Origin of the sequence: Pantoea anthophila, from assembly GCF_006494375.1 — a bacterium.
Classification (GTDB): domain Bacteria; phylum Pseudomonadota; class Gammaproteobacteria; order Enterobacterales; family Enterobacteriaceae; genus Pantoea; species Pantoea anthophila.
The window spans coordinates 1-42,889 of record NZ_VHIZ01000029.1 but is presented as its reverse complement, the minus strand read 5'-3'; the positions used below and the strand labels follow the sequence as shown (position 1 = coordinate 42,889).

The 42,889-nt window shown below is 58.0% G+C and carries 40 protein-coding genes; 8 read left to right on the top strand and 32 right to left on the bottom strand.

The window, feature by feature from the left end; translation table 11 throughout:
* Positions 1-349 precede the first annotated feature (349 nt).
* Complete coding sequence (locus FJW00_RS05910; protein WP_140923259.1) at positions 350-1,639, top strand: MFS family transporter; 1,290 nt, start codon at positions 350-352, stop codon at positions 1,637-1,639.
* 159 nt (positions 1,640-1,798) lie between these two features.
* Here FJW00_RS05910 and pssA read toward each other — a convergent pair whose 3' ends face one another.
* The 4 genes from pssA to trxC all read right to left on the bottom strand — a co-directional run bounded on the left by pssA (position 1,799) and on the right by trxC (position 7,233).
* Entirely contained in the window at positions 1,799-3,154 is a 1,356-nt protein-coding gene (pssA, locus tag FJW00_RS05905) for a CDP-diacylglycerol--serine O-phosphatidyltransferase (protein WP_140923260.1), read from the bottom strand.
* Between the two features lie 117 nt (positions 3,155-3,271).
* Positions 3,272-5,929: a bifunctional acetate--CoA ligase family protein/GNAT family N-acetyltransferase gene (locus FJW00_RS05900; protein ID WP_009088537.1), complete on the bottom strand. Its 2,658-nt coding sequence runs from the start codon at positions 5,927-5,929 to the stop codon at positions 3,272-3,274.
* A gap of 125 nt (positions 5,930-6,054) precedes the next feature.
* Positions 6,055-6,732, bottom strand: a complete 678-nt coding sequence (locus FJW00_RS05895) for a tRNA-uridine aminocarboxypropyltransferase (protein ID WP_046102408.1) — start codon at positions 6,730-6,732, stop codon at positions 6,055-6,057.
* 81 nt (positions 6,733-6,813) lie between these two features.
* Entirely contained in the window at positions 6,814-7,233 is a 420-nt protein-coding gene (gene trxC / locus FJW00_RS05890; protein ID WP_009088541.1) for a thioredoxin TrxC, read from the bottom strand.
* 159 nt (positions 7,234-7,392) lie between these two features.
* On the opposite strand from trxC, the gene FJW00_RS05885 reads away from it, so the two are divergent.
* The gene (locus tag FJW00_RS05885; protein WP_058957956.1) at positions 7,393-8,565 is read left to right on the top strand and encodes a tRNA/rRNA methyltransferase; all 1,173 of its coding nucleotides are present in this window, start codon (positions 7,393-7,395) and stop codon (positions 8,563-8,565) included.
* Between the two features lie 36 nt (positions 8,566-8,601).
* Here FJW00_RS05885 and emrB read toward each other — a convergent pair whose 3' ends face one another.
* The 8 genes from emrB to FJW00_RS05840 all read right to left on the bottom strand — a co-directional run bounded on the left by emrB (position 8,602) and on the right by FJW00_RS05840 (position 17,221).
* Complete coding sequence (gene emrB / locus FJW00_RS05880; RefSeq protein WP_046102406.1) at positions 8,602-10,137, bottom strand: multidrug efflux MFS transporter permease subunit EmrB; 1,536 nt, start codon at positions 10,135-10,137, stop codon at positions 8,602-8,604.
* Positions 10,138-10,153: 16 nt separating this feature from the next.
* The gene (gene emrA, locus FJW00_RS05875; RefSeq protein WP_009088548.1) at positions 10,154-11,329 is read right to left on the bottom strand and encodes a multidrug efflux MFS transporter periplasmic adaptor subunit EmrA; all 1,176 of its coding nucleotides are present in this window, start codon (positions 11,327-11,329) and stop codon (positions 10,154-10,156) included.
* 153 nt (positions 11,330-11,482) lie between these two features.
* Complete coding sequence (gene mprA / locus FJW00_RS05870; RefSeq protein ID WP_003850381.1) at positions 11,483-12,013, bottom strand: transcriptional repressor MprA; 531 nt, start codon at positions 12,011-12,013, stop codon at positions 11,483-11,485.
* 855 nt (positions 12,014-12,868) lie between these two features.
* The gene (nrdF, locus tag FJW00_RS05860; protein ID WP_111209037.1) at positions 12,869-13,828 is read right to left on the bottom strand and encodes a class 1b ribonucleoside-diphosphate reductase subunit beta; all 960 of its coding nucleotides are present in this window, start codon (positions 13,826-13,828) and stop codon (positions 12,869-12,871) included.
* A gap of 8 nt (positions 13,829-13,836) precedes the next feature.
* A complete protein-coding gene (gene nrdE / locus FJW00_RS05855; RefSeq protein ID WP_140923258.1) occupies positions 13,837-15,975 on the bottom strand; it encodes a class 1b ribonucleoside-diphosphate reductase subunit alpha in 2,139 nt (712 codons plus the stop codon).
* Positions 15,945-16,358 (bottom strand): class Ib ribonucleoside-diphosphate reductase assembly flavoprotein NrdI, encoded by a 414-nt coding sequence (gene nrdI, locus FJW00_RS05850; protein WP_009088554.1) that lies wholly within the window; start codon positions 16,356-16,358, stop codon positions 15,945-15,947. Before nrdI ends, nrdE begins: the two co-directional genes overlap by 31 nt.
* A 4-nt stretch (positions 16,359-16,362) precedes the next feature.
* Positions 16,363-16,605, bottom strand: coding sequence for a glutaredoxin-like protein NrdH (gene nrdH, locus FJW00_RS05845; RefSeq protein ID WP_009088556.1), 243 nt, complete (start codon positions 16,603-16,605; stop codon positions 16,363-16,365).
* Positions 16,606-16,903: 298 nt separating this feature from the next.
* A complete protein-coding gene (locus FJW00_RS05840) occupies positions 16,904-17,221 on the bottom strand; it encodes a DUF883 family protein (RefSeq protein WP_009088558.1) in 318 nt (105 codons plus the stop codon).
* Between the two features lie 153 nt (positions 17,222-17,374).
* On the opposite strand from FJW00_RS05840, the gene FJW00_RS05835 reads away from it, so the two are divergent.
* The 4 genes from FJW00_RS05835 to FJW00_RS05820 all read left to right on the top strand — a co-directional run bounded on the left by FJW00_RS05835 (position 17,375) and on the right by FJW00_RS05820 (position 20,686).
* Entirely contained in the window at positions 17,375-17,710 is a 336-nt protein-coding gene (locus tag FJW00_RS05835; RefSeq protein ID WP_009088560.1) for a DUF2002 family protein, read from the top strand.
* A 135-nt stretch (positions 17,711-17,845) separates the two neighbouring features.
* Complete coding sequence (mmuP, locus tag FJW00_RS05830) at positions 17,846-19,255, top strand: S-methylmethionine permease (RefSeq protein WP_009088562.1); 1,410 nt, start codon at positions 17,846-17,848, stop codon at positions 19,253-19,255.
* A complete protein-coding gene (gene mmuM / locus FJW00_RS05825; protein WP_140923257.1) occupies positions 19,245-20,180 on the top strand; it encodes a homocysteine S-methyltransferase in 936 nt (311 codons plus the stop codon). Before mmuP ends, mmuM begins: the two co-directional genes overlap by 11 nt.
* Before the next feature lie 86 nt (positions 20,181-20,266).
* A complete protein-coding gene (locus FJW00_RS05820) occupies positions 20,267-20,686 on the top strand; it encodes a hypothetical protein (protein WP_009088566.1) in 420 nt (139 codons plus the stop codon).
* Here the strand turns inward: FJW00_RS05820 and speG are convergent, their stop codons facing one another.
* From speG to FJW00_RS05790, 6 genes are all read right to left on the bottom strand, one after another.
* Positions 20,687-21,232: a spermidine N1-acetyltransferase gene (speG, locus tag FJW00_RS05815; protein ID WP_140923256.1), complete on the bottom strand. Its 546-nt coding sequence runs from the start codon at positions 21,230-21,232 to the stop codon at positions 20,687-20,689.
* Between the two features lie 157 nt (positions 21,233-21,389).
* Positions 21,390-22,067 carry an ABC transporter ATP-binding protein gene (locus tag FJW00_RS05810; RefSeq protein ID WP_009088569.1) on the bottom strand — a complete coding sequence of 226 codons (678 nt, stop codon included), beginning with the start codon at positions 22,065-22,067 and terminating at the stop codon, positions 21,390-21,392.
* A complete protein-coding gene (locus tag FJW00_RS05805; RefSeq protein WP_058957961.1) occupies positions 22,060-22,890 on the bottom strand; it encodes an ABC transporter ATP-binding protein in 831 nt (276 codons plus the stop codon). Before FJW00_RS05805 ends, FJW00_RS05810 begins: the two co-directional genes overlap by 8 nt.
* Entirely contained in the window at positions 22,880-23,737 is an 858-nt protein-coding gene (locus tag FJW00_RS05800) for an ABC transporter permease (RefSeq protein ID WP_058957962.1), read from the bottom strand. The genes FJW00_RS05805 and FJW00_RS05800 overlap by 11 nt, the downstream gene beginning before the upstream one ends.
* Entirely contained in the window at positions 23,734-24,786 is a 1,053-nt protein-coding gene (locus FJW00_RS05795; RefSeq protein ID WP_046102403.1) for an ABC transporter permease, read from the bottom strand. The genes FJW00_RS05800 and FJW00_RS05795 overlap by 4 nt, the downstream gene beginning before the upstream one ends.
* Positions 24,786-26,354 (bottom strand): ABC transporter substrate-binding protein, encoded by a 1,569-nt coding sequence (locus FJW00_RS05790; RefSeq protein ID WP_058957963.1) that lies wholly within the window; start codon positions 26,352-26,354, stop codon positions 24,786-24,788. The genes FJW00_RS05795 and FJW00_RS05790 overlap by 1 nt, the downstream gene beginning before the upstream one ends.
* A gap of 657 nt (positions 26,355-27,011) precedes the next feature.
* On the opposite strand from FJW00_RS05790, the gene mgtA reads away from it, so the two are divergent.
* Together mgtA and mgtU are read left to right on the top strand one after the other, a co-directional pair.
* Positions 27,012-29,714 (top strand): magnesium-translocating P-type ATPase, encoded by a 2,703-nt coding sequence (gene mgtA / locus FJW00_RS05785; RefSeq protein WP_058957964.1) that lies wholly within the window; start codon positions 27,012-27,014, stop codon positions 29,712-29,714.
* Positions 29,715-29,724: 10 nt separating this feature from the next.
* Positions 29,725-29,811 (top strand): magnesium transporter protection protein MgtU, encoded by an 87-nt coding sequence (gene mgtU / locus FJW00_RS22720; protein ID WP_350769224.1) that lies wholly within the window; start codon positions 29,725-29,727, stop codon positions 29,809-29,811.
* Between the two features lie 58 nt (positions 29,812-29,869).
* Here mgtU and FJW00_RS05780 read toward each other — a convergent pair whose 3' ends face one another.
* From FJW00_RS05780 to FJW00_RS05715, 14 genes are all read right to left on the bottom strand, one after another.
* Entirely contained in the window at positions 29,870-30,724 is an 855-nt protein-coding gene (locus tag FJW00_RS05780; protein WP_009088581.1) for a PA4780 family RIO1-like protein kinase, read from the bottom strand.
* A gap of 332 nt (positions 30,725-31,056) precedes the next feature.
* Positions 31,057-31,545 (bottom strand): cold-shock protein, encoded by a 489-nt coding sequence (locus FJW00_RS05775; protein ID WP_009088583.1) that lies wholly within the window; start codon positions 31,543-31,545, stop codon positions 31,057-31,059.
* Positions 31,546-31,806: 261 nt separating this feature from the next.
* Positions 31,807-32,052: a YmjA family protein gene (locus FJW00_RS05770; RefSeq protein WP_009088586.1), complete on the bottom strand. Its 246-nt coding sequence runs from the start codon at positions 32,050-32,052 to the stop codon at positions 31,807-31,809.
* 138 nt (positions 32,053-32,190) lie between these two features.
* Entirely contained in the window at positions 32,191-33,153 is a 963-nt protein-coding gene (locus tag FJW00_RS05765) for a ribokinase (protein WP_140923255.1), read from the bottom strand.
* Positions 33,150-34,046: an allose kinase gene (gene alsK / locus FJW00_RS05760; RefSeq protein WP_140029737.1), complete on the bottom strand. Its 897-nt coding sequence runs from the start codon at positions 34,044-34,046 to the stop codon at positions 33,150-33,152. The genes FJW00_RS05765 and alsK overlap by 4 nt, the downstream gene beginning before the upstream one ends.
* Complete coding sequence (gene alsE, locus FJW00_RS05755; RefSeq protein ID WP_058957966.1) at positions 34,043-34,735, bottom strand: D-allulose 6-phosphate 3-epimerase; 693 nt, start codon at positions 34,733-34,735, stop codon at positions 34,043-34,045. The genes alsK and alsE overlap by 4 nt, the downstream gene beginning before the upstream one ends.
* Positions 34,735-35,784, bottom strand: coding sequence for an ABC transporter permease (locus FJW00_RS05750; protein WP_046102429.1), 1,050 nt, complete (start codon positions 35,782-35,784; stop codon positions 34,735-34,737). Before FJW00_RS05750 ends, alsE begins: the two co-directional genes overlap by 1 nt.
* Positions 35,785-35,799: 15 nt before the next feature.
* On the bottom strand, positions 35,800-36,789 hold the full coding sequence (locus FJW00_RS05745) for an ABC transporter permease (RefSeq protein WP_140923254.1): 990 nt from the start codon (positions 36,787-36,789) through the stop codon (positions 35,800-35,802).
* Positions 36,782-38,287: a sugar ABC transporter ATP-binding protein gene (locus FJW00_RS05740; protein WP_058957968.1), complete on the bottom strand. Its 1,506-nt coding sequence runs from the start codon at positions 38,285-38,287 to the stop codon at positions 36,782-36,784. Before FJW00_RS05740 ends, FJW00_RS05745 begins: the two co-directional genes overlap by 8 nt.
* Position 38,288: 1 nt before the next feature.
* Positions 38,289-39,272 carry a substrate-binding domain-containing protein gene (locus FJW00_RS05735; protein ID WP_140923253.1) on the bottom strand — a complete coding sequence of 328 codons (984 nt, stop codon included), beginning with the start codon at positions 39,270-39,272 and terminating at the stop codon, positions 38,289-38,291.
* Between the two features lie 12 nt (positions 39,273-39,284).
* On the bottom strand, positions 39,285-40,115 hold the full coding sequence (locus FJW00_RS05730) for a DeoR/GlpR family DNA-binding transcription regulator (protein ID WP_140923252.1): 831 nt from the start codon (positions 40,113-40,115) through the stop codon (positions 39,285-39,287).
* A gap of 441 nt (positions 40,116-40,556) precedes the next feature.
* The gene (gene oxlT / locus FJW00_RS05725; RefSeq protein ID WP_140923251.1) at positions 40,557-41,813 is read right to left on the bottom strand and encodes an oxalate/formate MFS antiporter; all 1,257 of its coding nucleotides are present in this window, start codon (positions 41,811-41,813) and stop codon (positions 40,557-40,559) included.
* A gap of 304 nt (positions 41,814-42,117) precedes the next feature.
* Positions 42,118-42,591, bottom strand: a complete 474-nt coding sequence (locus FJW00_RS05720; RefSeq protein ID WP_140923250.1) for a hypothetical protein — start codon at positions 42,589-42,591, stop codon at positions 42,118-42,120.
* 140 nt (positions 42,592-42,731) lie between these two features.
* Complete coding sequence (locus FJW00_RS05715; protein ID WP_258317016.1) at positions 42,732-42,875, bottom strand: DUF943 family protein; 144 nt, start codon at positions 42,873-42,875, stop codon at positions 42,732-42,734.
* Positions 42,876-42,889: the final 14 nt, after the last annotated feature.

The following is a 42,889-nucleotide window of genomic DNA, read 5'->3' as shown; positions in this document are numbered from 1 at the left end:
CTCAGAAGTGAAACGCCGTAGCGCCGATGGTAGTGTGGGGCCTCCCCATGCGAGAGTAGGGAACTGCCAGGCATTATATAAGTGAAGAAGCCCCGCACTGACGTGCGGGGCTTTTTTACGTCTGAATTTTTCTGTTTTAAACTGAAATGCGGCGCTGATCCTCTGCATTCCTTCACTTTCTGACCCTCCCTTTTTCCTGACTTTATCGCCAGCAAACCGCTGATTTTTCGATAATTAGCGATGCGGCTCACAATAATAATCTCAGATTAGGCCGCCTTTACCTTCCGTGGACTTAAATGCTTTACTCATACTTTAAACGCTGTTGATCAGCAAGGAACAGAGGTAAGGCATGACACCCACAACAAATAAAATGCAGACGGATGATACAAAAAAGCGTATCTGGGCCATCGTCGGTGCGTCATCGGGTAACCTGGTAGAGTGGTTCGACTTTTATGTCTATTCATTCTTCTCACTCTATTTTGCCCACATTTTCTTCCCGCAGGGCGATACCACGACCCAGCTGCTCCAGACAGCGGGCGTATTTGCGGCCGGCTTCTTAATGCGTCCGATAGGGGGCTGGCTGTTCGGCTATATCGGCGACAGACATGGCCGAAAAAATTCGATGCTGGTTTCAGTCTGTATGATGTGTTTTGGCTCACTGGTGATCGCCTGCTTACCCGGTTATGCCACCATTGGTGTGGCGGCTCCGGTCATTCTGCTGCTGGCGCGTATGTTTCAGGGGCTGTCGGTAGGGGGTGAGTATGGAACCAGCGCGACCTATATGAGCGAAGTTGCGCTGGAAGGGCGCAAAGGTTTTTACGCCTCATTCCAGTATGTCACGCTGATCGGAGGCCAGTTAGCCGCAGTGCTCACCGTCGTGGTGTTGCAGTTTCTGCTCACCGATGCAGAACTGCGGAGCTGGGGCTGGCGTATTCCGTTCTTCCTTGGTGCGCTGCTCGCTGTTGTTGCGCTCTGGCTGCGCCGATCGCTGGAAGAGACCTCAGATAAAACCAGCCGTGAACATCGCGATGCAGGAAGCGTAATCGGGTTGCTGCGCAATCATACCCGTCCCTTCCTGATGGTGCTGGGTTTCACCGCTGGCGGCTCTCTGAGTTTCTACACGTTCACGACCTATATGCAGAAGTATCTGGTTAACACCTCGGGAATGGATCCTAAGACCGCCAGCGGCCTGATGACCGGCGCACTGCTGGTCTTTATGCTGATTCAGCCCATTATTGGTGCCCTGTCAGATAAAATTGGCCGTCGTACCTCAATGATGATTTTTGGCGCGGGCGCGGCCATCTGTACCGTTCCGATCCTGACGCTGCTGCAAAATGTGCAGAGCCCCGGCGTGGCTTTCGTGTTGATCATGCTGGCGCTGCTAATCACCAGCTTCTACACCGCCATCAGCGGCATCCTTAAAGCCGAAATGTTTCCGCCTCAGGTGCGTGCGCTGGGGGTAGGACTCTCCTATGCGGTCGCCAATGCGATTTTCGGTGGGTCGGCCGAGTATGTGGCCTTACTGATGAAGAAGCAGGGCATTGAGACAACCTTCTTTTGGTATGTCTCCGCGATGGGGGCGGTGGCCTTTGTGGTGTCGCTGTTACTGCATAAGCGCGGGAAGGGAATCAGGCTCTGACGCGATTACTGGCTCAGATTCCACGGGGCAATGCCGCTGGCTGTACCGGCGGCATCCCGGGCGAAGCTCCAGCCTGAGCCATCCGATCGGCTCTCATATCCCTCTTTGCCTGCTCCGGGCCGCAGGATTCACACAGTGCGGCCTCTGAGCAGCAACCTTTTAAAGAATACGGCTGATTAGGCGATCGATACGGATCCGGCGCAGACGGCGGATCAGTTTCCGCACCTTGGCTGGATAATCCGCAATACTTTCGAGTTCACGGAAATGGTTCACGACCGTGGTGTGCTGCCGGATTAACGTCAGCTCCTTCTCACGCTGGACTGCTAACTCCTGATGCGGATCGTGGATCAGCACCGCATTTTCCAGATCGAGTCGCCATGCGCGCGGATTGAGATTATTACCGGTGATCAGCTGCCACTCATCATCCACCCACATCCCTTTGAGGTGATAGCTGTTCTCGCCATCCTTCCACAACCGTACGACCAGCTGTTCGTTGCTGACGTAGTATTGCAGGCGGCTCAGGAAGCGACGCAGGTTAATCTCATAGAGATAAGGCAGCGCACCAATGATCTTGAAGGGCTGATCGGGGGCGATGTAGAAGTCATTGGCGGTTTTATCCCCCACAATGATCTCAACCTGCTTACCCTGACGCAGCAGATGAATGATATTGCGAACCAGCAGCGCAGGCAGGTTGAAGTAGGGGGTGCAGATAATGAGTTTCTGCTCTGCACAGGGCATCAGGTGGAAAATCGTTTTGTTCAGCAGGCTATGCTTACCCAGTCCCACCAGCGGGGTGACCGCCAGCTCTTCGTTACCCGCATTTCCGTCGAACTGATAGTTAAAGCCACGCAGATCCTGACGAAACTGACGCGTTTCATTTTTGATTTCAGGACTGGAAGGGCGTTCTGCCACGTCGAGCCGGTTGACCGCTTCGGCTGGCTTAAGATTGAGATCGATCCAGGCATACATCGTATCGGTCAGCTGAGCATTGCGGATGATCTGGTAGCGGTCATAGCGATATTTATCATGCTGATGCAGATAGACATCATTAATGCTGGCTCCGCTGTAGATCAGCGTGTCATCAATAATGAAGCCTTTCAGATGGAGCACACCCAGCGCTTCGCGGGTATTAACCGGGATGCCATACACCGGAATCGCAATGTCGTCATGGCGGGTCGCCATTTCGCAATACCAGTCAGCGTTAGTGACGCCTCGCGCGGCACCAATGCGTCCACGCTGTGCACGATGCCAGTCAACCAGGATTGAAATATCCAGTTCCGGACGCGCCTGCTTCGCACGGTAGAGCGCATCCATGATGGCGCGCCCGGCGTCATCATTTTCCAGATAGAGCGCAACGATACAGATGCGGGTCTGCGCTGCGGCAATTTTTTCCAGCAGCGTCTCACGAAATTCGGCAGGCGAGTAAAGTGTCGACACATCCGCAACGGATTGTGACAGTTTCGGCAACTGTGCGAGGTGTTGTTGGTGTTTATTACGTTTGAATTTAGACAACATCACAGTGCACTTCTTCTCTGTTCATTGCATGGCCTTTTGCCATCAAATCAGGGTTATAACCATAAATAATAACATTAACTCCGTCGACCCGAACCTTTTTTACCTTTCTCTACAAGGTTAGTTGATCCCCTCCTGTAAAGGCAATTTCAGGCTGACAATACCGTCATCCAGTTGAATATCAACATGAAAGTTAAGTTTTCGTGCCAGCGTAATCATGCCGCGGTTGTGGGGCATGGTGATACCGTTTAATTGTTGCAAGCCGTGATGGCGCGTATAGCGGATCATCTTTTCCAGCAGACGGCGCCCCATACCCAGCCCTTTGAGGTCAGAACGCACCAGCACCGAGAACTCGGCGTCGATGTTATCGGCATCTGAGATAGCGCGTGTGACGCCGATGATCTCAGGGTGTCCCTGATGCTGACGCACGGCCACAATCGCCATCTCACGGTCATAATCGATTTGCGTCATGTTGGCGAGGTCTTCATGGGTAAACTCATTGATTTCGCTGAAGTAGCGGTAGTAGAGATCCTCTTTCGTGACCTGACTGATAAAGTCGCGCAGCAGGGGTTCATCTTCAGGCAGGATGGGACGGAACAGGCAGAACTGCCCATCTTTTAATTCGACCTGCTCTTCCAGATGCTGCGGATAAGGGCGGATAGCCAGCCGGGCTTCATTGTCACCGTGGAAGGGGGCCAGCGTCAGGGTGACGTCCAGCAGGGTAAAATCACTACCCGCCGCCAGCAGCGGATGGATATCGAGCCGATCGATTTCCGGGCAGTCGACCACAAGGTTTGAGACCTGCACCAGCAGCTGACTTAACCCGGCGATATCCAGCGGATTCAGGGCGCTGCGGCTGCGGATTTTTCCGCTCTTGATTGCCTGAATCACCAGATAGCGCGCCAGCGTCATGTTGAGCGGCGGCAGCGCAACGGCGGCCTGTTTGTCAGCCTGCCATTCGACGCCGCCTTCGCCCAGCATGATGATCGGGCCAAACAGTGCATCCTGTTCGACCACAACCCGCAGCTCCTGTGCGCCCGCACGGCTTGCCATGCCCTGAACCAGTAGCCCTTCAATACGCGCCTGCGGCAGCGTCTGCCTGACCCGATCGAAAATGGCTTCAGCGGCGCGCTCCACTTCGCTGGCATTGCGCAGGTAGAGCATCACCCCCTGCACCTCCGACTTATGCGCGATATCGGGTGAACGCAGCTTGAGCGCGACCGGATAGCCAATCTGGTCGGCAATCGTTACGGCCGACGCGCTGTCGCTGGCAATCCAGGTCGGCAGCGTGGTCAGCCCGTATGCCTGAAGAACCGGCTGCACTTCGTGCGTATCCAGCGCCGTGATCCCGCGCGCCAGGGCCTGGGAGAGTAACTGGTGAACATGCGCGCTATCCTGCGTCAGCGTCGCGGGGAGGGCAGGGGTTTCGCGCAGCTGCTTCTGGTTACGCCGGTATTCAACCTGATGCATAAACGCGGTGACGGTGCCCTCCGGCGTACGCCAGGTGGGGATTCCCGCCTGGGTAAAGGCGCGTCGTGCCGCCTGCGAAGAGAACTCTCCGCTCCAGTTAGTCAGCAGGGTTACCCGCTTACCGCGCGGGTGACGGGCAAGGGTTTCGATAAGGTGGCTGGCCGTTTCGGTAGGGGGCGCAACCGCGCTTGGCGCATGAATAATCATCAGCGCATCAAAGTCATGACTGTCGAGCAGGATCTCCACACAGGCGGCATAGCGCGCGGGCGTTGCATCATCCTTTAAGTCGAGCGGATTGCCCCGGCCCGCGCCTGCGGGCAGCAGCGCCTCCAGCTGTTGACGGGTCTGTTCGCTGAGCTGTGCCAGTTTGCCGTTGCGGGCATAGAGCTCATCCAGCGCCAGCGCAGCAGGGGCGGCACCATTACTGACGATCATCAGCCGGTCACCCCGCAGCGGCCGCATATGACTCAGCGATTCCACCGCAGAGAAGAGCTCATGGGTATCCTGCACCCGTAGCAACCCGGCACGCTGAATGGCGGCATCCCAGGCCGCATCCAGGCCGCTGTGGGTGCCGAGCAGCGCCTGCGCTTCACGGCTGCGACCGCTCTTGATCACCAGAATCGGCTTGTTGCGGGAGGCACTGCGCGAGGCGGAAACGAAACGGCGTGCGTCACTGAGGTGTTCAAGGTAGAGCAGAATGGCGCTGGTTTTACCGTCGCGCGCCAGGAAGTCGAGCAGGTCGTCGACATCGGTGTCCAGGCTGTCACCCAGCGCGATAAACCAGGAGAATCCGAGGTTACGCTGCTGCGCCCAGTCGAGAATGGTATTCGAGACGGCGGCGGACTGGGAGATAAAGGCGAGTCGGCCTTTGGCTATCGGCACCGGTGAGAAACTGGCATTTAATCCCTGCCAGGGGGCCAGCAGGCCAAGACTGTTTGGTCCCAGCAGGCGTATCTGCCACTGACTGGCGCACGCTTTAAGTTCAGCAGACTGGCTGGCGGGAGCCGAAAGGATGATGCAGGCCTTGCAGCCTTTTTCGCCGAGCTGTTGCAGCAGCGCAAGGTTACGCTTTGAATGGGTGCAGATGACCGCCAGATCCGGCGCGAAAGGCAGGCTGTCGATGGTGGGCCAGGCCAGGACACCGCTGACCGCCTTATATTTCGGCGTCACCGGCAGCACCGGTCCGCTGAATCCGCCCGCCAGCAGGTTTCGCATCATAAAGTAGCCGGCGCGCCCCGGCGTCACCGAGGCACCAATAACCGCAATGGATTTAGGTCGTAACAGCGCTTCCAGCCCACGTTGACTCATCGCGTCCTCCAGAGTTCGGGATTTGCGTGATTGTAAACGCTTTTTGCGGGCCGTGCTTTCGGGCAGATCGCAGCCTGAGCATCCGGCCGCGCAGGCCTCAGGCAACCGGTAAGAAGCGGGGCCGGTTAATCCTGCCCGGCATGATGCGGTTTGCCCGCCAGGTAGGCGGCACGAAAGCGATCAAAATGGTGAGATAACGCGTCTGCCGCGAGCCGATCGCCCGCCTGCTCCAGCAGTGCCGCGGCGACTTCGGCGGTACAGTGCTGACCTGCGCCATGGGCTTCGCGCAGCGTGTAACGCGAAGGGGTAGTGACATTCAGCGACATGACCGGCAGGGCATCGAGCCAGGGGCTTTTGCGGAACATTTTGCGCGCTTCGGTCCAGGTGCCATCCAGCATGATAAACAGCGGCGGTTTCCCCTGCGCGGGCGGCGAGGTCAGCACCTCCCGGCCCGGATCGGCATAGCTGGCCGGAAAGACCACCAGCGGCTGGTAATCGGGGTTGCGCACAGCCGCCAGCAGCAGCGGATCGGGCTCGGTGCGTGACCAGCCGAAGGCCTGGGTGTCGGGCAGAATATCGGCAATCAGACGGCCGGTGTTGCTCGGCTTCATCGGCTCGGTATCAAACATCACCAGACAAAAGCGGCTGCGGGCGGCTTGCGGGACGATCTGGCTGCAGAGACAGCTGGCCTCGGGCAGCAGGCAGCCCTGGCAGCGAATGACCCGGTTTCCGCGCGCGAGGAAAGGACGGGTCGCGCGGGCGAGACGTTGGGTGCGCAAGCGCAAAACAGCATTATCAGACATGAGTATTCAGGGCAGGAAAAACGTCAGTGTAATCGAAGCGCAGGCGAAAAGGAAAAGGCCAGCCGGGCTGGCCTGGGAAGATTAAAGGGATTCATCCAGCCATTCGTTAAACGGCGCTTTGGGCATGGCACCGTTCAGCATGTCGACCCGCTCGCCGTTTTTAAACAGCATGATGGTCGGGATACTGCGAATGTTGAAGCGGGCGCTCAGCGCCGGTTCCGCTTCGGTGTTCACTTTAATGAAGCGCACTTTACCGCTGCGCTCACTGGCGACATCTTTAAAGACCGGCGCAAAGTTGACGCACGGACCGCACCACGGCGCCCAGAAATCAATCACGACGGGCAGGTCGTCCTGAAGATATTTGTCGAAGGTCGCGGCGGTGGCGTTGACCACTTCACCGTCGAACAGTTCGCTTCCACAGCGTCCGCATTTCGCCGCATCGGCAAGGCGCTCTTCGGGAACGCGATTAGTTGCCTGGCAGGAAGCGCATACCGTATTCATAGGAACCTCTGAAGTTGGAAAGTGTCAGTCTGGTAATTATTGTCCATTATGAAAGGGGAGCGATTTACCCTCAATCTGGATCGCTCTATAGGTTCAATAGTTGATAGCTAAGCGCCGGCACATCAGGTAATCTGCGCGCTCTCAATGCAGGAGGAAGACATGAACGACGAATTTAAAGGCAAAAGCGGTAAGGTTAAGGTGATGTACGTGCGTGGCGAGGATGAAAAGAGCACATCTAATCCTCGTACAGGCAAAGGTGGTTACGCTGCCGCCCGCCAGGATGATAATCGTCGTTCATCGGGTTCCCGCACAGAACGTAGCCAGGAAGGCGGCCGCTCTGCGGGTCGTCGCAGCGACGACAGCGGACGCAGCGGTTCAGCGCGCCGCGACGAAGGCGGACGGGGTGCGCCACGCCGCTCGGGTGAGGGTTCAGGCCGTCGCAATGAGCGCTCCGACGATCGTAGCTACGGCAGCAGCGACTCTCCATGGCGGACCGTGTCACGCGCGCCTTCTGCCGATCGCACCGCGGCGTCAGAAAGCGACAAGCCGGATCATGGCGGCATCAGCGGCAAGAGCTTCGTCGATCCGGAGCAGATTCGCCGTCAGCGTAACGAAGAGACGCGTGTCTATGGTGAGAACGCCTGTCAGGCCCTGTTCCAGAGCCGTCCGGAAGCGATTGTCCGCGCATGGTTTGTGCAGGAAGTGACACCGCGTTTCCGCGAAACCCTGCGCTGGCTGGCGGCCAACCGCAAAGCCTATCATGTGGTTGAAGATGCAGAGATCACCAAAGCCTCCGGCACTGAGCATCATGGCGGCGTCTGCTTCCTGATCAAAAAGCGCATGGGTATGGCGGTTTCTGAGTGGCTGGGTCAGGCGAATGCCAAAGATTGTGTACTGGCACTGGAAGATGTCAGCAACCCGCATAACCTCGGCGCAATCATGCGCAGCTGCGCGCACTTTGGCGTGAAAGGTCTGCTGGTCAACGACGCCTCTCTGCTGGAGTCCGGTGCGGCGGTGCGTACCGCAGAGGGCGGAGCCGAGCATGTGCAGGCGATCAGCGGTGCCACCTTCAGTGAAGGTCTGGAAGCGTTTCGCAAAGCGGGTTACACCATCGTCACCACCTCCAGCCATCAGGGTACGCCACTGGCTCAGGCTGAGCTGCCGGAAAAAATGGTGCTGGTGTTAGGTCAGGAGCGCGAAGGTCTCTCTGACACGGCGTTTCAGCAGGGAGATATGAGCGTGTCGATTGGCGGCACCGGCAACGTCGAGAGCCTTAACGTCTCGGTTGCCACCGGCGTGCTGCTCGCCGAATGGTGGCGTCAGAACGCATAAAAAAACGGGCCGAAAGGCCCGTTTTGCTTTGTCTCATCAGTGCGCGCCACCGCCACCGCCGCCCGCGCCAAACGGCGGACGGGCAAACCAGATCAGCACCAGCAGGATCAGAAACACCCCCGCCGACGCCCAGAAAATTTCATTTGCTGAAATAATCAGTCCCTGGTTAGTGATCTGCTGCGCGATCCAGGCCGACGCCTGTTGCTGCGTCATCCCCATGCCCTCCAGCTGGCTGTACATCTGCTGCGAATTGACGTTGTACGGGGTAATCGACTCCGTCAGATAGCTGTGATGCATTGATTCGCGATTGGTCCACATGGTGGTGGTAATCGACGTACCCACTGACCCGGCAAAGGTTCGCAGGAAGTTTGACAGACTGGAAGCGGCCGCCAGACGCTCCGGGGGGAGGCCCGACAGCGTGATGGTGGTCAGCGGCATAAAGAAGCAGGCCACGGCAAAGCCCTGAATAAACTGCGGCCAGGCGGAAGCGCCGAAGTCCATACCCGGTTCAAACGTCCAGGCGCGCCAGTAGAAGCAGACCGCATACATAATGAAACTGAAGGTGACCAGCCGTCGCATGTCGAGCTTGTGGGCGAAGCGACCGATAATCGGCGACAGGATCACGGGGATGATCCCCACCGGCGCAGAGGCCAGACCGGCCCAGGTCGCGGTATAGCCGTAGACCTCCTGCAGCAGCTGCGGCAGCAGCACAATCGAGCCAAAGTAGAGCATGTAAGCCAGACTGATCGACAGGCAGCCGATAGTGAAATTGCGCGACTTAAACAGCGACAGGTCGATGATCGGATGATCGTCCGTCAGCTCCCACACCAGCAGCACGGAGAGCGCAATCACGGCCACTACCCCCAGCACGATGATCTCCGTCGAGCTGAACCAGTCGAGCTCTTTCCCGCGATCGAGCATCACCTGCAGACAGCCGATCCCGACGACCAGCAGCACCAGACCGACCGTATCGATGGGGCGGATTTCGGTTTTGGTTTCCCGGCCACGCAGCGTCTGCAGCGTCAGCATCACCACCACCGCACCAATCGGTACGTTGATGAAGAAGATCCAGCCCCAGTGATAGTTGTCGCTGATCCAGCCGCCCAGAATCGGGCCGCAGATCGGCGCTACGATCACCGTCATCGCCCACAGCGACAGCGCGATACTGCGTTTAGCGGGCGGATAGTTACTGAGCAACAGACTTTGCGACAGCGGAATCAGCGGACCCGCCACGATCCCCTGCAGGATACGGAAGAAGATCAGCATCTCGAGGCTCTCTGACATGCCGCACGCCCAGGAGGCGACGGCAAACAGAATGGTCGCCCAGGTAAAGAGCTTCACTTCACCGATGCGTTTGGCCAGCCAGCCGGTCAGGGGGATCGAAATCGCATTGGCTACGCCAAACGAGGTGATCACCCAGGTTCCCTGCGAGTTAGACGCGCCCAGGTTTCCGGCGATGGTGGGGATAGCCACGTTGGCGATGGTCGAGTCCAGCACCTGCATGAACGTGGCCAGCGACAGCGCCACGGTCATCAGGACCAGCGGCATCCCTTCAAGCGGTTTTTGTGCCATTACAGCCTCCGCGCCATCATCCGGCGTTGGCGCGGACGATATCGGTGATCAGTTTATTGACCGGCGCAAGGTCAATCGCCAGGGCGTTGCTGCTGTAAGCGGCCTGCTGCCGGACACTGTTCGCCAGCGTAATGCCCTCTTTGCTGGTGGTATCGATCTTCACCAGCGTTGAGAGGCCAATACGCAGCGGATGTCTGGCGATATCGTCCTGATTCAGTTCGATTCGCACCGGCAGGCGCTGAACCACCTTAATCCAGTTACCGGTGGCATTCTGGGCGGGCAGCAGCGAGAAGGCGCTGCCGGTGCCCATATCCAGACCGGCAACTTTGCCGTGATAGACCACATCATCACCATAGATATCCGCCACCACGGTAGCGGGCTGACCAATACGCACGCCAGCCAGCTGTGTCTCTTTAAAGTTGGCGTCGACCCACAGATTGGTTGCCGGGACAACGGCCAGCAGCGGGGTGCTGGTGGAGATTTGTGAACCTACCTGAACGCTGCGGCGGGAGACATAACCGTCCATCGGGCTGCGGATGTCGGTTCGCTGCAGGGCCAGCCAGGCGTCACGCAGTTCAGCGGCGCTCTGCTGCACCGCAGGCTGATTTTCCAGCGTGGTATTGAGGATCATCGCCTGATTGGCATTGTATTGCTGAACGGCGACGTCCAGCTGCGCTTTGGCGGTCGCCACGGCGTCGCGGGCGTGCTGCAGCTCTTCACGGCCAATCAGATTAGCGGCACCCAGAGGCTCCCGGCGTTTCAGGTCAGCCTGCGCCTGGGCCAGAGCGGTCTGCTGCAGGGTGATGCTGGCTTCATACTGCTTACCGTTGATCATCAGCTGATGCGTCTGACGCACGCTGGTGGCGAGGGCCGTCTGCGCTTTTTCAAACGCCTGCTCGGCATCGGTCTTATCCAGGGAAACCAGCACATCGCCTTTTTTGACGTAGTCAGTGTCTTCAAACCAGACTTTATTGACGCTGCCGGAGACCTGGGCCATCACCTGCACCTGGTTACCGGCAACGTAGGCATCATCCGTTTCCTGAAAATGGCGCAGTACCAGGAACCAGTAAACACCCCAGGCAATCCCAATTAGCACAAAGATCAGCGCCAGCACAATGAGCACACTTTTGCGCTTTTTCTTTTTGTTGCTGACTGACGGTTGCGGGCTCTGTGCTTCTGCCGTTGCACTCATGTCTTTCTCCACGTATTCCATTGAGTCGGGTAGGGGCAGGGATCCCTGTCCGCCGGCGCCCGAGTCGAAAAAGCCAGCGACTGAGCGCTGGCCAGATAAAAAAGGAACTTAAAATAACGATTCCGACAGGTGATTGTGTCGCACTTATTGCTATCAGCGGGACAGTGAGGCGATCAGCTGATCTTCATCCATTTTGTCGAGGCGATTAAGCAGCTTGCGGGTAATCCCTTCCAGCTGCGACTTCTCATCAACCGACAGAGAAGACCAGAGATATTGCAGGCTCTGATGCTGCGGGGGCAGCAGCTGACGCAGGAACTCCATGCCTTTGTCGGTCAGATGCAGGTGCAGGCAGCGGCGGTCGTGATCGCTTTCGCGACGCTCAATCCAGCCGCGTTTTTCCAGCTCATCAGCAATGCGCGTAGCATTGGTGCGTGACGAGCCGAGGGCCGAGCTGAGTTCCGAAGGCTGAATGCTGTGATTTTCCTGAGCATCCAGCGTGATCAGCGCCATAAACAGGGTTTCGTTGATCCCCTGTGCTTTCAACATCTTATTACGATTGTCCAGCAGTTTACCCTGCATATGCATACAGAGACGCGTCAGGATAATTTCCTGTAACGGAAAATCCTTATGGCGATTGGCACGGATGTTTAGCATCTGCTCAATGGGAGTAAACGAACTTTCCATTAAAAAAAACCTCACTAATTGCAACTTGTATAATAACTATGGTGACAGGCTAAGCGTAGTCACTTTTCGGCAGGTGATCGCTGACCGACGCACGCTGCACCATTAAAGGTGTTCCAGGCCATTCCCTGGCCCTGGGTCAAAAACCCGTCCGCCCGGCGGCAGCCGCAGTGCCAGAGCGTTATCAAAAAGGGGGCAAATTTAATAATATCGCGAGGAAAAATAACTGAAGTGAATAGGTTTGCTGCTAACCATAACAAACCTAACCATTTGTGACCAGATGCAATCCGCTTTCCGGACAGAGTTCAGTGAATTTTTCGGGTTCAGCATGCGATCCGCCGGCTCCCACCCGACCCGGCAGGCCGATTTCACCCTCTGAGACGTGACAGGGTGCTCCGGCGAGGCTGACAGAGAGGAAAGAGTGCTGAGCAATCGTATGAGCAGGGGCTGAACGTCGTCGTTGCTGCCCACGCAGAGGCCGGTGGCTACCGACTGCGGGAGCACTGAAACGGGCGTCAGACCCTGACGGGGCGCAGGCATAAACCGTGTCGTTCGCTAATAATCATATGAGGTTAATAATAACTCAAAAAACTATTTCACACGCATGTTTATTAGCAGGCCAGACCAGTCATAACAAGAGGTTTAAACCTCGGTAGAGGATTTACGGGTGACGTTATGCGAATAGGCTCAGGAAGCATATGCCTTTCGCAAAGACGCAAAAGATGCCATCCATGGCATGCTCAGCGCGGGCCATCCCTGGCCCGCTATGCTTTGCTACAGGCGTATGCTCCCATCGCTTTAAGTTTTGGCGCCGTCTGAATGAAGAAACGCTTTCAGATCACGACCACCTGCCCGCCATCAGAAGTTCCAGTCCTCATCTTCCGTCTCAACCGCCTTACCCATCACATAGGATGAGCCCGAACCGGAGAAGAAGTCGTGGTTTTCATCTGCGTTGGGTGACAGCGCTGACAGAATGGCCGGATTCACCGCCGTCAGCTCCGCCGGGAACAGCGCCTCGTAGCCGAGATTCATCAGGGCCTTATTGGCGTTGTAGTGCAGAAAGGTCTTCACCTCCTCCACCCAGCCGACCTCACCATACAGCGCTTCGGTATAAGCCACTTCATTCTCATACAATGCCAGCAACAGATCGTATGCGAACTGCTGCAGCGCTTCGCGGCGCTGATCGTCCACCGTCGCCAGCGCCTGCTGGAACTTGTAGCCAATGTAATAACCGTGCACCGCCTCATCACGAATAATCAGGCGGATCAGATCCGCGGTGTTGGTCAGCTTGCCGCGACTCGACCAGTACATCGGCAGCCAGAAGCCGGAATAGAACAAAAACGACTCCAGGAAAACGCTGGCGATTTTCTTCTTCAGCGGATCGTCGGCCTGATAGTGTTCCAGAATGATGCGCGCCTTGTTCTGCAGCGGCGCATTCTCTTCGCTCCACTGATAGGCGGCATCCACATCCTGCGTGTTGCACAGGGTTGAGAAGATGGAGCTGTAGGAGCGGGCATGCACCGCCTCCATAAAGCTGATATTCGACAGCACCGCCTCTTCATGCGGGGTTATGGCATCGCCCATCAGTCCCGGCGCACCGATCACGTTCTGAATGGTATCCAGCAGCGTCAGACCGGTAAAAACCCGGATGGTCAGCTGCTGCTGCTGTTTATCCAGCGTCTGCCAGGCAGGCAGGTCGTTGGAGAGCGGCACTTTCTCCGGCAGCCAGAAGTTGCTGGTGAGGCGGTTCCAGACCTCAAGATCTTTCTCATCCTGAAGACGGTTCCAGTTAATGGCCTGAATCTGTTTAAGTTGCATAGTGTTTATCACAGGGAGCAGGAGACGCAGCCCTGAACCTCCGTGCCCTGAAGCGCCATCTGGCGCAGTCGAATGTAATAGAGCGTTTTGATGCCTTTCTTCCACGCGTAAATCTGTGCTTTGTTGATGTCACGGGTGGTGACGTCGTCGCGGAAAAAGAGCGTCAGCGACAGCCCCTGATCAACGTGCTGAGTCGCTTCTGCATAGGTATCAATAATCGCTTCCGGCCCAATCTGATACGCATCCTGATAGAGATGCAGATTCTCATTGGTCATGAACGGCGCGGGATAGTAAACGCGTCCGGTTTTGCCCTCTTTGCGGATCTCGATCGGCGAAACAATCGGATGGATACTGGAGGTGGCGTGGTTGATGTAGGAGATCGAACCGGTCGGTGGGATCGCCTGCAGGTTCTGATTAAACAGCCCGTGCTGCATTACCGCATCGCGCAGCGCCTGCCAGTCCGCCCGGGTCGGCAGCGTCACGCCGGCGTCGGTAAACAGTTTTGCCACCCGTTCGGTGCGCGGCAGCCATTCGCGCTGCAGATATTTGTCGAAATAGACGCCGCTGGCGTACTGCGAATCAGCAAAACCGTCGAAGGTCTGCTGACGCTCCCGTGCCAGCTGATTAGAGGTGCGCAGCGCGTAATAGGTGATGCAGTAAAAGTAGAGGTTGGTGAAATCGAGCGCTTCCGGCGAACCGTAGACGATGCCTTCCCGCGCCAGATAGCCGTGCAGGTTCATCTGACCCAGGCCAATGGCGTGCGACCGCCGGTTTCCTTCGGCGACCGACGGCACCGACGCGATCTCACTCATCATCGACACCGAAGTCAGGGCGCGTACCGCCACCTCCACGGTGCGCGCCAGATCGCGGGAATCCATGGCGTGGGCAATATTGAGTGAGCCAAGATTGCAGGAGATATCTTTGCCGACCCGGCGATAGCTGAGATCGTCAAAGTACTCGCTGGCGCTGTTCACCTGCAGGATCTCTGAACAGAGGTTGCTCATATTGATACGACCGGCAATCGGATTGCTGCGGTTCACGCTGTCCTCATACATGATGTAGGGGTAGCCTGACTCAAACTGAATCTCAGCCAGCGTCTGGAAGAAGTCACGCGGCTGAATCCAGGTTTTGCGGATGCGATCGTCGGCCAGCATCTCGTCATACTTCTCGCTGATGCTGATATCGCCAAAGGCCTGGCCGTAAATGCGCTCAACATCGTAGGGCGAGAACAGCGCCATCGGCTGGTTCTCTTTCGCCAGCCGGAAGGTGACATCGGGGATCACCACGCCCAGCGACAGGGTCTTGATGCGGATCTTCTCATCGGCGTTTTCGCGCTTGGTGTCGAGAAAGCGGAAAATATCGGGATGGTGTGCGTTCAGCCATACCGCGCCCGCGCCCTGACGTGCGCCCAGCTGATTGGCGTAGGAGAAGGCATCCTCCAGCATCTTCATGACCGGGATGACGCCCGACGACTGGTTTTCGATACGCTTGATGGGCGCACCGGACTCACGCAGGTTGGAGAGTAAAAAGGCAACGCCGCCGCCGCGCTTTGAGAGCTGCAGCGCGGAGTTCACGGCACGGCCGATGGACTCCATGTTGTCTTCAATGCGCAGCAGGAAGCAGGAGACCAGCTCGCCGCGCTGCTGCTTGCCGCAGTTCAGAAAGGTGGGGGTGGCAGGCTGGAAGCGGCCGCTGAGGATCTCCTCCAGCAGCGCCCGTGCCAGGGTTTCATCGCCCTGAGCCAGCGTCAGCGCCACCATGCAGGCGCGCTGTTCAAAGGTTTCCAGATAGCGTTTGCCGTCGAAGGTCTTCAGCGTGTAGCTGGTGTAGTACTTCCAGGCACCCAGGAAAGTTTTGAACTCAAATCCCCACGTCTCCGCCACCTCATGCAGCGCAAGCAGGAAGTCGAAATCGTACTGGTTCAGCACCTCAGCTTCGTAATAGCTCTCCGCCACCAGATAGCGTAAACGCTCGGCGCGGCTGGCGAACTTCACCGTGTTCGGCTCCACATGCTGCAGATGAAACTGACGGGTCGCTTCGCGATCCTTGTCGAACTGGATGCGCCCCTCCGCGTCATAGAGGTTGAGCATGGCGTTGAGCGCGTGATAGTCGAGCGTCACGCCGTTGAGGGTGTCTGTTGTTGCCAAAATTGGGTTACTCCCGCTTTAACGTTCGCGATGTCGTCCGGGGTTCCCATCAGCTCAAAACGATAGAGCAGGGGAACCTGACATTTTTTTGCAATGATGCTGCCCGCCAGACAGTAACCGGCGCCGAAGTTCCGGTTGCCGGCGGCAATAACGCCACGAATTTCCCGCCGGTTGGCCTCATCATTAAGAAACTGAATCACCTGACCGGGTACGGCACCGCGACTGCTGCCACCGCCATAGCTGGGCACGACCAGAATATAGGGCTGGTCGATATGCAGCGTCTGACGGGCATCAAGCGGGATGCGCCGGGCTGGCAGGCCAAGGCGCGTCACAAACCGGTGGGTGTTTTCCGACTGGCTGGAAAAATAGACCAGCGGGAACATGCGTTTATCCTCCGACAGCGGACAGGGTGCGCAGCGAGGCGATTTTGTCCGGGCGGAAGCCGCTCCAGTGATCGTTATCCGCCATCACCACCGGCACCTGGCGATAACCCAGGGATTTCAGGTTGTCGATCGCCTCGGGCTGGCTGTCGAGATTGATGAGCTGATAGGTCAGACCCTGACGGTCCATCGCACTCTTCGTGGCATTGCACTGGACACAGTTATCTTTAGTGTAAATAATAATGCGCATGATTCGTATTTCCCTCTGTATGCGGTTCGGGTGCCCGGCAATAACGCCACCCGCCTGATTTACGGGCTTCATTCTGGCGGACATCGGGTGTCAGACTGATGGGTTAAATACTAGATGTAGGGGTTTTGGTGGTCAAGCCCACCAGATATAGGGTTTTATGATTTGCATTTGCGCAACACGACCAAAGCCAGCAGGCGTGCGCCCTGCGACGCGGAAAAAATCTTTTGTAAATTTTACGGGCCGGATGACAGGCAAAAAAAAGCCCCGCACGGGGCAGGGCTCAGAAGATTTTTCGCGCTTAGCGGCGTGAGGCCAGCAGGACACCCACCACGATACCGAAAGCGGCACCGATACCGACACCGTGCCACGGCTTATCATGTACATAGGTATCAACCTGTGCACCGGCATCACGGGCAACCTGGGTCACACGGTTGCTGCCACCATTCAGTTTAGAACGGGTCTGCTTCAGCAGTTTTTCTGCCTGACTGCGGGCAGAGTCCACTTCGTCTTTGGCATCACTGCCGTAAGATTTCAACAGCGCTTCCAGTGAATCGGCCAGTTCGTTAACGTCCTGATTGATATCAATGTCATCGTTTTTTACAGTGCGATTAAACATTTTTTGGCTCCCTTTGATTTAAAAACGTAATACTAGTGTAGACGACCTTGAGATAAACGAGACGCGGGAGGGGGCTTTAGGGAAAATTCCGAATGCCCGCTCTGTCATGCTGATGTAAGGTTGCGAAGCTTTTGAAAGAGGAGAGGATCGAGCATGTATTTACGACCAGATGAGGTAGCGCGCGTACTGGAAAAAGCGGGTTTCGAAATGGATCAGATTACCCCACGGGCCTATGGCTATCGCCGGGGGGAGAACTACGTCTATGTGAATCGCGAAGCGCGTATGGGGCGCATGGCATTAGTGATTCATCCGACCCTGAAAGAGAAGAGCCAGCCGTTCGCTGAGCCGGCGTCTGAAATGAAAACCTGCGATCACTACACCCAATTCCCTCTCTACCTGGCGGGTGATTCACAGGAACATTACGGCATCCCGCACGGATTCAGTTCCCGCATGGCGCTGGAACGCTACATTCAGAGCGTTTTCGGCTGAGGCATCAGGCCCCGCCGCGACGGGGCACTGACGCGCATGACCCCGCTCCCTGTTCTCCTGCCGTTGCAATTCCCGGCTGTGACGCGTATAAATTTGTCCCTTATAGATGTTTAGACGTCCATACGGATAAAATTGATGAGCGAACAGCCAACTTCCCCGCAGCAACAATTTAAACGCACCATGAAAGTCCGCCATCTGGTGATGTTATCGCTGGGCGGTGTCATCGGCACCGGCCTCTTTTTCAACACCGGCTATATCATCTCCACCACCGGGGCCGCAGGCACGCTGCTCGCCTACCTGATTGGGGCGCTGGTGGTGTGGCTGGTAATGGTCTGTCTGGGTGAACTGTCGGTGGCGATGCCGGAAACGGGCGCGTTCCACGTCTATGCGGCGCGCTATCTCAGTCCGGCGACCGGCTACACCGTGGCCTGGCTCTACTGGCTGACCTGGACGGTGGCGCTGGGCTCCAGCCTGACGGCGGCGGGCTTCTGTATGCAGTACTGGTTCCCGCAGGTGCCGGTATGGGTCTGGTGCCTGGTATTCTGCTGCGCCATCTATCTGCTGAACGTGGTTTCTGCCCGCTTCTTCGCTGAAGGGGAGTTCTGGTTCTCGCTGATCAAGGTGGTCACCATCATCGCCTTTATCCTGCTCGGCGCGGCGGCGATGTTTGGCTTTATCCCGATGAAAGATGGCACGCCTGCACCCGGTCTGAGTAACCTCACGGCGCACGGCTGGCTGCCCAACGGCGTGCTGCCTATCCTGATGACCATGGTGGCGGTGAACTTTGCCTTCTCCGGCACCGAGTTGATCGGGATTGCCGCCGGTGAAACCCAGCAGCCGCAGAAGGTACTGCCGCTGGCGATTCGTACCACGGTGGCCCGGTTGATTCTCTTTTTCATCGGCACGGTGCTGGTGCTGGCGGCGCTGATCCCGATGGATCAGGCCGGTATTGTGAAAAGCCCGTTTGTGCTGGTGTTTGAAAAGATCGGTGTGCCCTGGGCCGCGGATATCATCAACTTCGTGATCCTGACGGCCATTCTGTCAGCGGCCAACTCCGGCCTCTATGCGTCGGGACGTATGCTCTGGTCGCTGGCTAATGAAAACACGCTGCCACGTGCCTTTGCGAAGGTGAACCGGCGCGGCGTGCCGCTGCTGGCGCTGACCGTCAGCATGATCGGCGGCCTGCTGGCGCTGATCTCCAGCGTGGTCGCGCCTGACACGGTATTTGTGGCGCTGTCGGCCATCTCCGGCTTTGCAGTGGTGGCGGTCTGGCTCAGCATCTGCGCCTCGCACTTTGTGTTCCGTCGCCGTCACCTTCAGCAGGGCAAATCGCTGGCCGATCTCGCCTACCGCGCGCCGCTCTATCCGCTGACGCCTGTTCTCGGCTTCCTGCTCTGCCTGCTGGCGTGCGTCGGCCTGGCGTTTGATCCGACACAGCGCATCGCCCTGTGGTGTGGCATCCCGTTTGTGCTGTTCTGCTACGCCGCGTACCATCTGACCCACAAATCATCCCCGAAGCCTGAGGAGGCCAATGATGTCGTATAACCCTGTCGCGCAGGCTTTAACAGAGTCACCGCTGCTGATTCTGGATGGCGCGCTGGCCACCGAGCTGGAAGCGCGCGGCTGTCAGCTTGCCGATGCCTTGTGGTCAGCCAAAGTGCTGATGGAGGATCCTGAGCTGATCTATCAGGTGCACTACGACTACTTTGTGGCGGGTGCCCGCTGCGCCATCACCGCCAGCTACCAGGCGACCCCGCAGGGCTTTGCCACGCGTGGCCTGAGTGAGGATGAGTCCCTGGCGCTCATCGCCCGGAGTGTTGAACTGGCACAGCGCGCCCGTCACGACTATCAGGCGGTGCGGCCCGATGCGAAAACGCTGCTGGTGGCAGGCTCGGTGGGGCCTTATGGCGCTTTCCTGGCGGACGGGTCGGAGTATCGCGGGGATTATGCGCTGCCGGAAGCGGAGATGATGGCGTTCCACCGCCCGCGCGTGCAGGCGCTGCTGGCGGCAGGAGCCGATCTGCTGGCCTGTGAAACCCTGCCTTCCTTTGCCGAGGCGCAGGCGCTGGTGAAACTGCTGGCTGAGTTCCCTGACGCCCGCGCCTGGTTCTCGTTTACGCTGCGTGACGCCGGACACATCAGCGACGGCACGCCGCTGGCAGAGGTGGTGAGCTGGCTGAATCAGCAGCCACAGGTGGTGGCGCTGGGGGTTAACTGCGTGGCGCTGGAGAGCGTAACGCCCGCCCTGCAGCAGTTGCAGACCCTGACTGACAAACCGCTGGTGGTCTATCCCAACTCCGGCGAGCAGTATGATGCCGGCAGCAAAACCTGGCATTCTGCGCCGTCGGGCTGCACCCTGCATGACAAGCTGGCCGAGTGGCAACAGGCGGGTGCCCGGCTGATTGGCGGCTGCTGCCGCACCTCACCGGGCGACATCGCGGCCATCGCCCGCACTTGTCAACCGCAATAAGCTGCCGGAATCGGGCGATGATAGCCCGATTGAGGCGGAGAGGGGGGACTACACTCTGATCACTGATCACTCTGTGGACCCCCTCTATGAAACAGCGAATTCTGGCTCTGGCCGCCGCGCTGCTGCTCAGCGGCTGCGCCACCATTGTCGGCAATGAAACCCAACTGGTGCGCATTGACTCTCTGCCGCAGGGCGCGCGTTTTACCGTGCAGGATGAGCGCGGCTATGCGGTGGCGCAGGGTTTCACGCCCCAGACCGTTGAACTGGCCAAATCCACCGGCCGCTACTTCGGCAAAAAGCACTACCTGCTGATGCTGGAAAGTCCGGGCTACGTGCCGGTCACGGTGCCTATCGAAGCACGCGCTAACCTCTGGTATCTGCTGGGCAACATTCCGCTGGGCGGTTTCCCCGGCTGGCTGCTGGTCGACCCCTTCTACGGCGGCATGTATGACCTCAAGCCGGAACATCCGCGTCCCTTTATGAACCCGGTTGGCGCGCGCGGCTGATTACTGCGCGGTCGGCTTCACCATTCCGCCTGGCGTTTTGTGGCGTTCCAGATACTGATGCTGGAAAATGCACATGCGGATGGTGTTGCGGTACTCCCCGTTGATAAAGAACTCATGCTTCAGCACGCCTTCGATTTCGAAGCCGAGTTTGGTGTAGATGTGAATCGCCTTTTCATTCTCCTGATCCACAATCAGGTAGAGCTTGTAGAGATTCAGCACCGAGAAGCCGTAATCCATCGCCAGTTTCGCCGCCTGTGTGGCCAGCCCTTTGCCCTGATGGGCCGGATCGATGATGATCTGAAACTCGGCGCGGCGGTGCACATGGTTAATCTCAACCAGCTCCACCAGTCCCGCTTTCTGGCCGTCATGCTCCACCACAAAGCGACGTTCGGTCTGATCGTGAATGTGCTTGTTGTAGAGATCGGACAGCTCCACAAACGCCTCATAGGGCTCCTCGAACCAGTAGCGCATCACGCTGGCGTTGTTATCCAGCTGATGGACAAAATGCAGATCTTCCCGCTCCAGCGGACGCAGTTTTACCATCATCGTCAGACTCCTTGTTAAAAACGTCGTCGCGAGTATACCGCAACGGCCGTGCGTGAGCAGGCGGGAAGCGCGAGCCGTGATGGCCGGGGAGACGATAAGGCGGGCAGAGGCGGAGCAGGAGGGGCCGGACAGCGGAGCGGTGCCGTCCGGCCGGCGATCAGGCGGTGATCTCTTCGATAATACGACCCTGCGCCATGCGCACGGCGCGATCGCACATGTGATCGATCACATCGGGATCGTGGCTGACCAGCACCATGGTCAGGCCATCCTGCCGTTTCAGATCGTTAAGCAGGTTGAGGATCTCCGCCTGCACGGACATATCCAGCGCCGACGTCGGCTCATCCAGCAGCAGGATCTTCGGCTGCAGCAGCAGGGCGCGCACGATGGCGACGCGCTGACGCTGACCACCCGAAAGCTGATGCGGATAGCGATCGGCCAGCGCCGGGTCCAGCCCGACGTGACGGAAACCCTGATCGATACGGTCGTTGATGTTATCGCGTTTCAGCAGCTTCAGCGGCTCCGCCAGCGTGCGGCGCAGACGATGACGCGGATGCAGCGAGGCATAGGGGTCCTGAAACACCATCTGCACTTCCTGCCGCAGCGCGCCGGTGAAGGCTTTGCCGGGCTGAACCTGATGACCGGCCAGCTGCATCTGACCCTGCCAGTGCGGGTTCAGCCCCGCCAGCACCCACAGCAGCGACGACTTGCCGCAGCCGGACGGGCCGACCAGGCCAAAGCACTCACCCGCTCTGACCGTGAGGTTAACCTCATGCACCACGGTGCGCAGCTCGTAGCCCTGCTTATGGGCGACGCTTAAATTCGCAAGCTCAATCATGATTTGCCTCCAGTGCAGCGCGGTCCAGCACCGGTAACGCCTGGCCGTGGGTCGCCTTGCCCGGCCGGCAGGCCCACAGCGTGCGGGTGTAAGGGTGGGTCGCGCGGGGCAGGTCAGCGGCAGGCAGCGTGTCGAGCAGCCGGCCCTTGTACATCACCATCACCCGTTCGCAGTGTTCCGACACCTGCTGCAGGTCGTGGCTGATCAGCAGCAGACCCATGTTGCGTGCCTCCACCAGACCGCGGATCAGCGCCAGCACCTGATCGCGCATCGCATGATCCAGCGCGGAGGTGGGTTCATCGGCAATCAGGAAGTCGGGATCGGTGATCAGGGCGATGGCCAGCATCACGCGCTGGCCCATACCGCCAGAGAGCTGATGCGGATAGTGCTGCATCAGGCGACGCGGGTCGGGCAGGCCGACCGCATCCAGCATCTCACACACCTTCTCTTTGCGCTCGGCACGGCTCAGGCGGCGATGCAGGATCAGCGGCTCCTCCACCTGCCAGCCGATGGTGCGCGTCGGGTTCAGGGCATATTTCGGGTCCTGCATCACCATCGCCACGCGGTTACCGCGCAGCTGGCTCCAGTGGCGCTCACTCAGCGTCAGCGCATTTTCGCCCGCGACCTGCAGCTGGCTGGCCTGCAGATGCAGCGCCGGAGAGAGTAAGCCCATCAGGCTGCGGGCAGTCAGGGACTTACCGGAACCGGACTCACCGACCAGCGCCACGCGTTCGCGGCCCACGGAAAAGGTGATGTTGTCGACCAGCAGCGCATCATCGCTGCGAATGGTCAGCCCCTCAGCAGAGAGCAGATTATTTTGCATGACGGGTATCCAGTCGGTCGCGCAGGCCATCGCCTGTCAGGTTAAAGGCCAGGCTGGCAAACAGAATCGCCGCGCCCGGTGCGGCAGCTACCCACCACTGATCGAAGATCACTTTACTGCCTTCGGCCACCATCGACCCCCATTCTGCCGTCGGCGGCTGAACGCCCATGCCCAGGAAACCGAGGCCTGCAGCGGCCAGAATAATTCCGCCCAGGCTCAGCGCGGCGCGTACCACGGCGGTCGGCAGGCAGAGCGGCAGAATGTGACCGAACATCAGGCGAAAGCCGGTAATGCCCTGCATCCGCGCGGCGGCCAGGTAGTCGCTGCGGCGCAGCGCCAGGGTTTCCGCGCGCGCCTGGCGGGCAAACGGCGGCCAGCTGGTCAGCGCCAGCGCCAGCGCGCCGTTCATCAGGCCGGGGCCGAGAATCGCCACCAGCGCCAGCGCGATGACCAGGTTCGGCAGCGACAGGAAGATATCGGTAATGCGCATCAGCACGCGCTCCGTCCAGCCGCCCACATACCCGGCGGTGATGCCGATCAGCAGCCCGGCCGGAATGGTCAGCACCAGAATCAGCGACACCAGCAGCAGGGTAGGGCGCGCGCCATAAATCACGCGCGACAGCAGATCGCGGCCAAAGCCGTCGGTGCCGAACCAGTGATGCGCCGAAGGCGGCAGCAGGCGGCTCGACATGGTCTGCAGATTGGGATCGAACGGCGCAATCAGCGGGGCTAACAGCGCCATCAGGATCAGGATCGCCACCAGCGTCAGCCCAACGGTTAACGAGGTAACGCGTTGACGGCGACGGCGTGGTCGCAGCGTTTCGAGTTCAGAAAGTTGTTGCGTCATCGGGTTCTCGGATCGGTTAACCAGGTTAAAACATCCGCCAGGGTGTTAATCAGGATAAAGCAGCCGCCGATCAACAGGGTTGAGCCCAGAATCGCCGGCACGTCGCCGGAGAAGAGCGCGTTGGTCATATAGCGGCCCACACCCGGCCAGGCGAAGACGGTTTCGGTCAGCACCGAGCCTTCCAGCAGCGTGGCGTAGGAGAGAGCGATAACCGTCACCAGCGTCCCCAGCACGTTGGGGAAGATGTGACGCAGCAGGATGCGCACCCGACCCGCGCCTTTGGCTCGCGCCAGCACCACATACTCTTTGCTGCTCTCTTCCAGCAGCGCGGCACGCAGCAGACGGGTAATGCCCGCCATCGCCAGCAGGCCCAGAATCACCACCGGCAGCCAGAGGTGTGCAATCGCGTTGCGGAACATCTCCGGTTCACCCGACAGCCAGCTGTCGATCAGCACAAAGCCGGTTTTCGGCTCCAGGGTATAGACCCAGATGTCATCCAGCCGTCCCGGTCCGGCAGACCAGTGCAGCACCGCATAAAAGAGCAGCAGACCCAGCAGGCCGAGCCAGAACACCGGCACCGAGTAGCCGAGCAGGGAGATAAAGCGGGCGAGGTTATCGATCCAGCTGCCCGGTTTCCAGGCCGCCAGCAGCGCCAGCGTGACGCCGAAGATAACCGCAAAGATCATCGCACAGGTGGCCAGTTCGATGGTGGCCGGGAAGGTGGACATCAGGTCGCTGCTCACCGACTGATTCGTCAGGCGGGAGACACCGAGGTCGCCCTGCGCCAGATGTTCAATGTAGCGCCAGAACTGTGTCAGCACCGGCTGGTCAAGACCGAGGTCGTGACGCACCTGCGCATAGGTCGCTTCACTGGCGTGATCGCCCGCGATCTGCTGTACCGGATCGATCGGTGAGAGATGCGACAGCATAAAGGTAAAGGCGAGCAGGCCGAGCAGCGTCACCAGCAGCGACAGCACGCTGCCGAGCAGACGCCCGCCCCGCTGCCAAAAAAGCCGGGCGAACCCGGCTGAAGGAACAGACTGAGCCATTACTTGGTGACCTGCGAGTAATACACCATGTCAGGGTTGATGCCCTGGACATAGCCTTTCAGGTTGTCGCGCAGGGCGATCAGGTTCTTCGCCTGCATCCCAATCACGTAAGGTGAGTTCTTCATCACTTCACGCTGCATCGCTTCATACAGTGCCACCCGTTTTTTCGGATCGCTTTCGGCGGTCGCCGCAATCACCTGCTTGTTCAGCTCAGGAATGTGCCAGTCTGAACGGTAAGCAATGGTTTTGCTGCCATCTTCCGGATTGTAGGCAAAGGAGGCGGCATTGGTGTTGGGATCAAAATAGTCGGAGCCCCAGGCGTTCAGCGTCGCTTCATACTTATGCGCCTTCACGTTGGTGGAGACTTCGGAGCTCAGGCCCGGCACCACTTCGACCTTCACGCCGCCTTTGGCGAAGCTGCCCTGCAGCGCCTGCGCGATATCCAGATAAGGCGGCTGGTTGCTGGTGGAGAGCTTAAAGGTCACATTGGTCAGGCCCGCTTTCTTCAGAATCGCTTTGGCTTTTTCCGGGTCGTAGCTGTAAGGCGTGTCGTTGATCGCGCCCAGGAAGCCTTTGGGCAGGAAGGACTGATGCACGTCGAACTGGCCTTTCAGCAGCTCATTGGCGATGCCTTTGTAATCCCACAGGTAGCGCGCCGCTTCCCAGAAGGCCGGGTTCTTCAGCGTGTCGTTCGCGCCGATGTTGAACTGGATATAGTAGAGCGACGCCATCGGGATCGCTTCGGTCTTCACGCCCGCTTTGCCGTTCAGCGCGGCGATCTGGTCAGCCCCCAGGTTACGGGCGATATCCGCATCACCCTGTTCCAGCAGCAGACGACGCGCGGCCGGTTCCGGCACGTTTTTGATCAGGATGTTTTTCATTTTGGGTGCGCCCGCCGGTGAGGTCGGGTTGGCACTCAGCAGCACCACCTGATGCATGACCACTTTACGGATCTGATACGGGCCGCTGCCCGCAGAGTGGGTGGCCAGCCAGGCGTTACCGAAGTCGCCGTTTTTCTGGTTCGCCATCGCGGTTTTCTCATCGACGATCGAGGAGACCGGGGCGGAGAGCAGGCTCAGAACGTAGGTCGGGCTGACGTTGGCGGTCCAGCTAATCTGCACATGGTTGTCATCGACCTTTTTCAGGAAGCCATCGACGTTATCTTTGGTCCAGCCGAGCTGCGTCAGAATGAAAGAGGGGTCCAGGTTCAGTTTGACCACGCGGCCCAGCGAGAAGATCACATCTTCCGGGCGCACAGGGTTGCCGGTGGAGAACTTCGCATCTTTGCGCAGTTCAAAGGTCAGACTGCGGTTATCGCTGCCAGGCTGCCAGGCGGTCGCCAGCGTCGGCTTCAGATCCACCGGGTTCTGCGGGTCAGACTGGACCAGGCGCTGATAGATGTTGGTGAAGGCCTGAACGCTGGTCAGTTCAAAGCCTTTTGCCGGGTCAAAGCTGTCTGCATCGTCTGTGGACTGCGCGATGACCAGCGTATCTTTGGGTGTGGCGGCCTGGGCTGTGAAGGAGGCAGCCAGCGTCAGCGCCAGCAGTGATGGAATTATAGTTTTCATGAAATTTCCTTGCCTTAGAAAGTTACGCGAGTTTACGAAAGGGCCGATGTGAAGAATAGTCGAATATGGGCTAATCATATGCCTTAAAGTTATAAGCGATGGGTTGTGGTTATAACAGCGTAACGGCGTTGTTAGCGAAGCGGCAGGCTGAGCAGAAACAGAACCTCAACGAAGCGGTTATTTCCCGCGAAACGGCTTTACCGCAATCCCGCTCTTCTTATAATAGCGGCATCTCACTACTGGAGTATTCCGTTGGACAGTCACCCTGAATTAACGATTATTCTGGCAAGCTGAATTTTCTCTGCTGCTTGCCAACCGGCGAGCAGCGATCCCCCGTTTTAATTCCCGATCGCGCTCCTTAATAATTTCCCGTTGCCCGTGGGAGTGCGCGTTATGCTGCTGTTTATCTTAGCCCTTTTTCCTCCGCCTCGTCTGGCGTAGCTCAGGCTACGCCCGACCGCTGATATCAGACCCGGATTACGCTGTGTTTAAACAGCGTCACGCTTCGCTGCGCGCGACATTATTTTCTGCGCCGTCAGAAACGCGTGTTCATTTCTCAGGGTCGCCTCATTAAATAACCCGGCTACGCCAGGTTTTATCCATGCACGTTATTTTGCGTGCAGGACAACCATTGCTTTAAAACAGGGAGATGTCGAAATGAGCGACATGAAACTGGAACAGGCTGCCATCCTCGCCTCCGGCAACCGCAACGATAAAAAAAGTAAAAAAACATTTGCCGTGACCCGGCAGGCAGGGCAGCACGTTGAGATGACGCTGGCGAACCTGCGCACGCATCGCCAGGGGCTGACCCAGGCTGAAGCGGCGAAACGCCTGGCCACCTATGGCCGCAATGAAGTGGCCCATGAGAAAGCGCCACCGGCGCTGGTGCAGCTGCTGATGGCGTTTAACAACCCGTTTATCTATGTTCTGCTGGTCCTGGCGCTGGTCAGCCTGTTTACCGACTACATACTGCCGCTGCGCGCCGGTCAGGAGACCGATCTCTCCGGGGTGATCATCATCTGCACGATGGTGACGCTGAGTGGCCTGCTGCGTTTCTGGCAGGAGTTCCGCACCAACCGCGCGGCGCAGGCACTGCAGTCTCTGGTGCGCAGCCAGGTCACCGTGCTGCGGCGCGAGGCGGGCAGTGAAACCGCACAGCGTCAGGATGTGGATATGAGCGAACTGGTGCCGGGCGATATTATTCTGCTCAGCACCGGCGATCAGGTGCCCGCGGATGTCCGGCTGCTGAGTTCACGCAATCTGTTCATCAGCGAAGCGGTGCTGACCGGAGAGTCTCTGCCGGTGGAGAAACAGAGCCTGGATGCCGGTATCGACGCCCATGACCGAACCGATCAGGAGCTGCTGGCGTCAGCCAACATCTGCCTGATGGGTACCAGCGTGGCCAGCGGCACCGCCAGTGCCGTGGTGGTGGCGACCGGTGGTGACACCTGGTTTGGCTCACTGGCCTCCTCGCTGACCGGCAGCCGTCCGCAGACCGCTTTTGATCGCGGCGTTAACAGCGTCAGTAAACTGCTGATCCGCTTTATGCTGGTGATGGTGCCGGTGGTGCTGCTGATCAACGGCTTTACCAAAGGCGACTGGATGGATGCGACGCTGTTTGCGCTGGCGGTGGCGGTCGGGCTGACCCCGGAAATGCTGCCGATGATTGTCAGCGCCAACCTGGCAAAAGGCGCTATTGCGATGTCACGCCGCAAAGTGATCGTTAAAAAGCTCAATGCCATTCAGAACCTGGGGGCGATGGATGTGCTCTGCACCGACAAAACCGGCACGCTGACCCAGGACACCATCCTGCTGGCGCATCATCTGGACACCCGGGGCGCGGAGGATGCGGAGGTGCTGCTGCTGGCCTGGCTCAACAGCGGCAGCCAGAGTGGCGCAAAAAACCTGATGGATCGCGCCGTGCTCTGTGCCGGAGACAAGGTTATTTCACAGACCCGGCGCAGCCAGTATCAGCTGATCGATGAGGTGCCATTCGATTTTACCCGCCGTCGCGTTTCGGTGCTGGTGGAAGATCTGGCGCAGCATCGCTCACAGCTGATCTGCAAAGGGGCGGTGGAAGAGATGCTGGCGGTGAGCATCGCCGTCCGGCAGGGCGATGAAGTCGTCGCACTGGATGCGGCACAGCGCGAGGCGCTGCTGGCGCAGACCGAACGCTACCATCAGCAGGGCTATCGGGTGCTGCTGGTGGCGACCCGTGATGATGAGCTGCACGCGCCGCTCAGCGAAAGTGATGAGCGCGATCTGGTTATCCAGGGAATGCTGACCTTCCGCGATCCACCGAAAGCCAGCGCCGGCAAGGCGATTAAAGCCCTGCGCGACAGCGGCGTGGCGGTGAAAGTGCTGACCGGGGATAACCCTCTGGTGACGCAGCGGGTCTGTGCCGATGTCGGGCTGACCGATCCGGCGATGCTGACCGGCGAACAGATTGAGGCGATGGACGACACGCAGCTGGCGCAGGAGGCGGAACGCTGCACCCTGTTTGCTAAGCTGACGCCGCTGCAGAAATCACGTCTGGTGCGCCTGCTGCAGCAGAACGGCCATACCGTGGGATTTCTGGGCGATGGCATCAACGACGCGCCTGCGCTGCGGACGGCCGACACCGGGATTTCCGTAGACAGCGCGGCGGATGTGGCGAAAGCCTCGTCAGACATCATCCTGCTGGAGAAAGACCTGCAGGTGCTGAACGAGGGGGTATTAAAGGGACGTGAGACCTTTGGCAACATCATCAAGTATCTCAACATGACCGCCAGCTCGAACTTCGGCAACGTTTTCTCGCTGCTGGTCGCCAGTGCCTTTATTCCGTTTCTGCCGATGCTGTCGATTCATCTGCTGATTCAGAATCTGATGTATGACGTCTCCCAGCTGGCGCTGCCGTGGGACAAGGTTGACCGTGAGTTCCTGAACAAGCCGCGCAAATGGGATGCCGGCAATATCAAACGCTTTATGCTGTGGATGGGGCCAACCTCGTCGATTTTTGATATCACCACCTTTGCGCTGATGTGGTTTGTCTTCAGCGCGAACCATGCGGGCGTGCAGTCGCTGTTCCAGTCCGGCTGGTTTATTGAGGGGCTGCTGTCGCAGACGCTGGTGGTGCATATGCTGCGCACCCGGAAGATTCCGTTTATCCAGAGTCGCGCCACCTTGCCGGTGATGCTGACGACGCTGGCGATCATGGCGCTGGGCATCCTGATTCCGTTCTCACCGCTGGGCGCGATGGTCGGACTGGTGCCGCTGCCCTGGCAATATTTCCCCTGGCTGGTGCTGACGCTGTTCAGCTACTGCCTGGTGGCGCAGGGCATGAAACGTCTCTACATCCGTCGTTTCGGTCAGTGGTTCTGAGGAGGGGAAGATGAAAAAAAGCAGGCTGGATCGCGTTTTTGTCAGCGTCATGATTATCGGCGTCACCCTGATTGCGCTGACGGTTCTGGTGCGGTGACAGGAGAATGAGCGTGCGGCAGCGAGGTGACTCGCTGCCGTTTTTACTGGCGGGGCACCTATTCCTGGTCGCGCTCCCGGCTGGCGCGCTGACGCTCGTAATACTCATCTTCAGCGGTGATGATCTCATCCAGCAGGGAATCCATATCCACGTCACGCTCCTCTTCCACAAACTGGCCGGTGAGCGTCGTTTCCGGGGTTAACTTACCCTCTTCATAGAGCTGCCAGATCTCGCCGGCATAGCGCGTCTTTAACAGCTGCGGGGCGAACTGCCCGTAGTAGGCGGTGATGTTATTCACGTCACGCGCGAACATCGACTCCGCATGGTTGTTGGCCGCTGCATCCACCGCCTGAGGCAGGTCGATGATGACCGGTCCCTGATCATCCAGCAGGACGTTGAACTCCGACAGGTCACCATGAACGATACCGGCACAGAGCATGCGAACGATGTTGCGGATCATGGTGTTAAAATCGGTGATCGCCTCCTCTTCGGAGAGCGTCACGTCGCTGAGGCGCGGCGCGACCGAACCATTGGCGTCGGTGACCAGCTCCATCAGCAATACCCCGTCGATGCAGAGATAGGGCTGAGGCACGCGTACACCGGCGTTAGCCAGGCGAAACAGGGCGTCGACTTCGGCGGTCTGCCAGGACTCTTCCTGCTGCTTACGGCCAAACTTTGAGCCTTTCTGCATGGCGCGGGCGTTACGGCTGTTACGGGTTTTCCGGCCTTCCTGATACTGAACCGCCTGCTTAAAGCTGCGCTGGGTCGCTTCTTTATAGACTTTGGCGCACTGCACTTTGTCACCGCAAAGCACGGTGTAGACGTCTGCTTCCTTGCCGCTTTTCAGGCGCTGCAGCACATCGTCAATCAGGCCGTCATCGACCAGGGGCTGAATTCTGTTTGGGATTTTCATGCGGCTTTATACCTTATTTCACCCGCTTTTCGTATCAATTTGCGCTGATGGAAAACCTGAGCCATGCGTGAACAAAGTCTGTAATTCTACCCTGGAAAACGCTTCAGGGGGATGATCCTTGCCTGACCCGCGTTTCTGACCGGTTTTTTTCCGCAGGCCGTCAGAGGGTGGCGTGCTGAAGCAGAAGGGGATGCGCGCGGCCCCGTGGCGCAACAGAGAAACCTAGGGAGCATGGCGTCAGATGCGAAGCGACGGGACAGGTTCAGGGAGAGAGGGGCAGCGGGCCGGTATCCTGGTGCGGCGGCGCACAGGCATCCGGCCCTGCGGCGGGGTTACTTCAGGGACTTAAGCACTTTGACCGTGCTTTCAATGTCGATCTCATCTTCGGAGAAGATCAGCGTCGAGCCCTGGAAAGTGGTGACCGCCAGCTTTTTCAGCGAGCGCATCTCACCCGGTTTCGCGTCCGATTTAGGCCGGATGTTATTCAGCAGCAGACCTACTGAGAGCACCGCGTTCTCTTTGTCGATACCGGTATCCGCTGGCACTTCTTCGCTGTAGACCAGGTAAGACTTGATCGAGGTGATTTTCAGCCGCTCGCCCGCGATGAAGATATATTTACTCTCCGGGGCTACCTTCACCGCATAGGCGGATAAGCCTTTGTTGTTGGTGGTTGGCTCAAACGTTACCGCCGCATCTTTCTTAATCAGATCAGGATTGGCGACCTTAATCACATGAAAATAGCGGTTATCACCGTTTTCATCTTTGATAAAGCCGAATCCTTTATCTTTAAACCAGGTTGTGATTGTTCCGTTCATCGCCATTTTTCTTGCCTGCTTACTCTGCTCAGTTTTTACAGCGCGCAGTGTAAAACACAATGCCTGCGCAGACTATATCAGTCTGGACGATAATTTTCCGGCGTGCCAGGGGCGGCGGCGCGTCAGGCGGCGGGGTAAAAAGCGGGGCGGAAAAGGGGAAGGCGGGGATATCAGGCTGTCCGGCGCCGTGCTCTGCAGCGCAGTGAGCGGGCAGGCGCACCAGACGGGCTGCCGGAAAGCGCAGGCCCGCCTGAGGATCAATCGCCGTTACTCATTGCCCCAGCGGTTCAGGAATTCAGCGATATCATCAATACGCTGCTCGTCGATGCCCGCTTCACGCGCCATCTCCTGCTGCGACGCTTCACTGATCTCCTCGTTATTCATTAAACGGGTGATCAGCAGCTGGAAGTAGTGCGCCAGCGGGGTGCGTTCCGCTTCGTCCACCGGCTTCGCGGACTCGGTCGCATACTCATCGGCGACATCGTAATACTTAAGAGGGATTTCGTTGGTCATAATGGGGTCCGCTGGATTAACGTCGGTTCAGAGGCTGCCAGGGGGCCTGGCGTGTGGCGCTATTATTTCGTGTCTGGACGGGGGCTGTAAAGGGGGAGAGGCGGCAGATGGCACTGCCGCGTAATCGGGCTGTCTGCGTCAGGCGGTAATACTCTCAATTGGCTCGACAAGACACTCCGGGTGCGCCTGCAGGCGTGCCAGCGCCTCGGCATAGGAGGGCATGGAATCGGCCGCGCCAGCACGCTCGACACAGAGTGAGGCAAATGCCGCAGCAAAGCGCGCCGCCTGCGGCAGGTCATCGCCCGAAGCGAGCCGGGCGGCGAGCGCGCCATTGAATGCATCTCCCGCGCCGGTGGTATCGCGCGGCTGCGCCGGGAAGAGCGGAATGCGCTGCTGCTCCGCAGGCGTTGAAAGCAGCGCTCCGGCGATGCCCAGCGTGATGATCACCTGACGCGCTCCTTTACGATGCAGCACCGCGGCGGCGCGGCGGGCGCTGTCGAAATCGGTGACGGTCACGCCGCTGAGCTGGGTCGCTTCGGTGCTGTTGGGCGTCAGCAGATCGACCTTTGCCAGCAGCGCATCGCTGACTTTCTGCCAGGGGGCCGGATTGAGGATCACAAAGGTGCCGCTGGCTCGGGCGTTATCGATCATGCGCTGGATGGCGCTGAGGTTATTTTCGAGCTGCACCAGCAGGATATCTGCGGCGGCTACCGTCGGCTGACAGCGTGTAACCTCTGCGGCCGTCACGGTGGTATTGGCGCCGGGATAAACCGAAATCATATTTTCCGCATCATCGCCTGCAACATAGATCAGGGCGTTACCGGTGGGCTTCTCCTTACAGGTAAAGAGCGTAATGGCGTCAAAGCCGGTTTTCTCCAGATGACGACGCGCAAAGAGGCCGAAATCGTCGTTACCCACTTTCCCGATGTAGTGCACCCGCGCACCTGCGCGCAGCGCCGCCGTGGCCTGATTTGCCCCTTTTCCGCCCGCACCCATCATGCTGTGGTGCGCCGTCAGCGACTCACCCGGTAGCGGAAAGCGGCGCATGACGGCGACCACATCGAGATTAAAAGAGCCGAACACACACACTTTTCCTTTCATCCTGCGCTCCTGAACAGGCGTTCGGCGGCGAGACAGGCACCGCGACAGCCCGTGTAGTCGGTTGAGTGGCTGAAAACAATCTTCAGGTTTTCGCGTGTGACCGGTGGCCGCAGATGCTGCTGGATCTGGCTGCGCAGCAGGGCCAGCGGAAAATCAGCCATCGCCAGCACGCCGCCGCCAAGGATCAGATATTCCGGGTCGAGTATATTCATCTCGGTGGCGATCAGCTGCGCCAGACGTCGCACAAACGCCTGAAGTTCCGGCTGCTCCCCATGGCGGGTAAACAGCGCGGCGATTGGCGTGTCGGCGGCGTTCAGAGCGGCCCAGTGACTCAGCCAGTGACCCGAGGTCAGGGTCTCCGCACAGCCGCGATTGCCGCACGGGCAGGGGAGGTCGTTTCCGGCGACGGGCACGTGGCCCAGTTCGCCTGCACCACCATGCTCGCCGTGATAAAAGTGGCCATTCAGCCACAGGCTGTTGCCCATCCCGGTGCCGGGATAGAGGCCCACGGCGTTATCCGGCAGCTGCTCCAGCTGCAGCAGATCCCACAGCATCAGATGGTTCACATCTTTGTCCATCGCGACCGGCACGCCGAGTTGCGCCGCCAGACGCGCTGCCACCGGCTGATGATCCAGCGCCTGAATAAAGGGCAGCGAGATCACCTGTTTCCTGTCGCGGCTGAGGATGCCGGGCAGCCCCAGCATGATGCCGCTGACCGGCTGCTGCTCCAGCGTTTCATCAATGAGCTGTGCCAGGGCCTGCAGCGCATCGGGCTGCTGCGCCCAGCTGGTGGTGGGCACCTTGCGAAAGCTGCTCCAGACGCCCCCCTCTTCCATCAGCTGCAGCCGGGTACCGGTGCCGCCGATATCGATACCGAGCCAGCGTGATCTCATGCGGACACCTTCGTCAGCCCCTGGGCCTCATCAATGCTGTCGCGCATCATCTCCCACGCGGTGGCTAAATCGTCATGGATATTAAACAGGCCGGAGGTGCCGACAATCAGCACTTCCGCACCTGCGCCAATCAGCTGGTGATAGGTGCGGGTGTTGCAGGAGCCGTCGATCTCGATCAGATAGTGGAAGCCGTGCTGCTCCTTCAGTGCTTTCAGCTCACGCACCTTTTCCACCATTTCCGGAATAAAGGGCTGTCCGGCGTAGCCGGGGTCGACCGTCATCACGGTGATCTTATCAAGCAGATGGATATAGTGCTGAAGGTATGACACCGGCGTCGCCGGATTCAGCACCACGCCCACCTTTTTGTCGAAGCTGCGGATGAGGTTAATGACGCGAAACGCATCGCGATTGATGGTCTCCGCGTGCGGACAGATATAGTCAGCACCCGCTCTGGCGACCGCCTCGATAAAATCGGTTGGCTCTTCCACCATCAGATGCACGTCAATCGCCACGCGGGTAAAAGGACGGATCTGCTCAATAAAGAAGGGAGAGAGCGTGATGTTCTTAACGTAGTGACCATCCATGATATCCACATGAAGAAAGTCAGCGCGCGAGTCGAGAATCTGCAGCTGGTGCTTGATCTCCATCAGGTTCATACACATCAGTGACGGGGAGATTTGAGTACGCATCATACTTCCTTCTTTTCAGTCAGAGGATTAAGCACCGCGGCCAGCCTGCTGAGCTTTACGGCACGGTGTTCGTTGAATCGGGTTTTGAATTGTTTAAAAGCGAGAACCACAATCAGCACCGCGCCCCACATGGCCAGGCTGACGTGCTGGCTGATATTCATCAGATTGAAACCGGTGGAGAGCACCTGCAGCGCAATCAGCGCCAGCACCACGCCGGTCACACGGCCGAAGCCCCCGTTGGGATCGGTGCCGCCGAGAATAATGGCCAGCACCGTCAGCAGCAGATAGGCGTCGCCGTAGCCCATACGGGCGGAGTTAAAGCGCGCCATCATGATCAGCCCCGCCAGCACGCAGAGCAGGCTGGAGATCACATAGACCAGCATCACCATGCGATGGGTGTTGATCCCGCTGAACCAGGTGGCGTTGATGTTGCTGCCGCCCATATAGATGCATTTACCGGCACGGGTTTTACCGAGGAACAGCGCCAGCAGCGCGGCGGCGACCAGGAACACCCAAAGCGGCAGCGGCATGCCCAGCAGCGTGTCAGCACCCAGCGCCTGCACCACCGGCGGCATGCCGCTGACGGCCGCGCCGTGGGTCAGCCAGATCCCGATGCCGTTCAGCGTCATCATCGTTGCCAGCGTCACCAGAATCGGATGTGCGCCGATCCGCGTCACCATCAGCCCCGTCACTACGCCGATCGCGGCCGCGATCAGCATGGCGCCAAGGATGGCGATAAAGAGCCACAGCAGCTGCAGCGCCATCCCGGCACCGGCGGGCAGGGCGCTCATCAGCGTCCAGGCGATAAACAGCGCCGTGAGGTTAGCGGTCGCGATAATGGCGAGGTTCAGGCCGCCGCTGAGGATGGCGATAAACATCGCCAGCGTCAGTAAGCCGAGTTCCGGCAGCTGAAACGCCATACTCATAAAGGTGGAGTCGGTCAGGAAGCGCCCCGGCAGCATCACCGTAAAGGTGGCCAGCGCCAGCGCAATCAGCAGCATCAGGCCGATGTTGGTCCCGTCGGGTCGCAATGCAGTCAGTGATTTCATCATCAGTGCCCTCGGTCACACGAAACTGACGTCAGTTTCTTTGCGTTTTTTGTAGTGGGTCACGGCGATCGCAATCATGATGACGCCGCCTACCACGATATTCATGAAGTAGTTCGAGACGCCGACCAGGTTGAGGCCGTTCTTGAGAATGGCGATCAGGAAGACCCCCATCAGCGTGCCGCTCACCGTCCCTTTGCCTCCCATCAGGCTGGCACCGCCCAGCACCGTGGCGGCCAGCACGTCCAGTTCGCCGCCAACCAGCGCGTTGGGCACCACCTCGCCCATGCGATAGACCTGCACCAGCCCGCCGATGGCCGCCATCGCCCCCAGCCAGCCGTAAGCGAATACGTGAATCAGGCCGACGCGGATACCGATACGGCGGGCTGACTCCGCATCGCCGCCAACGGCGTAGAGCTGGCGTCCAAGGTTGGTTTTGTTCAGCAGTAGCGCGGTGACAGCGGCGATCAGCAGCATGGTGACCAGCGGCAGACCGATCTGGAAGCTCTCACCCTGCCAGCTGAACGGCAGCACGTTGCGCAGGGTGATCCACCACTCCGGCAGCGAGTAGAGGCTGCGGCCCCCGGTCACCCACATCAGCAGCCCGAACAGCAGCGACTGCATGCTGATGGTGATGATGATGGAGACCACCCGCAGTGTGGTGATCAGCAGGGCATTGAGCACCCCGAACAGCGTGCCGCACAACACCGCCAGCAGAATGCTGAGCAGCGCATTGTCGAACTGGAACTGTACAAACAGCGACGCCAGCAGGTACTGCACCACCGAGGCGACGGCCGCAAACGAGATATCGATCCCGCCGGTGACCAGCACCACAAACAGGCCCAGCGCAAAGATGCCGGTAACGGCGTAGCTCTCCGCCAGATCCAGCAGATTCTGCATGGTGAGAAACTGGTCGCTGGAGAGCGAGAAAAACAGAATGAACGCCAGCAGCACCCAGGCGAGCCAGCCCTGACTGGAGTGCGGACGGAAACGGTAAAAGTCAGGCATTGATCACCTCCGCCAGTTGCTGCTGTTCGACGCTATCGGGTTGGTATTCGGCATGGATCGTGCCATCGCGGAAGTGCAGGATCCGGTCGCAGTTGTACCAGACCTCCGGCACCTCATCGGAGATGAGGATGATCGACAGACCCTCTTTCGCCAGCTCATGGATCAGCTGATAGATGCTGGCCTTGGCACCCACATCGACGCCGACGGTGGGGGAGTCGAGGATCAGAATGCGCGGCTGGGTCAGCACCCATTTCGCCAGCACAATTTTCTGCTGGTTACCGCCGGAAAGGGTGGAGATGGCAAGATTCGGATCGGCGACGCGCACGCCAAGCTGCTGTATCCACTGCAGAATCAGCTTGTTTTTGCGGTACTCATCGATCAGGTGAAAGCGGTTCTGCAGCTTGTCGAGGATCGGCAGCACCATGTTGTCCGCCACCGACTGCTGCTGCACCAGGCCCAGCGTCAGCCGATCTTCCGAGACGTAGCCGATGCCCGCTTTGATCGCATCTTCATGGCCGCGAAAGCGCACCGGCTTGCTGTCGAGCCAGATCTTGCCGCTGTCGGGACGGGTCATGCCGAACAGCGACAGCGCCAGCTCGGTACGGCCGGAACCGAGCAGCCCGCACAGTCCGAGCACCTCACCTTCATAGAGTTTAAAATTGACGTCGTGATACTGACCGGCGCGGGTTAACGACTCGATCTCCAGAATAGCGCGATCGCTGTTGCGCGTCGGGGCTTTCAGCTGATAGTCGAGTTTCAGGCCGGTCATCAGCTCTGTCAGATGGTGCGGCGTCATCTCCCGCGCAGGCCAGCAGCCCATTTTGCGTCCGTCGCGGATCACCGTTACGCGGTCGGAGATCTCCAGCACCTCATCCAGCCTGTGGCTGACAAACACCACGCAGATGTTCTTATCTTTCAGGTAGCGCACGGTACGCAGCAGCTGATTGACCTCAGTGCGGGTCAGCGAGGCGGTCGGCTCATCCATGATCACCAGCCGCGCATCGGCGACCAGCGCACGGCAGATCGCCACCTGCTGACGCTGCGCGATAGAGAGCGCAGCGACTTTCTCATCCAGATCGAGATCGAACTTCAGTTCGGTAATGATAGTGCGCGCGCTCTCCCGCAAACGTGCGCGGTGGTGCCAGCGCAGCAGACCGTTGAGGTTATGCTCGAAGGCGATGTTCTCTGCCACGCTGAGGTTGGGGAACAGCGAGAGATCCTGATAAATCACCTGGATACCGAAGTCGCGCGCCTGCCGGGTAGTGAGGCGCGGCAGCGTCGGACCGTCGCCCAGCGTGATGCGGCTGCCGCTGTCCGGGGCGTGCACCCCGGAGATAACTTTGATCAGAGTGCTCTTGCCACAGCCGTTGGTACCCGCAAGGCAGTGCACTTCGCCTGCCCGCAGAGTCAGGGAGATATCGCTGAGAGCGCGGTTACCACCAAATGTTTTCGACAGATTCCCGAGCGCAATCAGTGTCTGTGGAGTGACCTCTTGCATATCAGAGCCCCATTTTTACCAGTTTTGGCAGGTTGGCTTTATCCAGACTTTCGGTGCTGTTACCCAGAATGGTGTGGGTGGCTTCATCCACTTTGACTTTGCCCAGCCCCTCAATCGTCATGCCATCGGTGATCGGCTCCTTCTTCTGCATCATGTCGGCGATGCGGACAAAGACTTCGCCCGCGGTCTCCGGATTCCAGATGTAGCCCCCTTTGATGGCGTTACGCTGCACCAGCGAGGAACCCTGGCCCGGACTGAAAGAGCCAATGACGCAGACCTGGTCGATTTTTTTACGGTTCATCACCGCACGCCCGGCGCCGATAGGCCCCTGTGAACCAAACGCCAGGATCCCTTTCAGATCGGGATACTTGGACATCAGCTCATTGGTGGTACGGATGGAGTCATCCAGCGATTCGCCGACACCAAACTTGTCGGTGACCAGCTGCATTCTGGGATAGTGCTCTTTCTGATAAGTGAGCGCGGCGTCGGTCCACTGCTGATGCAGAGGCACCGTTAGGCTGCCGACGTACATGGCATATTTGCCTTCGTCATGCATGCAGTTCGCCAGCGCTTTCATATGGTTGATGCCGTGAGTGGTCGCATCGACCAGTTCGAAGTCCCAGTTGGCCCCCTGCTGGCCGGGTGACTCATGGGTAATCACTTCGATACCGGCGTCACGAGCCCGTTTCAGCACCGGCTCCAGCACTTTCGGGTCGTTGGGCACCACGCCGATGATATCGACTTTCTGCGCAATCAAATCTTCAATGGCGCGCACCTGAAGCGCCGGGTCCGCGGCGGTCGGCCCCACCATCCACGCATCGATACCGCGTTTAGCCGCTTCACTTTTAATGCCCGTCTCCATGGCATTGAACCAGGGAATACCGCCTATTTTGACCACAATACCCATACGTAATTTATCTGCGGCCTGCGCACCGGAGGCGGCAAACAGGGCAAGCAGAGAGCAGGCGATAAGATGTTTTTTCATACAGACTCCGGATTAATTTTTAATTAGCTGCATGGATTGATAACGCTGAGAACAGACGATGACGTTGACACCATTCCATGCCAGTTCCTGTTCAAGCTCTTTATCTTTTAACTGGTCGGTAATAAGAAAATCGACATCACGGTAGTGACAGATTCGGGCAAAAGAGGGGCGCAGAAATTTACTGCCATCCATTAAAAGATGTTTTCTTTCTGCGGCCAGCAGCATCTGTTGTTTCAGGTGCGCATTATTCTCATTGCCTTCGCGTAAATATCCGTCGTTGCCCAGACTGCTACAGGAAAAAAAGATTTTATTAATCTGAAATTCACGCAGTGGCTGCTCGGCCACCACGCCGTGAAAATCTTCATCGCGATCGGAATATTCCCCACCCAGGCAGATCGTGCGGATACTGCCGCGCGCCGCCAGCGTCTGCACGATACGCAGCGAATTGGTTAATACCGTTAACTCAATGTCCGGCAGCTGCCGCGCCAGATACCAGCAGGTGGTGCTGCTATCCAGCAGGATGCAGTCGCCGGGGCTGATAAAGTCGAGCGCACGCTTGGCAATGATCATTTTTTCATCGGCGTGCTCATTAATTCGCTGCCGGAAGGATAATTCGTTCTCTTTAGCGATTCTGTTATTTCCCGGCGAGCCGGTGCTTTGTTTTTTTATCAGCACAGCGCCGCCGTGGCTGCGCTGTAATAAGCCGCGCTTTTCCAGCTGACTTAAATCCCGGCGAATGGTTTCCTGTGAAACCTGACACAGCGTGACCAGTTCTGAGACAATTACCCGGCCATTAATATTAATCTCATTAATAATTCTTTGCTGTCTTTCAATCGGCAACATACTTTTCCTCCGATGGAGATAAATTACTGGAAGCGAACATGGGAAAATGTGGGCTGGGCAGGAGTCCACGCGGGCAAATAGTGACGCCCTTTATTAAGTGATGAAGTCGAAATAAAACATGCAAAGCCATGCAATTAATTGCAGGTAAAAGTGATTCCCCTCACATATTTTCGCGGTGAGGGCCGGTGAAAATAAAATACCGGCTGAACAGACTATACCGCTGTTACGGGAAAGGCATGACTGTTTGTGACCGTTTATGTGGGTTTGACCGTTTAAGCTTACGCTTTAACGTTTTCATGAAGGGAACTGGTCCATCTGACAGCGGGCGGAGGGTGAGAGTCGTACGGCGATTCCGGGCATGGTGAGGGATGGTGCTGCTTTTCTGGCCGGGACCTCGGGTCCCGGCTGTACACTTTATATTCTGCGTCGCCAGCGCCAGACTTACCGGCGCATAAACCGTGCCCGCCACGGCTTGAGAACCCATAACGCCAGCCCGGCCGTGATAAAGTCGAAGGTAATCGCGCAGCCAAAGACCAGGTGCCAGTTATGGGTGTGCTGATACATTAGCGCCGCCAGCGGGCCGCCAAAGATCGAGCCTATACCCTGAGAGATATAGAGCCAGCCATAGTTGGCTGAGGCATTTTCACTGCCGAAGGTGTCGGTGAGTGTGGAGGGAAAAAGCGAGAAGATTTCACCCCAGCCAAAGAAGACGACGCCTGAGAGCAGAACGAACAGCAACGGATCTTCACGGCACGCCAGCCACAGCGTCATCGCCACGCCCTCCAGTGCGAAGGCGATAAACATGGTGTTTTCACGCCCATAGCGGTCGGAGATAAAACCAAACAGCGGTCGCGTTAAACCGTTGGTGAAACGATCGATGGTCAGCGCCAGAGGCAGCGCGGCCATACCGAAAATGACCGCCTTGCTGATGCCAAAATCTTCGGCAAAAATCGCCATCTGCGACGTCACCATCAGACCCGAGGTCGACATCATCGTCATCATCACAAACATCAGCCAGAACAGCGGCTGACGCAGCATTTCCCCGGATTTAAACTGGCGCTGGCTCACCACCGGTGCGGATGGTGTGCTGCCCGGCGTCATTATACTGGTGCCGGGCAGCCTTAAGTTCTGACTGGCGAGAAGACCTACCGCGGCGAAGAGCAGGCCAAAAACCGTCATTGTCTGTTCAAGACCGTAGCTGTTGAGAGAGATGGAGATGGGGAAGGTAGTAAAAATCGCGCCCATGCCGTAGCCCGCCGCCACGGTTCCGGCGGCAAAACCGCGCTGTTGTGGAAACCATTTCATCACCAGCCCCACGACGCCAATATAAACAATCCCCGTGCCCAGTCCGCCGAGGCAGCCATAAACCAGATAAAGTGCGGCCAGGCTATCGACCCGGGCGGCAATGACCCAACTGAAGCCAGCCATCACTGTACCTATCGAAATCAGCAGACGCGGGCCAAAACGCTCCACCAGCCGACCCTGGAAGGGTGAGAAAAAGGTCTGCAGAATAATCAGCACTGAGAACGTTACCTGCAGTTCCGCCAGCCCGACGCCGAGTCTGGCCATCATCGGTTTGGTCAGCAGCGTCCAGACGTACTGCGGGCTGGATATGGCTGCCATGCAGATTAAGCCAAGCAGAAGCTGTACCCACTTGCTGTGTTTCGCTATTACCACTGGTTCGCTAATTGAGGTCATGGCTCTCTCCGGAAGTACGTTCTGTAATGCAGCCAGATTCCGCCCGTTCTATATGCCACTCTTATGGCGTCGCAGATATCCGGACGGTTAACGGCTGATACCAAATCTTTAAGATCATCATCCCTGTGGAACGACGTGACTGGAGAAGTTTGCAGGAAGTGTGCCAATCTAAAAACTCTTCAAAATCAGGAGTTAAAAGGAAGGGCAAAGTGATAAGTGTGATGCAGTGCAAAATATGAGTGCGCTGAGTTGGTGCGCAGGAATGGGATGAGCGCGGGTAGGTGAGTTGTAGCTCAGGGACTGGTTACCGGCCGCCCTCAGCCCTGGCTGGCGCAGGGGTTGCGGTGATAGCAATGTATTTTCTTAATCCCATTGGACGGCTTACACCGGGAGGATCGGAAAAGGGTAATCTCAGGGAGGGAGTTGGCAGCACGTGCACAGTCCATGTCGTATCTCCGAAAAAGTGAAAGCTCACAGAATTTTCATTCACATTCAAATTCTCAAAGGTGCCAGTAACATAATGACCACCGAGAGAAAGGCGTTCAATAATTCCAGATTCAATATCGATATAAAATATATGAAGGCTTTCTTCGTAAAGGATACCGTCAGTGGTAAAGAGTAAAAACCGTTTATCGGACACTCTGACAGCAGCTTCGAGTTCTTTTCCGAAAACAATAATGCCCGTATTTTTATCTTCCAGAAATATTTCGCATTGGGTTTCGCTGAGCTTTTGGGCTTCCTTTACGACAGAGAGCGATATGTTGTCAATCAGCTTCATGTTCATTTCTGTAACCTTCCCATTTCTTATGTTGCCACTTTCTACCTGGAGAGAAAGCCTCCTGAGTGTTTCAGGGATGGCTGATACAGACGTGGAAGATAGGTGCGTTTATTACTATCCCCACACCAGAGAGCACGAGTCTATTCGTCTTCAAGTTTTAATATTTTTCCATCTGCTGTAAGACGATATTCGCTATCGCTTCCTGTAAATATGGTACCTCTGTTCTTGCTATAACTGATTGAAAATACTCTCTCCTTTTCAATACAATTTACGGGTGGTTTCATATCATCAAAGCAAA

Excerpts from the sequence above, each read along its gene's own strand:
- FJW00_RS05895 (WP_046102408.1), bottom strand. The coding sequence starts at position 6,732 with ATGTCTGATAATGCTGTTTTGCGCTTGCGCACCCAACGTCTCGCCCGC.
- speG (WP_140923256.1), bottom strand. The coding sequence starts at position 21,232 with ATGATGGTAAAACTGCGTCCGCTGGAGCGGGAAGATCTGCATTTTGTC.
- FJW00_RS05810 (WP_009088569.1), bottom strand. The coding sequence starts at position 22,067 with ATGATTGAGCTTGCGAATTTAAGCGTCGCCCATAAGCAGGGCTACGAG.
- FJW00_RS05770 (WP_009088586.1), bottom strand. The coding sequence starts at position 32,052 with ATGACCAACGAAATCCCTCTTAAGTATTACGATGTCGCCGATGAGTAT.
- nrdI (WP_009088554.1), bottom strand. The coding sequence starts at position 16,358 with ATGTTCCCGCTGGTCTATTTTTCCAGCCAGTCGGAAAACACCCACCGG.
- FJW00_RS05790 (WP_058957963.1), bottom strand. The coding sequence starts at position 26,354 with ATGAAAACTATAATTCCATCACTGCTGGCGCTGACGCTGGCTGCCTCC.
- FJW00_RS05900 (WP_009088537.1), bottom strand. The coding sequence starts at position 5,929 with ATGAGTCAACGTGGGCTGGAAGCGCTGTTACGACCTAAATCCATTGCG.
- nrdH (WP_009088556.1), bottom strand. The coding sequence starts at position 16,605 with ATGCGCATTATTATTTACACTAAAGATAACTGTGTCCAGTGCAATGCC.
- FJW00_RS05715 (WP_258317016.1), bottom strand. The coding sequence starts at position 42,875 with ATGAAACCACCCGTAAATTGTATTGAAAAGGAGAGAGTATTTTCAATC.
- alsK (WP_140029737.1), bottom strand. The coding sequence starts at position 34,046 with ATGAGATCACGCTGGCTCGGTATCGATATCGGCGGCACCGGTACCCGG.
- FJW00_RS05910 (WP_140923259.1), top strand. The coding sequence starts at position 350 with ATGACACCCACAACAAATAAAATGCAGACGGATGATACAAAAAAGCGT.
- FJW00_RS05885 (WP_058957956.1), top strand. The coding sequence starts at position 7,393 with ATGAACGACGAATTTAAAGGCAAAAGCGGTAAGGTTAAGGTGATGTAC.
- nrdF (WP_111209037.1), bottom strand. The coding sequence starts at position 13,828 with ATGCAACTTAAACAGATTCAGGCCATTAACTGGAACCGTCTTCAGGAT.
- FJW00_RS05820 (WP_009088566.1), top strand. The coding sequence starts at position 20,267 with ATGAAACAGCGAATTCTGGCTCTGGCCGCCGCGCTGCTGCTCAGCGGC.
- trxC (WP_009088541.1), bottom strand. The coding sequence starts at position 7,233 with ATGAATACGGTATGCGCTTCCTGCCAGGCAACTAATCGCGTTCCCGAA.
- mgtU (WP_350769224.1), top strand. The coding sequence starts at position 29,725 with ATGAAAAAAAGCAGGCTGGATCGCGTTTTTGTCAGCGTCATGATTATC.
- emrA (WP_009088548.1), bottom strand. The coding sequence starts at position 11,329 with ATGAGTGCAACGGCAGAAGCACAGAGCCCGCAACCGTCAGTCAGCAAC.
- FJW00_RS05800 (WP_058957962.1), bottom strand. The coding sequence starts at position 23,737 with ATGACGCAACAACTTTCTGAACTCGAAACGCTGCGACCACGCCGTCGC.
- FJW00_RS05730 (WP_140923252.1), bottom strand. The coding sequence starts at position 40,115 with ATGTTGCCGATTGAAAGACAGCAAAGAATTATTAATGAGATTAATATT.
- alsE (WP_058957966.1), bottom strand. The coding sequence starts at position 34,735 with ATGCGTACTCAAATCTCCCCGTCACTGATGTGTATGAACCTGATGGAG.
- FJW00_RS05735 (WP_140923253.1), bottom strand. The coding sequence starts at position 39,272 with ATGAAAAAACATCTTATCGCCTGCTCTCTGCTTGCCCTGTTTGCCGCC.
- FJW00_RS05780 (WP_009088581.1), bottom strand. The coding sequence starts at position 30,724 with ATGAAAATCCCAAACAGAATTCAGCCCCTGGTCGATGACGGCCTGATT.
- mgtA (WP_058957964.1), top strand. The coding sequence starts at position 27,012 with ATGAGCGACATGAAACTGGAACAGGCTGCCATCCTCGCCTCCGGCAAC.
- FJW00_RS05765 (WP_140923255.1), bottom strand. The coding sequence starts at position 33,153 with ATGAAAGGAAAAGTGTGTGTGTTCGGCTCTTTTAATCTCGATGTGGTC.
- oxlT (WP_140923251.1), bottom strand. The coding sequence starts at position 41,813 with ATGACCTCAATTAGCGAACCAGTGGTAATAGCGAAACACAGCAAGTGG.
- pssA (WP_140923260.1), bottom strand. The coding sequence starts at position 3,154 with ATGTTGTCTAAATTCAAACGTAATAAACACCAACAACACCTCGCACAG.
- FJW00_RS05795 (WP_046102403.1), bottom strand. The coding sequence starts at position 24,786 with ATGGCTCAGTCTGTTCCTTCAGCCGGGTTCGCCCGGCTTTTTTGGCAG.
- FJW00_RS05740 (WP_058957968.1), bottom strand. The coding sequence starts at position 38,287 with ATGCAAGAGGTCACTCCACAGACACTGATTGCGCTCGGGAATCTGTCG.
- FJW00_RS05750 (WP_046102429.1), bottom strand. The coding sequence starts at position 35,784 with ATGAAATCACTGACTGCATTGCGACCCGACGGGACCAACATCGGCCTG.
- FJW00_RS05805 (WP_058957961.1), bottom strand. The coding sequence starts at position 22,890 with ATGCAAAATAATCTGCTCTCTGCTGAGGGGCTGACCATTCGCAGCGAT.
- FJW00_RS05720 (WP_140923250.1), bottom strand. The coding sequence starts at position 42,591 with ATGAAGCTGATTGACAACATATCGCTCTCTGTCGTAAAGGAAGCCCAA.
- FJW00_RS05840 (WP_009088558.1), bottom strand. The coding sequence starts at position 17,221 with ATGTTTAATCGCACTGTAAAAAACGATGACATTGATATCAATCAGGAC.
- FJW00_RS05745 (WP_140923254.1), bottom strand. The coding sequence starts at position 36,789 with ATGCCTGACTTTTACCGTTTCCGTCCGCACTCCAGTCAGGGCTGGCTC.
- mmuM (WP_140923257.1), top strand. The coding sequence starts at position 19,245 with ATGTCGTATAACCCTGTCGCGCAGGCTTTAACAGAGTCACCGCTGCTG.
- FJW00_RS05775 (WP_009088583.1), bottom strand. The coding sequence starts at position 31,545 with ATGGCGATGAACGGAACAATCACAACCTGGTTTAAAGATAAAGGATTC.
- mmuP (WP_009088562.1), top strand. The coding sequence starts at position 17,846 with ATGAGCGAACAGCCAACTTCCCCGCAGCAACAATTTAAACGCACCATG.
- FJW00_RS05835 (WP_009088560.1), top strand. The coding sequence starts at position 17,375 with ATGTATTTACGACCAGATGAGGTAGCGCGCGTACTGGAAAAAGCGGGT.
- mprA (WP_003850381.1), bottom strand. The coding sequence starts at position 12,013 with ATGGAAAGTTCGTTTACTCCCATTGAGCAGATGCTAAACATCCGTGCC.
- emrB (WP_046102406.1), bottom strand. The coding sequence starts at position 10,137 with ATGGCACAAAAACCGCTTGAAGGGATGCCGCTGGTCCTGATGACCGTG.